Source organism: Candidatus Oleimmundimicrobium sp. (assembly GCF_030651595.1).
In the GTDB taxonomy this organism is placed as follows: domain Bacteria; phylum Actinomycetota; class Aquicultoria; order UBA3085; family Oleimmundimicrobiaceae; genus JAUSCH01.
Window position 1 is genome coordinate 1 of the sequence record NZ_JAUSCH010000129.1, and the last position, 44741, is coordinate 44741.

The window sequence follows — 44741 nt, forward strand, 5'->3', positions numbered from 1 at the left end:
AAAACGAAGCAAAAGAAGGGCGGCCGATCATTTTTTGACGGCTCCGAAATAACGGTTGTTCAGGTGCCTGCTTGCCAGCCTCGCCAGCGGCGGGCACGGCGGTAGGCACGGCAGAACTCGCTCCGATAAATCGGAGCTCAAACAGCTTCGGCTCATTTCCCTCACAATTTATTTCTCCCTGCCTGCCGGTAGGCACGGCGCCTAAAAATGATATGGCGTATAAAAAAGCGTGCTCATATGCTTGCCCGCCTGTGGAGGGCCTGCCCGCCTCTGGAGAGTCGCTATCTACTCGGCCCACGGGGTTTTAAAAACCAAAATATTTAAAAGCTCTTTTGATTTTCCTGGAGACTGGCAACTGATGGCTGTTTTTTGGAATTTGGCTAATTTTAGAAACTTTTGTTAAGATGATTATGGATTCAAAAGAAAGGAGATAGTCGTATGTCAGGACATTCAAAGTGGCATTCAATTAAGCACAAAAAGTCAAAAGAAGATGTAAAGAAAGGTAAAATATTTAGCAAATTATCCAGGTATATAACTGTTGCTGCCCGAGAAGGTGGAGGGGATATTAGTGGCAATTCTTCTCTTGCTTTAGCTCTTCAAAAGGCGAAGGATTACAATATGCCCGCTGCAAATATAGAACGGGCTATTAAAAAAGGAACAGGTGATCTTGGGGGAGCAGAGGCTTTCGAAAAAATTATCTATGAAGGATATGGGCCCGCCGGGGTTGCTGTTATGGTTGAGGCGATGACGGATAATCGGAATAGAACGGCTTCAGATATAAGAAATATTTTTTCGAAACACAACGGAAATCTTGGAACTACAGGCTGTGTGGCATGGATGTTTGATAGAAAGGGCGTAATTTTAGCAGGCAAAGATGAAAATATAGATGAAGACACCTTGCTTTCCATAGCTCTTGAAGCAGGCGCTGAAGATTTAAAAAACGAGGATGATCATTTCGAAATAATCACTGAACCGGTAGATTTAAATTCGGTTTGTGATGTTTTGAAAGATAAAGGTGTTAAATTTTCCTCCGCTACAATTACTATGCTGCCCAAAGATATGGTCAAATTAAACAAAGCGGATGCGAAAAAAGCTTTAAAACTCATGGATGTTCTCGAGGACCATGATGATGTTCAAGAGGTGTATTCAAACTTTGATATTCCCGATGAAGTAATGGATGAAATTGCGGCCGAATCCTAAATTGTTAACCGGAACATTGTTTCTAATAAATCTCGTGTTAAAATTGAATAAAACATATGTTCGAATAAGATATTCAAATTGTACAAAGATGAGGATTGCTTGTGATTATTTTAGGGTTAGATCCGGGGTTGGCTATTACCGGGTTTGGGGTTATTGATTGTAAAGGAAATAGACTAAAACCAATAAGCTATGGATGTATAAGAACCGAAGCTAAACTTTCTCTACCTGTTAGACTTGATAAGGTGTTTAAAGAGATGGAAATTTTAATTAACAAGTATAATCCACAAGAAGTGGCAGTTGAGAGTCTTTTTTTTAATTCTAACGCGAAAACAGTTTTTGCTGTTGGTCAAGCCAGAGGAGTAGCCTTATTGGCAATGGCCAGAGCCGGTTTGCCCGTTTCGGATTATACGCCACTTCAAGTGAAACAAGCCGTTGTGGGATACGGAAGAGCCGATAAATTGCAAGTTCAAAATATGGTAAAAACTCTTTTGTGTTTATCAGAATACCCGAAGCCGGATGACGCAGCCGATGCTTTAGCTATAGCGATATGTCACGCACATTCAAGGAAGATGAACAGAGTGGGTAATGAGGAGTGAGAAGTTGGTAAAAGATGGCAAATAGCTTATAGCTTATAGCAGATAGCAAATAGTGTTTTGTTTTAAACATTTTAAATTTTAAATTTCCGTGCCTACCGGCAGGCAGGCTGACAGGCAGGTAGTTTTACATTTTTCATTTTCATTTTTTCATTTAAAACGAGCTGGGGGCTGGAAGCTGACATGATTGCATATCTTGAAGGGAAAATTAAAGAAAAAGGGACAGATAAAATTGTGGTCGATGTAAATGGAATCGGTTTTGAAGTTTTTGTTTCAAGTAATTCTTTGCGTAATTTGCCTGAAAAAGGTGAGATAGCTGGTGTTCATACATATCTTCATGTGCGTGAAGATATTTTGCAGATTTTTGGTTTTAATTCTTTAGAAGAAAAAGAGATGTTTTTAAATTTACTCTCAGTATCAAAAATTGGTCCAAAAATTGCTTTGTCAATACTTTCTGCTCTTTCTTTGGATTCTTTGAGAAAGGCAATTATTATGGGTGATTTGGAAATGATAACCGCAATACCGGGGATAGGTAAAAAAGGAGCTCAACGGTTGATTCTTGAATTAAAAGAAAAACTTGAACTCCCTGATTTTTTTGAGAATATACCTGAGCAGGTTAATAATTCTGCTTACATTGAAGCAAGAGATGCCTTAGTTAACCTTGGCTATTCAACAATGGAGGCAGCTAAGGCACTAGAAGGGTGCCTTAATAAAAACAATCTTTCCGCTGAAGAAATGATAAAATTTGCCTTAAAGAAACTGGCAAAATGTTAATTGCGCGCTTTATTGGTAAAAAGTTTTTTTGATATAGGAGTTGTGCTTATGGAAGAAAGAATTTTATCTACAAATTTGACACCTGAAGACATTGAATATGATAAAAACTTGCGACCTAAAAGATTGGTTGAGTTTATTGGCCAGGGGAAAATTAAAGAACATCTGGGCGTGTATATTTCAGCAGCTAAAAATCGTAAAGAGACATTAGACCATGTTCTTTTATCCGGTCCTCCCGGTTTAGGGAAGACCACTCTTGCCGGAATTATCGCTAACGAGATGGATGTAAGCATAAAAGTTACTTCCGGGCCGGCTCTTGAACGAGCTGGAGACTTAGCAGCCATTTTAACTAATTTAGAAGTTGGAGATGTCTTATTTATTGATGAAATCCACCGCCTAAATAGAAACGTGGAAGAAGTTCTTTACCCGGCTATGGAGGATTTTGAGCTGGATATAATTATTGGTAAAGGGCCTAGCGCAAGGTCACTTAGGTTAGAAGTGCCTCGCTTTACTTTAGTTGGAGCAACGACACGAACAGGTTTAATCACCTCTCCTTTAAGAGACAGATTTGGGGTTGTTGCCCGGCTTGACTACTATACGGTTGAGGAACTTGAAGAAATTACCAAACGCTCTGGTTCAATCTTGGGAGTTAAGATTGATTCAGAGGGGGCACACGAAATAGCCAGACGCTCAAGAGGAACGCCACGAGTTGTAAATCGCCTGCTTAAAAGGGTTAGGGACTATGCTGAAGTTAAGTGTGATGGTATTATAAACAAAGATGTAGCCATGGAGGCCCTTTCATTTTTTGAGGTTGATAATAAGGGTTTAGATAAACTGGACCAAAGAATTTTAATGACCTTAATTGATAAATTTGATGGTAAGCCGGTTGGGCTTAACACACTTGCTACTGCTATTGGGGAGGAGTCCGATACTGTAGAGGACGTCTATGAACCATATCTCCTCCAACTTGGTTTTTTGATGCGTACCCCAAGAGGACGAATAGCTACCGGGAAAGCGTATGAGCATTTTGGAATTAAACCTAAAGAAGACAACCCCGCGCTATTTTAGAGAGTTAAAATTTACAGGTGCTCCGGGGGTTTAAAAATTGGGAGCTGAAAACTAATCTAAATCTTTGTTCTCCACTTTTTTAGTGTTCAGGCATCGGAGGTTGAAATGCATAGAAAAGAAAATAGAATTTTACTGCCTATGACTAAAAAAACGATAAATAAGAACCTTATCAAAATTATTTCTTCGTTGATTTCAAAAAATCAAGGCAAATTAACCGCCTTAGGAGTTGTCGAAATACCCAAAGATTTATCACTTAGTTATGGGGCTATTCCCGCGCGAAGGTTTAGGAAAATCATAAGTGATTTAGCCCAAACGGGGCAGTTAGAAAGAGTTGAAATGAAGACTTTGGTTGGAGTTTCTCACCAGGGGTGGCAGGAAGTAATTAATTCGGCTCAAAAAGAAAGGTGCAACTTAATCTTTCTGGAGTGGGATGGAAAAGGTGATGGAAAAAGGCGTTTTTACGGAACCACGATGGATGAAATTGCACAGAAAACTTCTAATGATATTGTAATTGTTAAACCCGGCAAGGGTGGGGAATTTAAAAAAGTACTTGTTCTTTTAAGAGGCGGGGTACACGCTAAGCTTGGTTTGAGTCTCGCAACTTCAATTGTCGATAAATTTGGTTCTTCTCTAACGGTTTTGCATATTTCAAGCACCGCTCCCAAGCAATTTCAAAAAGATAAAACTGCTTTAAAGAACTATTTAAAAAAGCAAGCAAGTTTTGCTGATAAAATAAATATCGTTTCTTTACCTTCTCCCGATACTGAAAAGACAATTCTGGATTTTGCCAAAGATTATGACGTTATTATAATGGGTGCTTCCACAAAAGACGGCAAAACAACTCCTTTTGGGCCAATATCTCAAAAGATAGCAAAAAATTTAGACGCGACCACAATTATCGCAATTGCCGGGGTCCCTTCGCAGTTACCAATTTTTGAGTCAGAGAAGAAGAGCGTTAAATTGCATTCGGCCAAAAAAGATATCTCTGAAGTCGTTGATAGATGGTTTGCGGAAAACACTTTTCACGCTGAGGAATTTTCAAATATCGAAGAACTTGTTGAATTAAAAGAAAAACAAGGGCTTACAATAAGTCTGGGCCTGCCAACATTAAACGAGGGTGAGACCGTCGGTAAAATAATACATACTATAAAAAGTGAACTTTACGATAAGCATCATCTTATTGACGAAATTGCCCTAATCGATAGCAATTCAACTGATGGAACGCAAGAAATTGCTCGTAAATTAGGAATACCGGTTCTTGTTGATAGTGAGATATTGCCTTCTCAGGGAGCAAAAAAGGGGAAAGGGGAGGCGCTTTGGAAAAGTCTTTATGCTTTAAATGGCGATATTATTGTTTGGATAGATACAGATATTAAGAACATCACTCCAAGTTTCGTATATGGATTGGTTGGGCCACTTATTAAATATCCAAGGATAAAATATGTAAAAGGGTTTTACCGTCGTCCCATAAAAGTTAGAGACACACTTCGCGAAACAGGCGGAGGAAGAGTTACTGAACTTACCGCGAGACCTCTCATAAACCTTTTCTTCCCGGAGCTATCGGGTCTTGTGCAGCCGCTTTCGGGTGAATATGCCGGAAGGCGAGAGACACTTGAGCAAGTTGGTTTTTACACGGGATACGGCGTTGAAATAGGTTTATTGATAAATATTTTAGAAAAATTTGGCTTATCTGTTTTTGGCCAAGTGGATTTAATTAAGAGGATTCACAGAAATCAAAGTCTTTCAGATTTAAGTAAAATGTCTTTTGCTATTCTTCAAGTGGTTATCGAATGGCTTGAGAAGAAAAATAAAGTGTATTTGCTCCAGGAAATGAATAAGTCAATGAAGCTTATTCATCGCGATCCTAAGAATTTTTATCTTGAAGTTAAAGAAATAGAAGATACTATGAGGCCACCCATGATTGAAATGCCCGAATACGTTGAGAAGTTTAAAAAATTATCGTAGATTAGTTTTTTCATTTTCTTGCTCGTCCTAAGAATTTTATTTTGTGGGCGGGCAACAGCTCTGGATTGCCTACAAATAACCCCCCTGGGTTTTAAAAGATAAAAACTAATGGCTTATAGGTTCGTCATTGCGAGAGACCGAAGGGAACGTGGCAATCTCATAGGTGGCTGATAGCTGGGGGATGTTTCCACTGGGATTTTAGAAGGGTTGTTAATTCCTTTGTTTTTGTGATGTTTTTTCGCTAATTCCACAACCTTAAACAACTGTGATAAACTAAATTAAATCCAGCTTAAGAAGGGAATCTTATGCGCACGGGTATTGCAAATCTACCGCTTCACGGTGGCAAAGCCCCCAGGTGGCTTTTTTCCAGAATGACAAAACTGGCAAGAGAAATAGCCATTGTAATTGTGACTGAGTTTGGGCCCGAGGAAATGCTTAGAAAGCTCTCCGACCCGTTTTGGTTTCAGGCCTTCGGTTGTGTTTTAGGTTTTGACTGGCACAGCTCCGGGGTAACCACTACTACTTGTGGTGCTCTTAAAGAAGGGATAAAAGATATCGGGCCTGATTTAGGATTGTTTGTTGCCGGCGGGAAAGGTGCAACTTCTCGTAAGACCCCAAGTGAAATAGAAAAAACCGAAGGATTTCTTGCGATTGACCCAAAAATCCTTATATCTACAAGCAAGATTACTGCCAAGGTAGATAACAATGCGCTTCAGGATGGGTATCAGCTCTATCATCACTGCTTCATTTTTACCAAGGAAGGTTCATGGGCCGTGGTTCAACAAGGGATGAATGAGGTAAATTTATACGCGAGAAGATACCACTGGCTGGGCGAGAAGGTTAATGATTTTGTAAATGAACCTCATTCCGCAATATGTTGTGATAAGAAAAATCCCTCTTTAAATTTAGTGGCCAAAGAAAGTGAGGAGGCAAGAGAAGTAACGGCCTCGCTTTCCAGGGAAAAGCCAGAAACCCTGGTCAAGGAGCTCAAAAGAATCAAGACACTTGAACTGCCTGCCCGTCATTCAGTAAAGGTTGGCGATATAAATCCTGATAGGATTGAGAAGATCTTTCTTAAGACCTATGAGAGGCAGCCCGAGGATTTTAAGACACTTCTTGCGATGCCGGGAGTTGGTCCCAAGACCATTAGGGCATTAAGTTTAATATCCGAGCTTGTTTACGGGGTTAAGCCGAGCTTTAAAGATCCGGTGCGCTATAGTTTTGCTCACGGGGGAAAAGACGGACATCCTTATCCGGTCGATAGGACTACATATGATAAATCCATAGAGATTTTGAGGACTGCAGTTTCACATGCTAAAGTTGGACGGGAAGAAAAACTGCAGGCTTTTAGAAGGTTAGGAAACTACGGTGGGTAGGAGTTAAAAATGGCAAAAATTCTTTTACATGCGTGTTGTGCTCCTTGTTTAATATATTCTTATGAAAAGTTAGTTAAAGAAGGCTATGAAGTAACCTGTTTTTACTATAATCCCAATACTCATCCCTTCAGAGAATACAAAGAACGGCTAAAGTCTGTTCGGAAATGCTGCGAGGAATTAAATATTCCTTTGATTGTTGGCGAATATGAACTTGAGGAATATTTTCGAAGAGTGGCTTTTCACGAGGACGAAAGATGCTCTATTTGTTATAATTTGCGTTTGAGGAAAACGGCCGAAACAGCTAAAAAGAACGGCTTTGACGCATTTACAACAACATTAACTATAAGTCCGTATCAATCGCTTGAGCTAATAAAAAAAATTGGAGACAAAATAGCTCACGAGGTTGGTGCTGATTTTTTGTTTAAAGATTTTAGGGAAGGTTTTAAGGAGAGTCACGAAAAAGCAAGAGAGATGGACTTATACATGCAAAAATATTGCGGATGCTTGTTTAGTGAATGGGAGCGTTATGGTAAAAAGAAATGAAAAATGGAGAATGAAAAAGTAAAAACTATAATTAAAAGTTAATAAAGTCTTCAGTTTTACATTTTTATTTAAGTCACTGCCGACTCCCGCTTGCCCGCCTCTGGCGGGACTAAGAGACTTCCGACTGATAGGGTATAGGGTAAAGTAGGAATTAGGATTAAGGAGCAATTGTACAGGTTAAGAGCTTAATCCTTATAACTTATTGCTTATAGCTGGTGGCTGGCGTCTGGCAGCTTATAACTGGCAACTTACAGGAGTTGCGCGTGAACTTTGAAACAATAGGAAAAATAATTTTAATATTTGCAATCGTGCTTTTTGTTATAGGCAGTCTTTTTTATCTTGCCGGGAGAGTTGGTTTCAAAGGTCTCCCCGGCGATATATTTTATAAAAAAAATGAGTTTAGTTTTTATTTTCCTATAGTAACTTGCATTGTCATAAGCATCATCTTAACTGTAATTATCAATCTAATCTTTTTTTTCTTAAGACGGTGATTTATGAAAACTTCTGATTTCAATTATTGTTTACCTGCTGAATTAATAGCCCAAAAACCTATTGAGTCCAGGGATAGTTCGCGTCTTATAGTTGTTGACAGAGGCGTAAATAAAATTGAACATAAAACCTTTAGAGATATTGCTGAATTTTTGCAAGCAGGAGATTGCCTTGTCATAAATGATACGCGCGTTCTTCCGGCTCGGCTTAAGGGAGTAAAAGATAAAACCGGGGGCAAGGCGGAAATTTTTCTTCTCACCGAACTTAAAGAGGGTCGTTGGGAGGCGCTTGTTAAACCGGGGCGTCGGCTTCAACCGGGCACGAAAGTTATATTTAAAGATGGAATTTTAATTGGAGAAATTGAGGGCCGTCTTTCTGGTGGTAAACGAATTGTTCGTTTTGAATATGAGGGAAATTTTAAGGAAATTTTAAAAAAAGTTGGCGAAGTTCCTCTTCCGCCTTATGTGCATCGTAGTTTAAAAGAACCGGAGCGTTATCAAACTATTTATTCTAAGGAAGAAAAATCGGTTGCTGCTCCCACTGCCGGTTTGCATTTTACGCCTGTTTTTATGGATGAGCTTAAAGAAAAGGGAGTTCGTTTCGCTACTGTAACATTAGAAGTTGGGTTGGATACATTTCGTCCGGTAAAAACGGAAAATATTGAAGAGCACGAAATTCACAAAGAGCGCTTTAAGTTAACCGAAGAGTCGGCTGATATTATAAATAAGACAATTTTGAAAGGAAAAAGAGTGGTGGCCGTTGGAACTACCTCGGTTAGAGTACTGGAATCATCCGCGATACAGAGTCAAAAGAAAAAATATGTAGTGAAAGCGGGTGGAGGGGTTACGGATTTGTTTATTTATCCGGGATATGAGTTTAAAATAGTGGATGCTTTGATTACAAATTTTCATCTTCCTAAATCAACGTTGTTAATGTTGGTTTCGGCTTTTGCGGGGCATGATTTAATTATGAGGGCTTACAAAGAAGCAATCGATAAAAAATACCGGTTTTTTAGTTTTGGCGACGCGATGCTCATTATTTAGTTGATAGTGGGTAGTCGGTAGTGGTTAGTTGTTGGCAGAGAAGAAAGAAGAGAATTTAAAAAATTACTCCCGACTCCTTACTAACGACTCACGACTTAGTGGAGGTTCTATGGCTTTTGATTTTAAACTAAAACATACAGATAAAAATTGTGGCGCGAGAGCCGGTAAGATGATTACCACGCATGGTATAATTAACACTCCTGTTTTTATGCCGGTTGGAACCAGGGCGGCGGTAAAAACAATGTCACCCGATGAGCTAAAGAAAATCGGCGCTCAAATAATTTTATCCAATACTTACCACCTGTATCTTCGACCGGGACACAAACTCATAAAAGAGGCGGGCGGCTTGCATAATTTTATGAGTTGGAATAAACCGATTCTTACTGATAGCGGAGGGTTTCAGGTTTTTAGTCTCGGAAAAACACTCAAGGTTACTGATGAAGGTGTAAATTTTAAATCGATAATTGATGGCTCTTCTCATTTTTTAACTCCGGAGATGGCAATTGAAATTCAAAATGATTTGGGGGCGGATATTATCATGGCCCTGGATGAGTGTCCTCCTTATCCCTCAGAAAAAAAACATGTTAAAGAAGCAGTCGAACGGAGTTTGCAATGGGCAAAGCGTTGTAAAAAAAGTCATCACTCTGAGGAGCAAGCACTTTTTGGAATAGTTCAGGGTGGAGTTCATCGAGATTTAAGGGAATATAGTGCTCAAAATACTGTCGAAATAGATTTTCGCGGATATGGAATCGGTGGTTTCAGCGTAGGAGAACCCCATGACTTGATGCTCGAGGTACTTAACGAGACCGTTTCTTTTTTACCTAATAATAAACTGCGTTATCTTATGGGAGTCGGTAATCCCACGAGTATTTTAGAAGCGATAGGTTTAGGTATAGATATGTTTGATTGTGTGCTACCCACCCGGATTGCTCGCAACGGAACTGTATTTATTTCAACCGGCAGGCTTAATATTAAAAACGCGCTTTACGAAAAAGATTTCGGGCCATTGGACTCCAATTGCGATTGTTATGTTTGCCGGAATTTTTCAAGGGCTTACCTTAGGCACCTCTTTAAAATTGGTGAAATCTTGGCTTTAAGGCTTCTAACGTGGCATAATCTTAGTTTTATCTTTAATTTAATGGACCATGCTAGAATTGCGATACAGGAAGATTCATTTTTGGATTTCAAAGCATTGTTCAACGAGCAATATCAGAGATAAATTAAAGAATAAAGGAATTTACTTAAAATTGTTGAAGAAAAAAACTTAATATCTTTAATTTAAAGGAGTGGTTAGTTTGTCACAGTCTACAATGTCTTTTGCCTACATCATTTTTCTTATTGCGATTTTCTATTTTTTGTTAATTCGTCCCCAGCAACTAAAAGCGAAACAGCACAGGCAACTTATTTCCGCGTTAAAGGTGGGAGATAAGGTTGTTTCAACTGGTGGTGTCTACGGAGTTATAAAATCCATTACGGACGATACCGTCTCTTTGGAAGTTGCCGACAAAATTGTAGTTAAGTTTGCCAGGAATTCAATTGCTCAAAAAAAATAATTTTCTTGCTGAATTCTCTAATTTTTGTTACTTTTTAACTCATGTTATTAAAAGATAAACTTATGGAAAATAGAATAACTTTAGATGATTTGAAGAAAAATGAGTCTGTTGCTATATATTTAGAAATGGCTGATAAGTTTACGGGTTATATGGGCTATACCGAACATGGGCCCAGGCATGCAAATTTAGTTGGCCATATAGTCCACAATATTCTTAAGCGGTTAGGCTATCCGGAAAGAGATGCTGAGCTTGGAGCTATGGCCGGATATCTTCATGATATAGGGAATGCTATTAGCCGTCAGAACCATGGTGTATCTTCGGCTATTTTGGCAAAAGATATTCTTGAAAAGATGGATATGCCCAAAGAAGAAATTGGGTTAATTATGAACTCGGTAGGCAATCACGAAGAAGAATACGGGTGGGCAACTCATCCTTTAGCTGCTGCCTTGGTTATAGGAGATAAAGCTGATGTTCATCGTAGCCGAGTGCGGGAGAAGGATAAGAATAAGGTAGACAGAATTGGTGATATCCATGACAGAGTAAATTATGCTGCCGAAAAATCCTTTTTAAAAGTAGATTCTGAAAAAAAGACAATTACTCTTGAAATTAAAATTGATACGAAAATTAGCAAAGTGATGGAGTATTTTGAAATATTTTTATCTCGTATGATCATGTGTAGAAAAGCGGCCGAGATTTTAAATTGTCAATTTTGTTTAGTAATAAATAATGTGCAACTTTTATAGCTGAGGGGGATAAATTTGCGTTCCAGAACCAAAAATATACTTTCATTGTCATTTGTTTTTATATTAATTTGTATAGCAATTTATTCTATAGTTCCGCCTGCTGAATCTACTAAGTTGGGATTGGATTTAAAAGGCGGCTTAAGCGTTTTGTTAACCGCGAAAGGAACTAAAGAAGCTCCAATTACCGAGGACTCTATGGAGCAAGCTATGCTTATCATTCGGGAGAGGGTTGACAAGCTTGGAGTGTCTGAGCCACAGATTCAAAGACAAGGGTCAAACAATATTTTAGTTCAGCTTCCGGGGATAGAAGATCCGCAAAAAGCTTTAGACATTATTGGAAAAACCGCTCTCTTGGAATTTAAACCTGTTGTTTCCCAAGAAGAAGATAAGATAATGCTTGGCTCGACGCTAATGACCGGAAAGGCACTTTCTGATGCTTCCGTTGGATTTGACGAGTTTAATAACGCAAAGGTTGAAATGAAGTTTACGGCTGAAGGGGCAAAGAAGTTTGAGGAGGTAACAGGAGAAATAATTGGCCAACAACTGGCCATTGTGTTGGATGGTGCCATAATGTCAGCCCCAACAGTTCAAGCAAAAATATCCGGGGGAAGCGCGGAAATAACCGGAAATTTCACAGTTGATGAAGCCAAAAGTCTCGCGCTCGTTCTCCAAACAGGGGCGCTTCCTGTAAATCTTGAAATCTCTGAGAATAGGGTTGTTGGGCCCACACTTGGAAGAGACTCCTTAAGAGCTGGATTGATTGCTGGAATTATTGGTTTAATGTTAGTCGTGTTATATATGATTATTTATTACAGAGGGTTAGGGCTTATTACAACGTTTGCTCTTATTGTATTCGGTACATTGTTCTGGGGTTTAATTGCCATTATCGGGAAAGCATTCATGTGGACTTTAACTCTTCCCGGAATTGCCGGAATGATTTTAAGCATAGGTTTAGCGGCAGACTCCAGTATTGTTATTTTTGAGAGGTTTAAAGAAGAAGTAAAGGGCGGCAGAACAGTGCGTATGGCTGCCGAAACCGGTTTTAGTCATGCAATTAAGACTATGCTTGACGCGGACCTCGTGACGCTGGTAGCGGTAATTTTTCTCTATCTTTTGGCGATTGGTCCTGTTCGAGGGTTTGCTTTTACTCTAATTATAGGAGTTTTAATTGATCTCTTTACCGCGTTTTTCTTTACTCGCCCCATGCTTATTTTGATGGCACAGTTTAAGTTTTTTAGTAATCCTCTGCTTATTGGGGCAAAAAGGGAGACGAAATGATGAAGCTAAATTTGATGGGACGAAAAAAGGTTTGGTTTACTCTGTCCGGCATTGTGATATCGATAAGCGTTATTGCTGTTTTAATTCTTGGAATTAAGCCGGGGATAGACTTTAAAGGCGGAACATTTCTTGATATTAAATTTGAAAAAACGACCACAGTTTCTAATGTTCGCGATGTTCTTCGAAAATATGATTTAGCTGACAGTGTTATTCAGCATTCGGAAGAAAATGAATTTCTTATCCGTTCTAAAAGAATTGAGCAAAAAACACAGGGGGAAATTCTTAAAGACTTTGAGAAAAATTTTGGAATAAAGGAAGTTCGCGATATTCAAAATGTTGGCCCGGGGTGGGGAGCACAAGTTACTAAAGGGGCGTTTCTTGCTCTTGTGGCATCACTTATAACAATTTTAATATATATAAGTTTGCGTTTTGAATATAAAATGGCATTTTCGGCGGTTGCCGCTCTTTTTCACGATGTTATAATTGCCGTTGGATTATATGCTTTATTTGGCAGAGAAGTAACGCCAAACACAATTGCGGGTCTTCTTACAATTCTGGGATATTCGCTCTACGATACTATTGTTGTTTTTCACCGGATTCGTGAGAATACTAAATATTTAGGCAGGAAAAGATATTCGGATATGGTCAACGATTCTGTAAATCAAGTTTTTATGAGATCCATAAATACATCTTTAACTTCGTTGTTGCCTGTAATTTGTTTGTTGATGTTTGGCGGCGAGACATTAAAGGATTTTGCTCTGATTCTTGCCATCGGCTTAATTGCGGGAACTTATTCTTCAATTTTTATTGCCAGTCCTATTCTTGCTATTTGGAAAGAACGTGAACCTAAGTATCGTCCCTCAAAAGCTTAATTGAATAAGTTGGGATATATGCTCGACATCAATAAATTGATGTAAGATATTTATTAGTGCCACAAACCAATGGTTTATCCGGACTGCATGTAAGCCGCGTCTACTTGTTCACTCTCATAGTGCGACCCGCAGATGTTCGAATCTCCTTCGCTTAACGGAGTGTTCGTACTGGATGAAATCTATGAAGAAATTAGGAAATATGCTTTTTACGCACTCGATTATCCAAAGCAACTGCACGAAATATTAAATCAAGCAAAGGATGGAGAATTTCAAATAAGGTATAGGCATATTGGTTTGGAAAAGCTATACTCTAAATTAGATATTTTGGCCGCGAGTTTAGTGATTTCTGCCATTATTATTGGTTCGGCTCTATTTGCGATACGTTTGGATAATAGCGCTTTTAATATTGCTTGGTTTGTCGTTGTGGTGTTTTTGGGGGTTTGGGTTATATCAGTGATTCTTAAATCCGGAAAGTCTTAAAGGAGAAATAAAAATGCAGTGGATTTTAATTCTTATTCTAATCTTAATCCTTGGAGTTACGTTGTTTGCTATTGAAAACGTGGCTATTATTAGCATTTCTTATTTGTTTGGGCAAGCCAATGTGTCTTTAGCTCTTGTTATCGTCGTATCTGTCATAGTGGGTGCTGTTTTAGGGATACTTGCTAGTTTGCAAAGTATATGGAAAGTCAAGGCTCAGCTCAGGGGACAGAAGAAAGAACTGAACGACCTCAAGAAAGAAATTCAGGAATCCAAAGAAACGGAACCTGAAGTTACAGACTAATCTTGCTTTACGTGGGAGGAGCGGGTGCCACCGAGCAAATACTCATTTTCTGGTAGAAAAATATGGAAAACCTCAATACCTCATTCTGAGGTATGTAATTTACTCTCTAAAGAACTCGGTATCTCCAAGATTGTTGCCGGCCTTCTCGTAAATCGAAATATTACTTCATCTGAAGAAGCGAAACTATTTTTATATCCTTCTTTATCTCATCTCAACAATCCCTTTTTAATGTCAGGAATGTCGCTTGCGGTAAATCGAATAAAAACAGCCATCTCAAAAAATGAAAAAATAACTGTTTACGGTGATTTTGATGTTGACGGGATTACCAGCACGGCTCTCGTGGTTTCGGTGCTGAAAAAACTTGAGGCAGATGTTAACTTTTATATTCCAAGTCGCTTTGAAGAGGGTTACGGCTTAAATAAATCGGCTTTAAAAAAATTGGAAGAGGCCGGCTCCTCTTTAGTCATAACCGTAGACTGCGGCATTACGGCTATAGAGGAAGTTGATTACGCCTCAAAGATTGGCTTAGATATTATCATAACCGACCACCACTTGCCCGGAGAGAACATTCCTAAAGCATTGTCGGTGATAGACCCCAAGCAAGATGTCCGCGTGCCGGATACCGGTCTGCCAGCCTGCCGGCAAGCACGGCGATATCCTTATTCGGAACTTGCGGGCGTGGGAGTTGCTTTTAAACTTGTTCAAGCGTTGTGTGAAGACTTGAATGCTGACATAAAGTTTGATGATAATCCAGAGGATTATCAGCTTTTGACTGATAATCTGGATTTAGTTGCTCTTGGAACCGTTGCCGATATGGTCCCTTTGTCGGGAGAAAACAGAGTAATTGTAAAAAATGGTTTAAAAATTTTAAACGCGACAAAAAAGCCGGGCTTAATTGCCCTTAAAGAAGTTTCGGGTCTAAATGATAAGGAAATTACAGCCGGACAGGTTGGGTATTGGCTGGCTCCTCGCCTGAATGCCGGAGGCCGTATGACGAATGCCGGCAAGTGTGTTGAATTGTTATTAACCGAGGATATTGAGTTTGCGAAAAAAACTGCTAAGTATTTAGATGAAAAAAACAAAGAAAGACAGTCGATAGAAGAAAAAATATTAAATCAAGCCCTTGAAATGGTTGAAAAAGAAGTAGATTTGGATAAAGAAAAGGTTATAGTCTTGGCGTCTGAGAATTGGCACGAAGGGGTTAAGGGAATTGTTGCGTCGAGACTGGTTAATAAGTATTTTCGTCCAACAATCCTTTTTAGCATTAAAGGCGATAAAGCTAACGGCTCAGGAAGAAGTATTTCAGGGTTTCACCTTTTTGATGCTTTAACTAAGTGTGATGAGTTTTTGGAGCGCTATGGTGGCCACGCTTGCGCTGCCGGCCTTTCGCTTTCGGCGAAACATCTCGGTTCCTTCAGAGAAAAAATAAATCAAATAGCAAGTGAAACGCTCGATGAATCTGACTTGATTCCTAAATTATCCATAGACTTGGATTTACACATCTCTCAAGTTGATAAAACCTTATTAAAAGAGATTGAGTTGCTCTCACCTTTTGGCATCGGAAACCCAACTCCGGTTTTATCTTTAAAAAATACCTTATTAAGCAATTTGAATTATGTTGGGGATGGAAAGCATTTAAAATTTTCAGTTATCGGAAATGGAACAAGCATCTCAGGTATCGGTTTTAATTATTTAAAGGATTATCCAAAGGATAGTTTTGAAAAAGATTATCAGCCGGTAAATGTCGACTTGGCGTTTACACTCGATAAAAATAAGTGGAACGGCCGGGAAGAATTGCAGTTGAAGCTGGTGGATTTAAAGATTCTTAAAGAAGCAACGAAACTGCCTGCCATCGGAGGCAGGGATGATTTTGTTGAGAAGCTGTTTGCCGATGCGTCTGAAATAATCAAGGATGAGGATTATAAAAATATAGGTGACGCGGATTCTTTCTACTCCAAAGTTGCCGGAGTTACATTTGAGGGGCGCCAGGCTATTTTAGCAAACCTTGAAGCGGGAACTCGTTTAGATTTAATACGTGAACCGGATAATCCGCATGACGAAAACGCAATTCGCGTAGATGATGAGAATGGAAATAATTTGGGCTACATAAAATCGGCAATGGCTAAACATCTTGCTCTTGTTATGGATTCGGGCTGCGAATACGAGGGAAAAGTTACTGAAGTTACCGGAAAAGAGGCGGATAAACATCTTGGCGTAAATATTTTGGTCAGAAAGAAGAAGATTGATGGGGCTATCGAGCAGGGAGCTGTATCATTGGTGCCCGAAGAACTCAAAAATCTCGATAAACCAAAGCTTGTAAACGAACTTGCCAAAAGATTTTTAAATGGAAATAAATTGCGCGAGAAGCAGAAAGAAGCGCTTGGAAATTTGTTACAAGGAAAAAATTGCTTGGCGATTATGGGCACGGGCAGGGGAAAGTCGGCAATATTTCATATTTTTTCTGCCATTGAAGCCATCAAGGATAACAAAATTTCAGTTATTTTATATCCTTTAAGATCTCTCATAAATGACCAGCACTGTTATTTAAAGCAGGTTTTTAGTGAAATTGGTTTAAACGTTGTTTTCCTTTCCGGTGATGTGGATTTTGATGAAAGAGAAAGTATTTTTGCCGCGCTTGCTTTGGGAGAAGCTCACGTTGTTTTAACTACGCCGGAGTTTATCTATCATAACAAGTTTGAGTTCGATAAATTAAAGAAGAGGATAGGTTTTTTGGTGGTTGATGAGAGTCATCATGTAAGTACGTCTTCTCAGCTTCACAGGCCGCTCTATGGCCGGTTAAATGAAGTTATAACCTCGATGGGAAATCCTTTAGTTCTTGCTATAACAGCTACGGCCGGAGAGACGGTTGCTCCAACTATATATAAAACATTGGGGATAGAAAAGGTTGTTATCGACCCGAACGTGAGGAAAAATTTAAGATTAATTGATAAGAGAGGGATAAGGAAAAAAGACTTTTATATAAAAGATGTCATAGCTCAACAAGAGAAGTCAATTATCTATGTGAACAGCAGGGAACAGAGCGTTAAAATTGCCTCTGCGCTTAGAGAATCCGTGCCTCATCTGAGAAATAAAATCGTCTATTATAACGCGGGTATGGATTCAAGCTTGAGGTGTGAAGTTGAAGAAGGGTTTAGGAACGGTGATTTCTTAACGGTGGTATCCACGAGCGCTTTTGGCGAGGGGGTAAATATCCCGGATATCCGCAACATCTTTCTTTATCACATGCCCTTTAGTTTTATAACTTACAATCAACAGAGTGGCCGAGCAGGCAGAGACGATGAAGAGTCAAATATCCACGTTTTGTTTGGTGAGAAGGATGCCAAAATAAACAGGTTAATTCTTGAATCTATGGCTCCCTCCAGAAAAGAGCTGGTTAACCTTTACAGGGCTTTGAAGAATATTTCAAAGGGGTCGCCCGAAGGGTTTGAGCTTACTAATAAGGATATTTTAAGCGAGGTTGAGATTTTCGGCAGAACTTTTTTAAATGAAAAAGGTGTGTCCGCCGGTCTCAAAATATTTAGAGAATTGGGTTTAGTTGAGGTTTCCGGAAATGGCCTTTCGAGACGAATTAAGCTTTGTGGTTCAAAGGAAAAGCTGTCACTCTCCGATTCAATCAGACATGAAGAAGGGCAAGACGAAAAAGCGCTGTTTAGTGAGTTTAAAAAGTGGGTTTTAGAAAGTTCGGAAGAAGATTTGCTCTCCATGATAAACCAGCCAATTTACCCTAAGGACTGGTTGGAAGGTTAGTATTATAAACCACCGGTTTAATCGGCCTGCCTGCTGCAGGAAGGTTGCCCATAAATAACTCACCGGGTTCTAAAAAGCAAAAAATAATGACTTTTGGCATAGCTGGTCATTGCGAGTGACCGAAGGGAGCGCGGCAATCTCGTAAATAACTGGTCACCATTAGCTTTTGGTTGGCAGTTGATAGTATGATTGTTAATTGTGTTTTGTTTTAAACATTTTTAATTTTAAAATATCGTTTTTCATTCTTATTTTTTCATTTAAAAAAGGTATCGGGCATGGAACGTTGTATATTACGAAATAATGCGTATTTTATGGAATTATCCAAAGGATAATCGTCCTCTGGACGACATTTATGGATTTTAAAGCATTTTATCTACAATTTTCGGGAATTTTTAGAGGGAAACTCTATTCTGACTTGAATTTTAACTGTAGATTGTGGAATTCGGTATATTAATAAGTTATGCCACCTCAAGCAACAAATCCAATACTTTCTCATCTATCGGATTTTTGGTAATATACTCTCGGATGGGTTCGAAGATAGTCCTACTGGCCCCACCATCATATTTTGACATAAAATGCCTGCTAGTTAGGCATTTTTTTATTTAACCCACATAGGACTCGAACTTTTTAATTTCACAATATATCTTTGCTCTAAAATTTTTTTAAATTCAATACCAATGGGTAGGTTACAGTTGTGAAAGAATGTGGTATTTTAGATATGTATAATTGTTGCTCAAATGTTCCACTTGGAGGTACATTCAATGAACAGAAATACAATAAGTGCTTTAAGTCAGAAAGAGGCTGAAATAGTTGCGCGTTTGTCATACGAAGAAAAAGATATTGTAACAGCCAAAGAGCTTGATTCTTATTTACCGGCTGATTTTCAATATCGACGTAAATTAGTCTATAGTCTCAAGAGAAAACGAATATTAATTCCGATAAAAGGAGGAATTTATATATTTGTGCCCTTGGATGCTGTACCAACCGGACGTCGCGTTAGTGAATTTCTTATTCCACCGGTTTTCTTTCCTCAAAATGACTACTATATAGGCTATTCAACGATGTTTAATTACTATAACTTTACCGATCAGCAATTTCAGACAGTGTATGTGCTCAATACAAGAATTTCCAGGGAAAGGACAATAGCCGGGTTATCTTTTAAATTTACGAAAATTCCTTCTAAGAGGATGTATGGATTAGAAAAGATAGACATAAAGGGGAGAAAAGTTATTGTCAGCTCAAAGGAGAGAACTCTGGTTGACCTCATCTATTTTAATAAACCAGTAGGTGGTATTGAGGCTGCCTCGGAAATACTTGAGCGTTTTGTAAAAGAAAAAAAATGTGATATTAAAAAGCTGGTTGAGTATACCGTGCAATTCTCTAACATCAAAACAAGAAAGCGAATAGGCCTTATTCTTGAGAAAGCGCAGGTTTCCGATTCAGTATTAAAGCCTCTTGAAAAAAGCGTAAAGGATACATCGCTGATTTCGTTTTCAAATTCTCGCAAAGGAACAAAAAATGAAAAATGGAGAGTCATTATCAATGATCCACAATGATAAAGACAAATTTTTTAAATTAATAGACCAGATTGCTTCACTGACGGGTTTTTATGCGCCTCTTATGGAGAAGGATTATTATCTTACGCTTATTCTTTCACGAATAAATGAGCTCTCAGAAAATCTTATTTTTAAAGGCGGAACATGCCTTAATAAAATTTACTATTCTTATTATCGTTTAAGCGAGGATTTGGATTTTAGTATGCGTTTGCCTGAACATACAACTACACGTAGCAATAGACGCAAATGTATACAGCCGGTAAAAGATAACATTAAAAGATTCGCAAAGCAGTTTGGCATGCGCGTGGATGGAGCAGAAAAAGCGGGACGTAATGAGTCCAAACAGTATATTTATTATTTTGTCTATGATCCGGTAACAACGCCATCAGAGCAAACAATAAAATTTGAGATCGGACTTCGTTTTAATCCAATTATTAGAACAGAAATGCATCCTGTTCAGCATAAATTCTCACACTCATTTACTAGGGAGCCGCTATTTGATGGCGGAAAGGTGAATTGTTTATCACTTAATGAAATTGTTAGCGAGAAACTGCGCGCCGCAGCCCTTAGATTAAGAATCGCACCTCGTGACTTCTATGATCTCGATTTCATTCTGCGCAATGGATTTAATTTGGCAAGCAAAGAGGTAATGGAACTTTTTAAAAAGAAGATTGAGGAAGGCGGTGGAGATACGGATTTATCAAAATACAGGGTTAATCTTGGGCGATCGGATGAGGAAATTAAAGATATGCGCTCGCGAATTAAACAAGAGCTGTTTGAGGTCTTAACAGAAAGCGAACGCCAGAATTTTGATCTTGATAAAGCTTTAAAGCGAACTAACAAGGCAATGGAAAGCGTAAAATAATGGTTAGCAGTAAATCGGCCGGCATTAAAAACTAGCCAAAAGATGATAGGTCGAGAGAGAAGTTGTTACAAGCAACTGTGCATTGCGGTAGATTCAAGTAAGAGACTGTGATAATAGACGATAAGTTAATAGGAAGCACTGCAACCGAACAGATTGAAGAGGTTTCGATAAATCTTTCAATTAACATTCTTTTGAAATCACACAATTTTGGGGAATTGTTGAAGGGGAAACTTGCTTTGTCTCGAAATTTAATTGTTATTATGGAACTCGGTATATTAATAAGTTAGCGTGAAAATCATATTTAAGAAGGAGGGAATATTATGATTCCTTTCCCCAATGTAATAGCGGGCATATTGATTGGTGTTGCAAATGACACATGGCTTGCGCGGTTAATTGTTCCATTTGCGTGGGGCATTGTTTTTTGCATTTACACTTCAATTGCTCGACGAGATACACGAGATGCATTCATAAAACAAGGAGAAATGATTGATAGAAAAGCCAAATGGGGAATGTCTCATGTGCAAGCATTTTATTTTGTTGAATTTATGACAGCAAGCTTTACATCCCTGCTTTTCTCAATTATTTCAGGACTTATTAAAGGATTATTTTGAAGGCTAACCAATCAATCCAGCGGACGGCAGAAACGCCGCCGCTGATTTCTACGTTAGAGGAGATTCAATTAACGGGAACATGGTAGGCAAAGAACCAAAGAACGAACAGATTCTCTGCGAAGCTGTGGTCGGCCTCATAGGTGGGTGGCGCGGTGAATCGATAAAGAAGGTCAAGTTGGTTGATACCGTCGTTCGCATGCGCCCAGCCGTCGAATTGCATTTCGAGACGCCGACAGCACGGTTCGCGCTTGAGCACACTCGAATCGAGAGTTTCGCGAACCAAATCTTCCACGGCAAGCAGTTCGCCTGGCTCCTGGAACCTCTTGAAACTGATCTTGCGGGACGCTTGCCCGGAGTTTTCTTCCTCATTGTGGATGTTGGAGCGGCGACAGCACCGGTCGCTCGGCACGTAGAAATCCGCAACGCCTTGTCCACATGGATCGTAGCATACGGCGATACACTGGACGCTAGGAGGACACGGGACTTGATGGCAACTGTGACCTTACCGCTAGGCCGCCTAGTGTGCCGTTCGACGTTACGCTGCATCGGGACGCTAGTGACGGTAGTGAGCTAATCATCTTTCAGTGTACTCCCGGCGACCTTTATGCTTTGAGGCGCGATCGCATCCGCGAAGCTCTCGATCGGAAGTGTCCGAAGCTCTGGCAAGAAAAGGCGAGTGGTCGAATCTCGGTCCTCATTCTTGAATCGGACGACATAGCTCTCGCTAATCGAATGGCTGTCACCGACGCAGTTGTTGCCGAACTGTGCGCGAGAAACGATGCGCCAGATATTATCATTTGGGCGAGAACCAGTACTCATCCGTGGAAGGCTTGGTTGATCAAGGACGGCTCGCGTGTGTCTCAACAGGTCCCTGATACTGGGCCATTCATTTTGGCTTCAAAAGGCGTGACCGCCTAAAACCGGCTTACAGATGGTGCGCCCACCGTTCACAAAAAAGGGGACAGATTTATTTATTACTGGCAATTATCAGGGGCTTTTATTTTCAGGTAGCTTTTTACTATATATCATTTGAAAAACATAGTTCTTCTCCATTTTTAGTAGGCATCAATTGCAATTTGCAAAAATATTTTAGTTTCTGCTCTTCACAAACTTGCTCGGTGTCAGACACCGAACTGACACCGAGCTGACACAGAACTAAGGTCACTATAATCCACTAAAGCTCCAAAGCTGACCCCAAAGCGTGTCTGACACCGAGCTAAAGCTGCGCAAAGCTTGCGCTCTAAAATTTAATTGGATATTATAGAATTCAGTATATTAACAAGTTATACGTTTGTGAATGAATAGAAACACACGTATGAGGACAAAACAAATGATTAGAGCATTAATTCATAATGCAATTGGAATCCTTGCGACTTTCATTGGAAGACCATTTTTACTCCTATTGGCTTGGTTTAGATGGCCTTTCTTGATCTTTGGTTTTTTCTTTAATACTTTGTCAACATACAATCCAACGACAGGAGCAGAAACTCACAAGTTTACCGTTATCCCATTAATATTTGGGCTTGTATTATTCAGTGCTGGTTCTGCGGTGAAACGGTATGAAGAAATTGCAAACATATACCGTAGGGGAGTCAAAGAAGTGGATACAGAAAAAAATGATAAAAACGAATCCGTATAACCAATCAATTAAGTGGACTGCTTACCACGGTGTTTAATAGCCGGTTAAAGGCTTCGTTAAAGTTTTTAGATTCTCCAAATTCTGTGGCTTCGAGTCGCAGCCACTTATTTCTATCGTTATATTATAAGGAAATAAAATGAATGAAAATAAAAAATCCATAGAACAACCTTTGGAAGAAAATATACAAATGTTGCAAATAAACGCTTATGAGGATTTCCTTTTTGAAAAAGATAATAAACTATCAAGTACAAAAGCAATCGTTGCTCAAATTTACATTAACCTTGAAAAAATATTGCAAATTGGCATTCTTATATTATTTCTAAAGCAACGCTACAACCAAGAATTATGGGATCTATTTGAAGATGAAATCCTCATACCATTAAATATAACTAAAAAAATTAGCATAATTGAGAAAAGTAATAAATTCGATAATAAAATAATTAAAAAGGCTTACAAAATTAACAATATAAGAAATGACCTATTGCATTTCAAAAAAACTGAACCAAAATATAACGGCAAAAATATAGAGAATAATCCAGAAATAATAAAATCTATTTTTGATGATTTCGTGGAAGTTAATAATCACATGGTGTCTGTATGTCAAAATTTATAAATAAACATATAACAATTCGCTTCAGCCGACGCTGAGTACGGCGCGGCTGAGCTTGTAGCGTTTGTGCGTCCGAATAACGTGGCTGCAAGCTGGAAACCGCTCACTGTTCCCCGGACGCGCTGATGCGCGCCGAATAACAGCGAGCTTAAGCATTAGTTTCATCAAAACCCATCAATCAATGCTTCATCGGTGGGACGAAGCATTGATTGATCCCTTTAAACTTCTGCCACTTTAATTTTCCCGAATTTTTGTTCGTATTCTCTCACGTTATCCTGCAGAGCCGAGATTGCCACGGCTTCGCCTCGCAATGACTTTGACGGATTGCCACGTCCTTCGGGCTCGCCGCCCGCATCGGGGGCAGGTAGTGACGGTAAAGATGCCATTGCAAGGAATACCTGGTTTGTTCTGTCGTTGCCAATGAAGTGACGAAGTAATCCCTTGAGATTGCCGCGCTTCTTCCAGTCGTTCGCAATGACTTTGACAGATTGCTATGCTCCGCAAAATTGCTACGGGATTTGCATGTACCATAATGTGTGCGATATAATGTACAAAATACATACTCAATGAGGTGCAATATGCAAAAACTAAAAATTGATCAAGATATCAGGTCCCTGTCAGAAGTCAGGAATGGCATGGCAAACTTCATAAAGCAAGTTCACGATACTAAAAGACCGGTGATAATTACACAGCACGGGAAAGGCGTCGCGGTCCTTTTAGGCGCAAATGAATTTGAAGCCATGCAAGAGAAAATCGAGCTTCTATCAGATATTCAAACCTCTCTCAATCAACTGGAAAAAGGAGCGGGAATTAGCCATAAAGATGCAAAAGAGAAACTATTAAAGCGAATCACAAAATGAGAATAATCTGGGCTCCTCTTGCTGTCGATAGAGCGTCGGAAATAGTCGATTATATTGCCCAAGACAAACCATCAGCGGCAGAAAAATGGATTGATATAGTATTTTCTAAAGTTGAGCAGTTAAAATCGTCTCCTGAAATCGGCCGGATTGTCCCTGAAATTAATGATAGTCAATTTAGAGAACTAATTTACGGCAATTACCGCATCATTTATCGTATCGAAACCAAACAAATATCCATTATCACGATTCGACATGGTAGACAAATATTGCCAATAAATGAAATTAAGGCATAACAAGCGCATGGACAACCGATGGGAAAAGCCTGCTGGCGGGCAAGAAAGCCACTCGTCCTGTGGTCGGCGGCGGTTTACTTTTTTAGTATACAAGTTTATGTTTATATAGAATGCTGTATATTACGAAGTAACGCGTATTTTATGGAATTATCCAAAGGATAATCGTCCTCCGGACGACATTTGTAGATTTTAAAGCATTTTATCTATAATTTTAGAGAATTTTTAGAGGGAAACTCTATTTTGGCTTGAATTTTAACTGTAGATTGTGGAATTCTGTATATTAATAAGTTATGTAATCCTTACAACTCTGTCTAATTATTACTTGCAGTCCAAGTATGATGGAAGTACAATCAACAAGTATATTTAACTAACCAAATTAACTAACCGAAACAAAGTGAGAATCCATGGCTAAAGGAAAAAGTACTCAAAAATCAGTTAAGAAAAAAACAGAAAAAACGTTGAAAGAAAAGCGCAAGGAGAAAAAAGCCAAAAAGGGTAAGGCTTAACACTTTAATCAAATGAGTTTTGAGACAGATGAGACTGTCAGGGCTTGATGTCCTAATGTGTTCAATGAAGAAAAACAACTACGAATAAACGTCAAAAACATAACAATCGCTTCCACAGCCGACCGGGCTAAGTCGGTGCTTTTTTAAACATTTTCGTTTATCAAAGTATATCATTTTCTTAAAGGGTTTCGTTATGCCCGCCCGGCGGGTGAAGCGAAGCGTTAGTTTTATCAAAACCCATCCATCAATACTTCATCGGTGGAACGAAGCCGATTGTCCCCTTTAAACTTCCGTTGACTTAATCTCTTAAAATTTTTGTTCATATTTTCTCACGTTGTCCTGTAGAGCCGAGATTGCCACTGCTTCGCCTCGCAATGACCACATAAGATTGCCACATTTCTTCAGTTGTTTCCTCAAAGGGCTTATTCTTTTCTATTCTAACCAGCGAAAATTTGTTAAAATTAAAAAACGATGGAAAAAAGGATAAAAGCATTAATCGAAAAAATCAGAATATATGAACCGGAAGCCGATTTAATTTTAGTTAAACGGGCCTATACGGTTGCCAAAAAAGCCCACCTTGATCAGTATCGTAAATCGGGTGAGCACTATATCTTTCATCCCCTGGGAGTGGCCAATATTTTGGCTAAACTTGAATTGGATTCGACAAGCATCGCGGTCGCTCTTCTTCATGATGTCGTTGAAGATACAGCCATTTCTTTAGATGATATTCAAAAGGATTTTGGCAAAGAGGCAACCGAACTAATCGATGGCCTTACGAAACTTAGCCAAATTGAGTTTAAAAGTGAAGAAGAGAAACAAGCCGAGAATTTGCGTAAAATGATGCTCGCGATGTCCAAAGATATCCGTGTTATCTTCATTAAACTTGCGGATAGATTAGATAATATGAGAACAATTCAGCATTTGAACCCGGAAAAACAGAAGCAGAAAGCAAGAGAAACACTTGATATTTATGCTCCCCTTGCTCATCGTCTGGGAATTTTCAAAATTAAATGGGAGCTGGAAGATCTCTCTTTTAAAACGTTGGAACCCAAAAAGTATGCCGAGATTGCAAAAATGGTGTCTGAAACGAGAAGAAAGAGGGAGGTCTATCTTAAAAAGGCATCGGAAATTCTCTCTGTCGAGTTAAAAAAAGTAAAAATCAAAAACGAGATACTCGGAAGAATTAAACACTATTACAGCATCTATGAAAAGATGATTCGCCGGGGCAAAGAGTTCAATGAAATTTATGATTTGTCCGGGCTTCGAATATTGGTTGATTCAATTAAAGATTGCTACGCAGTTTTGGGAGTTATCCACTCACTCTGGAAACCTATTCCGGGAGCATTTAAGGATTATATTGCGATGCCTAAATTTAATATGTACCGTTCCCTGCACACCACTGTTATTGGTCCAATGGGTCGTCCTTTAGAGTTACAGATAAGGACGCATGATATGCACAGCACCGCTGAATATGGGGTTGCCGCCCATTGGCATTACAAAGAAGGAACCATTATGGATAAGGGAGAGGAAAGGCTTTCATGGCTTCGTCAAATGTTGGAGTGGGAGAGTGAGACCAAAGATTCCAAGGATTTTTTAGAGACACTAAAAATTGATTTGTTCGAAACGGAAGTTTTTGTTTTTACCCCGAAAGGCGATGTTATAAGTCTTCCCAAGGGTTCTACCCCATTGGATTTTGCCTATAACATTCATACGGATGTCGGTCATTCATGTGTTGGAGCAAAAGCCGGCGGTAAGATTGTTCCACTTGAATATGAGCTCCAAAACGGGGATATAGTTGAAATTTTAACTTCAAAAACTTCTTCTGGCCCAAGCAGGGATTGGTTAAGTGTTGTAAAAACTTCTAGCGCGAGAACAAAGATAAGACAATGGTTTAGCAAAGAGAGCCGTGAAGGAACGGAACACGTTGGCCGTGAAATTTTACAGAAAGAGCTTCGCCGGAAGGGCTATAGTTTAAGCGACATCTCAGTCGATGTAATTAAGTCGGTTCTTAAAGATTTAAAAATTTCCGATACTGAATCTCTTTACACCAATATAGGAACGGGAAATATTTCTCCGAAACAAGTGGTTACTAAAATAATTCATGCTGTGAAGGCAGGGGAAGAAGAGGGAAAAGAGCTTGAACTGCCTCTATCTTATCCCAAGAAGCAAACAAGGCCAACGGCTGTTGGAGTAAGGATCGAAGGGGTTGAGGATGCTTTAATCCGTTTAGCGAGGTGTTGCGACCCTGTTCCAATGGACGATATAATTGGTTTTATTACAATAGGAAGAGGTATTACAGTTCACCGCAAAGACTGTTCAAATGTTAAAAACCTAAAGAAAAAATATCCTGATAGGTTAATTAAAGTTGAGTGGAATTTAGGTGGCAAGGAAACATTTCAAGCTGAAATTCAAGTTGAGGCAATAGATAGAACCAAGTTGTTAAGGGATGTAAGTTCAACTATAAGCGATATGGGAGTAAATATTCGCTCTGCTACTGTTTTAATGGGTAAAGATAATACGGCAATCTTTCGATTTATTTTTGACATAAGCAGCGTGGCTCATCTTGAAAATATATTGGCAAATGTTAAAAAGATTGATAGTGTTTTTGACGCGTATCGAGTTTAAGTTGCTAAGGGGGAAAGTTAGTAAAGTATGGAGTATAGTAAAACTAGCAATCTGGCCAACAAACTCCCCACTATCGACTAACAAACCACCGACTAACAGAGGGGGAGCAGTTGATTTTACATAAACTAATAGTTGGGCCGCTTGGGGTAAATTGTTATATACTTGCTTCTGATAACAAGGAAGCCGTGGTCATTGACCCCGGTGGAGACGCAGAAGATATTTTAAATCTTATAAACGAAAACAAACTTGTTATTAAAAAAATAATTCTTACTCACGGGCATTGTGATCACATTGGTGCCTGCAAAGAAGTTGCAGAGGCAACTAAAGCGCCAATTTGTATTCACAAAGAAGATGAAATATTATTAAAGCAGCCGTCAAAAAATCTATCATTTCTTATGGGAATAAACTTCTCACTTGATTTAAAGACGGAAGAGCTATTTGATGGACAAACAATCTTGATAGATAATTTAAGTTTAACTATTTTGAATACGCCGGGCCATACTCCAGGAAGTATTTCAATATGGGTTTCGGGCCTTCTTTTTACGGGGGATTTGCTTTTTGCGGGTTCTGTCGGGAGAACGGATTTGTCCGGCGGGTCTTTTAAAGTTTTAACTAATTCATTGAAACGTGTTTTAAATTTCCCCGACGAAACGAGGGTTTTACCGGGGCATGGTGAAGAAACTACATTGGGGCAAGAGAAGGCAGTTAACCCCTTTTTAAAAGATTTACGATAATAAAGATTGGAGGATAGTTTTTGAAATTTAAGATACCTCGCGGTACTTCGGATGTTATTTTCGAAAAAGCTGCTAAAAAACAATATATTGAAAAAATGGCGATACAGTTATTTAAACAATTTGGTTATTATCCAATAGTTACTCCTACTTTTGAACACACTGAACTTTTTCAGCGGGGGATAGGCGAAGGCACCGATATAGTTCAAAAAGAGATGTATACCTTCAAAGATAAAGGTGGGCGTAGTTTAACGCTTCGTCCTGAAGGAACAGCCCCTGTTGTCAGGGCTTATCTTGAAAACGGGCTTGCCTCCAAACCTCTTCCCGTAAAACTTTATTATTGCGGCCAGATGTTTAGATATGAGCGTCCGCAGGCGGGCAGATATCGTGAATTTTGGCAATTGGGGGTCGAGGTGCTTGGCTCTAAAGATGCTTTTGTCGATGCGGAAGTCATCTTGCTTTTGGTTCGCTTTCTAGAAAAATTGGGTTTAAAAGAGTTGGAATTAAATTTAAATAGTATGGGTTGTTCCGAGTGCGGAAAATCTTTCAGTAAAGCTTTAAAAAAGTATCTTGCCGATAAAATTGAACACTTGTGTGAAGATTGTAAAAGAAGAGCTGAACTAAATCCTTTACGGGTTTTTGATTGCAAAGTTAAGGGATGCCAGGCGGCCTTAAAGGGTGCTCCTTTAATATCCGGTTTTTGGTGTGAAGATTGCGGAAATCACTTTGAATCGGTCAAATCTATCTTAGATAATGTCGGTATTTCTTATATCTTAAATCCTGCTTTGGTGCGAGGATTTGATTATTACACCAAAACTACTTTTGAGATTCGAACCCCGTATTTGGGGGCTCAAAATGCTTTGGGAGGCGGCGGAAGATACGACAGTTTAGTGGAGGAATTTGGAGGGCCGTCAACACCCGCAATAGGTTGGGCGATTGGAACCGAGCGGGTTATTATGGCAATTGAAGAATTAAATATAAACCTTCCCATAAAATCTAATATTGATGTTTTTATCGCGGCCATTGATGGCGCAAGAGATGAAGGTTTTAAAATCCTTAACGCTATTCGGGAAATGGGCATCTCGGCTGATATGGATTATGGCGAGAGGAGTTTGAAAGGGCAAATGAAGTTGGCCAATAAATTAAAGGCATCTAATGTAATAATTTTAGGGCCCGACGAACTCAACAAAGGCCTGTGTTTAATTCGAGACATGAATCTGGGCGAGCAGTCGGAATTGAAAATTTCCGAAATAACCCGGTGGGCAAAGGATAAATTTAAGTTAAGAAAGGTAGATTTTGATGGATAAATCAATAAAATACTCGCAACGTTCTCATGGTTGCGGGCTGCTTGCTGTTGATGATGTTGGCAGCAAAGTGAAACTATCCGGTTGGGTAAATCGGCGGAGAGATCACGGTGGATTAATATTTATTGATCTCAGGGATAGAAGCGGAGTCGTTCAAGCCGTAATTAATCCGGAACGTGGTGAAGCATTTAAAATTGCCGAGCAGGTTAGAGATGAGTTTGTATTGGAAATAGAGGGAGAGGTTTCTCTGCGGCCGGAAGGGACGATAAATCCTAATCTTCCAACCGGAAAAATTGAAGTTATCGTCAGCAGTATATCGGTTCTTAACCCGGCTAAAACGCCTCCTTTTGAAATTGTTGACGACTTAAATGTGGATGAAAATATCAAACTTAAATATCGGTATCTTGATATTAGGCGAAGACCGATGTTGGAGAATTTAAAATTAAGGCACAAAGTTGTAAGCACGGTTAGAAACTTTCTTAATGATTACAACTTTATTGAAGTTGAAACGCCTTATTTAACCAAAAGTACTCCTGAAGGGGCAAGGGATTATTTGGTCCCCAGTAGGGTTCAACCCGGACATTTTTACGCTCTTCCGCAGTCGCCTCAGTTGTTTAAGCAGATACTTATGGTGGCCGGAATTGAGCGGTATTACCAGATTGCCCGATGTTTTAGAGACGAGGATTTAAGGGCAGATCGGCAACCTGAGCATACTCAAATAGACATGGAAATGTCTTTTGTGGAGGAGAACGATATCATTTCGCTTGTAGAAGAAATGATGAAGTCGATTTTTAATTCGCTTGGCTTGAATTTAAAGATTCCTTTTCAGAGGATAACATATGACGAAGCAATGGAGCATTACGGAAGCGATAAGCCGGACATTCGATTTAATATTGAATTAGTTGATATATCTAACCTTGCGTCAGAATGTGGATTTAAAGTTTTTGAGAACATAATAAATGCCGGTGGGGTTGTGAAAGGGATTAACGCAAGTGATTGCGGTCATTTCTCTCGAGGCAAACTTGACGAATTGACAAAATTTGTCTCCATTTACGGCGCGAAAGGTTTAGCTTGGATGCAGGTAATTGAGGGGAAGAAGGTTAAATCACCGATTGCGAAGTTCTTGAGCAACGAGAAAATTGAATCCATAATTGATGTTTTTAATGCGAAGCCCGGAGATTTGCTTCTTTTTGTGGCTGACAAAAAAGAGGTTGCGCGTGAGGCGCTTGGCCAGTTGAGGTTACATCTTGCTAAAGAGCTTGGCCTTATAGACAAGACCGTGCATAAATTTTTATGGGTATTAGATTTTCCTATGTTTGAATATGACGAAGAAGAAAAGAGGTATAAAGCCCAACATCATCCATTTACCTCTCCGAAAAAAGAATCTCTTTCTCTTTTAGACAAGGACCCTTTGGCGGTTAAGACCAATGCTTATGATTTGGTCTTAAACGGGGTTGAGATTGGCGGGGGGAGCATAAGAATACATGACCAAGATTTACAAAATAAGATATTCCGTTTATTGGGATTATCTGATGAAGAAATAAATAGCAAGTTTGGATTTCTTGTTGAAGCACTTCAGTACGGCGCGCCTCCCCATGGAGGAATTGCTTTTGGGCTCGATAGATTGGTTATGATTTTAGCGGGAAGGGATACTATTCGTGATGTTATTGCTTTTCCGAAAACACAGACGGCAACTTGTCCTTTGACAGGGGCCCCTGATAAGGTTTCAAGCAAACAGTTGAAAGAATTAGGCATTAAACTAAAATAAGAAGTGTCTTTAAGCTCTGTTTTACTGATACTTATATTTTGTTATTTATGCTATATTATTAGATAAAGGTTCTGCAATGTTTGTGGTTTGACAATTAGTTGTTCCAACACTTTAACATTGGGAGTCCGGGTCTAAAAGTGGAGCAAATGCCTTAATTTTAAGGACTTGCGAATCTGATAGCAGGGCACCCACCTATTTGAGCGTCCGGGTTCAAATAGTAGTCATATCACGGCAAAGCGGAACCTTTGTTATTAAGAGATTTTATCAAAGGACTATCTACATTTTTAAAGCAAAGTTTAAAAATATGAATCTGTTTGAACATGAAATCCAGTCTAAATTATCTGATTTAGCCCCTTTGGCTAGCCGTGTCAGGCCACGAACTCTTAAAGAGTTTGTTGGCCAAGATAAGATTATAGGAGAGGGCAAAGCTTTAAGGAGAGCTATTTCTGAAGATAAACTTTATTCACTTATCCTATGGGGGCCTCCCGGGACAGGTAAGACCACCTTAGCCCAGATAGTTGCCAGTATAACTAAGTCTTTCTTTGTTCAAATCAGCGCTGTGACATCTAATGTCGCGGAGATAAGAAAAGTTTTAGCACAAGCCGAAGACAGACTTGCAATGGAAAATAAAAAGACAATTCTTTTTATAGACGAAATTCACAGGTTCAACAAATCTCAACAAGACGCGTTGCTGCATGCTGTTGAAGATGGGCTAATTATCTTGGTGGGGGCTACAACCGAGAATCCTTATTTTGAAGTAAACCCGCCGCTTGTTTCTCGCTCCTGGTTGTTTCAGTTTGAATCTTTATCTGAAGATAATTTGGTCGAAATTCTTACCAAAGCTTTGAGAGATAAAAGAGGTTTAGGGGATATAAAGGTTGAGATTTCTAAGAAAGAGTTAAGACAGATAGCAAATATTGCCAATGGAGACGCGCGCACAGCTCTTAATATATTAGAAGCAGCTGTAATGACAACTTCACCTAATGAAACAAAAACAAGGAAAATTACCAAAGATGTTATTGAAGATGTTTCTCAAAGACGAAAGATAGTTTACGGAAAAAAAGGCGATGCTCATTATGATACGATTTCTGCATTTATAAAGAGCATAAGGGGCTCTGATCCCGACGCGGCACTTTATTGGTTGGCAAAAATGATATATGCGGGGGAGGACCCTAAGTTTATTGCGAGAAGGATGATTATTGCTGCCTCAGAAGATATAGGGCTAGCTAACTCAAGAGCGCTTGAAATAGCGGTTGCGGCTTCCAGGGCGGTTGAGTTTGTTGGATTACCGGAGGCACGTTTAAATTTAGCTCATGCTGCTCTTTATCTCTCGCTGTCCCCCAAAAGCAATTCTGTTATAACCGGAATAGATAATGCGCTTGGCGATGTGAAAGATAAAATGACTTACTTGGTTCCAAAGCATTTAAGAGATAGTCACTATCCGGGAGCCAAAAAACTGGGTCATGGAGATGGTTACAAATATCCTCATAATTTTTCCGGAAATTATGTAGAGCAGGATTATTTACCAAAAGAGTTGAAGAATGAGAAGTACTATCAACCATCTAATTCGGGGCAGGAAAAAAAGATACGCGAGGCATTGGAAAAAAGAAAGAAGGAGTAAGGCCAGTCCCCAGCTGTCAGCTTTCAGCCTTCAGGAAAGCTTTAGAGCTTAGAGTATGGTAAAACCAGCAATCTGGCTAAGAAACTCCCGACTCCCCACTAAGAGACTACCGACTGATAGAGCAGAGAGCGTAACGACTTCGTCAAATTGAAAATTGGAAAGTTGAAAAAGCAGAAAACAAGAATAGAGAGCGGAAAACAAACTAGCAATTTGGCCAACAAACTACCAACTCCTAACTAATAGACTCCCGACTCAAAAGGGGTGATTTTTTGAAGAAAGAGAGAGTAGCTGTTGCCATGAGCGGTGGTAAAGATAGCGCGGTCGCGGCTTCACTATTGATTGACGAAGGATATGATGTTTTTGGCGTTACTATGATATTATCCTCAGAGTCAAAACATCTTAAAAAAACTCAAAACACCTGTGATTATTTAAACATACCTCTTTATGTGGTTGATTATACATCGGTTTTTAAAGATAAAGTAATTACTCCGTTTTGTAATGAGTATCTGAACGGGGTAACTCCTAATCCCTGTATTGTTTGTAACAAACAGATAAAAATGGGCATTTTGCTCAATTGGGCAATTTCAGAAGGAGCAGCTTATCTTGCTACGGGGCACTACGCGAAAGTTTCATATGATTCAAAAACCGGACGCTTTTTACTTTACAAAGGGAAAGATAAGAAAAAGGATCAATCTTATTTGCTCTGGTCTCTTGACCAAACTCAGTTAAGTCATTTAAAAACGCCCTTAGGTGGTTTACTTAAAAGCGAGGTTTCCAAGATTGCTGAAGAACGAGGACTTTTTGAACTTGAAGCTGAAAGCCAGGAAATTTGCTTTATTCCCAATGATGATTATAGAAGTTTTTTACAAGGAAGACTTAAAGATTTTATTTCTCCCGGTGATATTGTTGACAAAACCGGCAAGGTTTTAGGAAGGCACCAGGGGTTGCCCTTCTACACAATTGGTCAAAGAAAAGGGCTGGGTATATCCCATAAAGAGCCCTTATATGTTTTAAATTTAAATAAAGAAAAAAATATTGTAATTGTTGGTGAAGAAAAAGACTTGTATAAATCAAGCTTAGTTGCTTCGAATTTAAACTTTATTCCCTTTAATGTTTTAGATAAAGAAATGGCTGTTGAAGCTCAGATTAGATATAATATGATGCCTTCATCAGCTACAATTTTACCTTTAAGTGAAGACAAAGTTATTGTTAAGTTTGCTCAAAAACAGAGAGCAATTACTCCCGGCCAATCTGTTGTTTTTTATCAGAGAGACAAGGTTTTGGGTGGCGCAATAATTGATTTTGTAAGGTAGAATTTGATTTTGCTATATGATAAACTTTTCTTAAATTATATTGGAGGCAAAATGAACTGGTTAAATTTTTTATATTTAGTTTTATCGATAGCGATTATCGGGATTTCTATCGGGCTGGTTATACTTCTCGCTCGTTTTTCAAAAACGTTAAATAATATAAATAAATTAGTTGAAGACGTACAACGAGAGGTTATGCCAATTGTGTCTGATTTACAAGTTACGGTTAATAAAGTAAATGATGGTTTATCGAGGATTGATGAGATAACCGGGTCTGTTAAGGATATTAGTGGTAGATTTAACTTAGTTGTTAAGATATTACAAGAAGCCGTTTCTTCACCGTTGATAAAATTAGCCGGTGTATCCGCGGGAGCAAAAAAAGTCATTAACACCTTAATTAAGAGAGAAGATGTATAGCTTATGGGAAGAAATAGAGGTTCAATTTTAAAATTTAGTTTAGGGATATTTACGGGGCTTAGTTTTGTTTTATTTCTTAGTCCTACAACAAGAGAAATTTGCAAGGAAAAAATATCTGAAGCGGTTGAGGTCGCGGAGCCGTACGCGCAAAAATGTTGGGCGCGGTTGCTGGATGCTATAAAAGAAGGGAAAGAAGCCGCGCTAAAAAAAGAAGAAGAGCTGGGAAAAAAACTTCAATCCATGGAAGAACAAGAATCTTTTGCGGAAGAAGAACCCCCTGATTATATAGTATAATGTTTTTATCCCATAAATTTATTTTCTATATTATTTTTAAGGAGAACAATTGAGCAAAGAAAATAAAGGCGTTATTGATAAGTGGAAAAAATTGGGCATTGTTACCTGGTCGATTATCGGATTAATTTTACTTATTTTGGGCTTCTTTTTTTTATTGTTTAAAATTAAAACAGTTTTATTCCTTTTTTTAGGTATTTTTGCGATTGTCTATATTCTTGCTCCGGTTGTTGAGTATCTTGAGAAAAAAGGAATTTCAAGAATTTTTTCAGTTGTTTTAACATATCTCATTTTATTGGTTTTAATTTCGCTGGCTTTAACTTTTTTCATTCCTTTAATTATTGCTCAAATTAAAAGTTTGGTTGACCACCTGCCCCTTTATTTTATAAGTATTCAAAATATTATTAAAAATTACCAAAGCCAACTTAAGACCTTGCCTCTATCCTCTCCGGCAATTGATTTTATTGAAAATTCAATAACACAGTTTACAGATGTGGCAATTAAAATGGCTTCTCGCTTGCCAACTTACACATTCAATGTTTTTTCGGTTGCGATATACGCTATTATTGCCCCACTTTTTGCGCTTGTTTTTTCATTTCATACGTTAAAAGATTTAAAACAGATAAAGGAAACATTTAATAACTTAGTACCTGCAAATTATAGAAATGAAGCAAAATTAATTATTCGGAAGATAGATGTTATTTTAAGAGGGTTTTTAAAAGGGCAGCTTTTAGTAATGTTAGCTACCGGAACATTAAGTTGGCTTATTCTGCTTTTGTTAGGGGTAGATTATGCTTTTGCGCTGGGAGTCGCAATTGGGGTATTTGATATTTTTCCCTATCTTGGTCCAATTTTGGCGGGAGCGCTTGCGGTCATCGTGGCTTTATTTGAATCACCAACTTTGGCTTTGTGGGTGGCGATTGCAATGGTGGCGGTCCAACAAATAGAGTCCTTGTTTATAGCTCCCAATCTTATGAGAAAACAAGTAAATTTACATCCTTTGGTTATAGTATTTGCAATGCTTGTTGGTGGAACCCTTTTTGGTATACCCGGTGTGCTTTTAGCAATACCGGTTGCTGCTGTCGGAAAAGGGATATTCTATTACTATTTTGAGAAATATGAATCTAAAGACGCGGAATTGTAAAAGTAACGCAATAAATTATTTTGGAGTAATTAACGTAGATGAAAAGTTCTGAAATTAGAAATAAATTTCTTACTTTTTTTAAAAAAAAAGGGCATGTTGTTTTGCCGAGTTCTTCACTAGTCCCTGATGATCCTACCCTTTTATTGACGACGGCCGGAATGGTTCAGTTTAAATCAATTTTTCAAGGGGACATTAAACCAACATATCCTCGTGCTATTACTGTTCAGAAATGTGCTCGAACAACTGATATTGAAAAAGTTGGGCATACTGCAAGACATTTAACCTTCTTTGAAATGCTGGGCAATTTTTCTTTTGGAGATTATTACAAAAAAGAAATAATTCCTTGGGCTTGGGAGTTTTTAACGAAAGAGTTAGGTTTTGATAGCTCAAAACTTTGGATAACTATTTTTAAAGATGACGATGAGTCCTTTGATATTTGGCACAAGGATGTTGGGATTCCCAAAGAGCGGATTGTCAGAATGGGTGAGGAAGATAACTTTTGGTCGGCTGGGGCTACGGGTCCATGTGGACCGTGCTCGGAAATATTGTATGACCTCGGTAAAGAAAGAAGTTGTGGGAAACCAGATTGTTTTATTGGATGTGATTGCGATAGATTTCTTGAAGTTTGGAATTTGGTTTTTATGCAATACCACAGAGATGAAAAAGGTGTTCTTAACCCTTTGCCCAAGAAAAATGTTGATACCGGTCTTGGGTTAGAGAGAGCTGCGTCAATTCTTCAAAAAGTGCCGAATAATTTTGAAACCGATCTTATAAAACCAATTATTGATAAAGTTGCTGAAATTGCCGGAGTTGCTTACGGGAAAGATGACAAAATCGATATTTCCCTTAAAGTAATTGCTGATCACGCGCGGGCGATGGTTTTTCTTGTAAGTGATGGAGTTTTGCCTTCAAATGAGGGCAGGGGGTATGTTCTCCGTCGTCTTATTAGAAGAGCTGTTCGTCATGGACGATTAATTGGAATTGAGAGAGGGTTTTTAAAAGATATTGCTGCCATTGTGGTGGATGTAATGAAAGATACATATAGAGAACTTGAAGAAAATAGTGATTATACATACCATATTTTGGCCAGCGAGGAAGAAAATTTTTCAACCACTTTAAAACAAGGTTTAAACATTTTAGATTCAATTATTGAAAAGGAAAAGAAAAAAGGAAGTTTATCTCTTAAAGGGGATTTAGTCTTTCAACTTTACGATACCTATGGTTTTCCGCTTGAATTAACCCGCGAAATTGCAGAGGAAAATGGTTTTAAAATAGACGATAAAGGTTTTGAAAAACTAATGGAAGAACAGAAAAAGAAAGCAAGGTCTGCGCGCGGGCAAGCATCATTTGAAACTGCGAAAGAAATTTATACCGAAATTTTTGATAAATTTGGTGAAAATAAGTTTGTTGGCTATCAAAAAGATTCTGCCGAGGCAGTGGTGCAATCCGTTATTAAAGGAAATGTATTTGCGCCTCGTGCCCAAAAAGGCGATAAAATTGAGATGACCCTTGACCAAACACCTTTTTATGCTGAAAGAGGTGGTCAAATTGGAGATACCGGTTTAATTGAAACACCAACCGGCAAAGTTAAAATTGTGGATGTCTTTATGCCAATTCCCAACATGTATGTTCACAGAGGGGCGGTTGAGGAGGGATTTATAGAGGTTTCGCAAAAAGCTAAGGCAAATATTGATACTGAAAGGCGAGCAGCTATATCTAAAAATCATACTGCTACGCATATTCTTCAACGGTCTCTTAAAAAAGTTTTAGGAAATCACATAAAACAAGCCGGTTCTTTTGTTAGTGGTGACAGACTGAGATTTGATTTTGCACATTTTGAGTCCATTAATCCCGGTGTTCTTAAAAAAATTGAAAAATTAGTAAACGAAAAAATCTTAGAAAACCAACCGGTAAGAGTTTATATAACTTCACTTGAATTTGCCCGTGAACAGGGAGCCGTTGCTTTGTTTGGAGAAAAATACGGCAAATTTGTTCGCGTTATAGAGGTGGGTGATTTTAGTAAGGAGCTATGTGGGGGGACCCATGTTGATAGAACCGGCGATATAGGGCTTTTTAAAATTATTAGCGAGGGAAGCATTGCGGCCAATACACGCCGGATTGAAGCATTGACTTCTTACAATGCATTAAACTATGTGAATAAAGAAGAAGAACAATTGAAAGAAGTTTCTAATTTGCTTAAAGTCGGAAGTTTTGATATTGCTAAAAAATTGAAAAGTCTATTGGATTTGGTTAAAAACAACGAAAAAAAGATTAAAGATTTGCAAATTAAAATAGCTAAATATGAAACTAATGATTTAATTTCATCGGCTCACCAAATTGGTGATTTCAAGGCTATCGTTGAAGAAGTAAGCCTAAATGATATGGATGACTTAAGGTCTTTTGTTGACATATTAAAGAATAAGCTTGGAGAAGGGGTTATTGTATTGGGCGTATCTTCAGAAGGTAAGGCAGTGCTAATTTCTGCTGTTTCTCCCAAGCTGGTTAAACTTGGATTTAATGCCGGGAATATTCTTAAGGAAGTTGCGCCTATAATCGGCGGAGGCGGCGGTGGCCGACCCGAAATGGCACAAGCCGGAGGAAAGAATCCTGAAAAAATGGAACTCGCTCTTAAAAAAGCTTTAGAATACATACGAGAGAAAAGTGACGCAAACATTTCTGATAAATAAACTTTGAGATGAGGGTTTTTGATTTATGAGAATAATTGGTTTAGATATTGGTTCAAAGCGCATTGGAGTTGCTGTTTCAGATGCCCTTTGTGTGATAGCCCAGCCCTTAACTACAGTTTTGCGAAGTACTTTTGAAGATGAGATTAAAATTATAAAAAAATATATTGAAGATTATGATGTTGATAAAGTGGTTGTTGGTGTTCCGTATAGTTTAAGTGGCGAAATTGGCCCTCAAGGAAAATTAACGCTGGATTATATCGAAAAACTTCAAAGTGAATTACAGATTCCGGTTATAGAATGTGACGAGAGATTTACAACTTATATTGCGAAAAAAACCCTTATATTAGCCAACATGCGGCGTGCTGAAAGAAAAAAAGTTATTGACAAAGTTTCGGCGGTTCTTATTTTACAAAGTTATTTGGATAGTTCGCGGGAGAATAGGTGAAGTAATTTGATAAGCCGAATAGATGAAAGGTATCTTAAGAGAAAAAATAAAGGGAGAAAGAGATTTTTCCTGATTGTAATTTTATTAGCCGCGTTGCTAGTTGGGTTCGGGGGATATGTTAGTTTAAAGAATTTTCACCCGTTCTTATCCAGCAGCGCGTCTTTATCGGAACAGCCCGTTTTGGTTGAAATTCCCGCTGGCTCCGGAATTAATGAGATTGGCAAAATCTTGGTTCAAAAAAAGGTTGTTTCAAGTGCTTTTTACTTTGATTTATATGCTAAATTTAGCGGGCTGGGTAGTCGATTTAAATCCGGAAAATATAATTTAAGAGAGGGTATGTCATATTCAGAAGTTATTGGAATTCTTAATAAAGGTCCAAACACGCCTAAAAAATTTTATAAAGTGAGTATTCCTGAAGGGTTTACCTTAGAACAAATTGCTGAAAGACTGGGCAAAAACACGACAATTGATTCTGAAGAGTTTAAAGAGTTAGCTTTAAATGGTGAGGGGCTTGAAGTGGCAAATTATGATTTTCTTAAAGAAGTTCCGGTAAAGTCTTTAGAGGGTTATTTGTTTCCTAAAACATACAGTTTTTCAGAGGATGCAACCGCCAAAGATGTTCTTAAAATTATGCTTTCTCAGTTTAATCAAGAGATAAGCAAATTTGACTTTAGTCCAGCTGATGAAAAAGGATTATCTACACACGAAATTATAACAATAGCTTCTTTAATTGAAAAAGAGGTAAAAATTCCGGAGGAAAGGGAGTTAGTGTCGGCGGTAATATATAATCGTCTTGAAAAAAATATAGCTTTACAAATTTGCGCTACTGTTCAGTATATATTGCCACAACGGAAGACAAGTCTTTTTGAAGAAGACTTAAAGATTGATTCTCCTTACAATACGTATCTTCACACAGGCCTTCCTCCCGGGCCTATTTGTAGTCCGGGCTCTACTTCGATTGAGGCCGCTCTTAATCCTGCTTTGGTGGACTATTTGTACTATGTATTGACTGGTTCTGATGGGCATCATACTTTTACAAGTTCATATGATGAGTTTTTAAAAGCAAAAAAAGAAGCCAAAAATGGCAGTGAATAAATTGACGGACAATAAGAATATTAAGCGCCCCGAACTCCTTGCTCCGGCGGGGAACCTTGAAAAACTTCGATTTGCAATTACCTATGGAGCCGATGCTGTTTACATTGGGGGTAAAAAGTATAGTCTGCGCATGGGAGCGGAGAATTTTGATATCTCAGAAATAAAAGAGGGAGTCGATTTTGCTCATAATAACAGGGCTAAAGTTTATGTAACCGTTAATATTTTTGCTCATGATGAGGACTTATGTGGATTAGAAGACTATCTATTAAACTTAGCTAATGTTGGTGTAGACGCGATTATTGTGGCCGATAACGGTATATTCTCAATAGCTAAAAAAGTAATTCCTGATATCCCAATTCATATAAGCACTCAGGCAAACGTATTAAATGTTGCCAGCGCGGAATTTTGGAAGAAGATGGGAGCCGGAAGAATTACTTTGGCTAGGGAGCTTTCGTTTTTTGATATTAAAGAGATTACCAAAAGTGTCGATATAGGAATAGAAGTGTTTGCGCACGGCGCTATGTGTATTTCTTATTCCGGGCGTTGTCTTATGAGTAAATATTTAGCGGATAGAGATGCTAACAAGGGGGATTGCGCGCACAGTTGCCGGTGGAAATATTTTTTAATGGAAGAGAAAAGACCGGGAGAATATCATCCTGTTTATGAAGATGAACGGGGAACATATTTTTTTAACTCAAAGGATTTATGCCTGGCAAAGCATGTTCCCAAATTAATTTCGGCGGGGGTAGATAGTTTTAAGATAGAGGGCAGAATGAAAAGTATTCATTACATAGCCACTGTTACAAATGTTTACAAGGAAATAATAGATGAATATTTTAGGTGCCCGGAGGAGTTCACCTTTCGGGAAGAGTGGATTGATGAACTTGAAAAAGTAAGCCATCGACATTATACGACGGGATTTTTTGACAATTCAGCTAAAAAGGAAAAAACCGAAGTGATTGATTCGGCAAGTTATAAGCGGACTCATGATTTTGTAGGGGTTGTAAAGAAGAATGAAAGCAAAGATGGGATTATTAAGGTAGCTGTTAAGAATCGTATTTCGGTTGGAGATGAGATTGAGGTTCTTAGTCCGGGAAAAGTTTTTAGTTTTAGACTTTCCTCAATGTTTAATTCCAAAAATGGAGAGAAAATAGACGAAGCGCATGCTAATTATGTTGTTGATATTCCTGTTAAAATAGAGATAGTGAAGGATTCAATTTTGAGAAAACAATTGACGGGATAATAAAAATAAAAGATCAGCTACCAGTCGCCAGCCTCCAGCAAAACAAAATATGAGTAGAGAAAAAGTGAGGAGAAAAGCAAAAAGAAATTTTTCTTTGTCATTGCGAGTCCTGGTGTTTTATTGGGGCGAAGCAATCTCAAGATAAAGACATAGTGACATAGAAACCAAGTAGCCAAGAAGCAGGGTTTTAGAGGGGCGTTTAATTTGTCAAAAAAAAGTTTTTTGAAAAAATTTTATCCGGATGAGTATTATGAGTCAATTTTTAATATAGACTTTAAATGGCTTCAAAAGAGGAACATTAAAGGTTTATTAATTGATCTCGATAATACAATAGTACCGAGAAAAGAGAGAGAAGTTTCGAAAAATTTAATAGAATGGTTTTCAGAATTATCGAAAAAGGGCTTTAAGGTTTGTATTATTTCAAATAATTGGAAGGCGAGAACCGGTAAAATTGGAAAAAGCTTAGGAGTGCCTGTTGTGGCAAGGGCTGTTAAGCCCAGACGCAAAGCTTTTGAGCGGGGAATGAAGATTTTAAAAACAAACAGGGAGCAAACAGCTGTTATTGGGGACCAAATATTTACAGACGTGTTTGGAGGAAATCGAATGAATCTCCTGACAATACTTGTTGTTCCTTTAAGTAAAAGCGATTTATTTTATACGAAGATTTTAAGGAAATTGGAGCGTTTAATTTTAAAGGGATATAAAGGGAGCCGGGAATGCTAAAGATTAACGGAAAAACAAAACTTGTTGGCATTATGGGTTATCCTTTGGAGCATACCCTTTCACCTATTTTTCATAATGCTGCTTTTAATTATTTGGATTTAAATTGGTGCTACATTCCCATACCGGTGGAGGAAAAGTTTTTTGATAAGGCAAAAGAAGGCATTCGTGTTATCAAAAATTTCGTCGGGGTTAATATAACGATGCCGTATAAAGAGAAGGTTCTACCTTGTTTGGATGAAATTTCATCTTATGCTCAAGTTATTGGTGCTGTTAATACCATTCACATAGTGGATAATGGCAGGTTGGTCGGATATAATACGGATGGGCGCGGTTTTTTAACTGCGTTGAGTCAAGATGGTGGTTTTAACCCAAAAAATAAAAACGTTTTGATTATTGGAGCGGGTGGGGCCTCACGTGCTGTTGCGGTAAGTTTGGCTTTGTCGGGAATCAAAAAATTGAAAATATTAAATCGCACCTTAGATAAAGCCGAAGCAATTCGTTCTAAAATCATAAGTAATTTTGCTTGCGAAGTTGAAATTTTTAATTTTCAATCTAATTTAGAGAATTGTTTTTCATCAATAGATCTTATTGTTAACGCTACTCCTGTGGGCATGGTTAAAGAAGAATATCCTTTTCCCGTTGAGTTAATATCCCGCGAACATTTTGTGTGCGACTTAATTTATGAACCATTAGAAACTCCACTTATTCGTGCTGCAAAAGAGAAGGGTGCTAAGACACTGAATGGTTTAAATATGCTTTTATATCAAGGGGCGGCTGCTTTTAAGATATGGACACATATAGATCCTCCAATTGAAGTGATGCGCAAAGCTTTGGAGGATGCTTTGGAGTTAAAGAAAAATTAAAGGTGAAAATTTATGCATAAAAACACAGCCAGGGGTTTAGGGAAAATATTAATAGAAGCGGGTTTAATTACTGAAGGGCAGCTTAAAGAAGCGATAAAATCTTGCCATGAAGGTAAATCATTAAATGCTGCCTTAGTAGATTGTGGTTTTGTCTCTGAGATTGATATTGCTCATGCCCTTGCTAAACAAATGCAGCTTTCATCCCTCGATATAACAAATTTTCAAATTGACCAAAACGCTTGCTCAACGACATCCGAAGAGATGGCTCGCCGCTATATGGTGTTGCCGATTGGATTTGAAGACGATAAGTTAATTGTCGCCATGTCTGATCCTACTAATGTATTTGCCATAGATGATCTTAGAATTGTAACAGGTCGTGAAATAAAACCGGTAGTAGTTGCTGAATCAGATCTTCTATCTGCTATAAAGCGATATTGCAAGATAGATAAGGTTGTGGAGGAGTATGTTGAGAGTGTTGTCGTCGAAGAAGAGGTGGGCATCAAAGAAGGCGATGTCCAAGATGCTCCAATTATTAAGCTTGTTCAATCAGTTATTATTCAGTCTGTTAATGAACGAGCAAGCGATATTCATATTGAGCCCGAAGAAGATGATTTTAGAATAAGGTTTAGAATCGACGGGGTTCTTCATGAAATCATGCGGTTTCCTAAGCGATTTCAGGGCGCTGTGCTTTCAAGATTAAAAATTATGGCAAACATGGATATTGCTGAGCATAGAAAGCCTCAGGATGGTAGATTTAGTTTATCTGTGCAACAAAATCCTGTTGATTTTAGAGTTGCGTGTTTGCCAACAGTCTACGGTGAAAAAATTGTTTTGCGTTTGCTGAGAAGGGAAAGTACTGTATTGGAACTCAGCGACCTTGGGTTTTCACCTGAAATTCTTAAACGGTTCAGCTCCTCATTTACGAAGCCGTATGGCGCGATTTTAGTAACAGGCCCAACCGGAAGCGGTAAATCTACAACCCTTTACGCAACGCTAAATATTTTAAACTCTGTTGAAAAGAACATAATTACCGTTGAGGATCCGGTTGAGTATAGATTGGAAGGTCTTAGCCAAATACAGATAAACCCAAAAGCGGGGCTTACTTTTGCTAGCGGCCTAAGGTCTATTTTACGAAATGACCCTGACATCATCATGGTCGGCGAGATAAGAGATAAAGAAACGGCTCTAATTGCGGTTGAATCTGCTTTAACCGGTCATCTTGTGCTTTCCACACTTCACACAAACGATGCTCCCTCCGCGATTACAAGACTTACGGAAATGGGAATAGAGCCTTTTTTAACTGCTTCTGCTGTTGATTGTGTTTTAGCTCAAAGACTTGTAAGAAAGCTCTGTCCTAAATGCAAAGAAGCGTATAAACCGTCTCCGGAAATAAGAAAAGAATTTGGGATTTCGCTCGAGGAAGATATAACCTTTTATCGAGCAAAAGGTTGTAATAAATGTAATAATACCGGTTACAAAGGAAGAATTGGC

The 44741-nt window shown here is 38.6% G+C and carries 43 protein-coding genes and 1 other RNA gene; 43 read left to right on the top strand and 1 reads right to left on the bottom strand.

Annotation, left to right across the window (positions count from 1 at the left end; genetic code table 11):
- Nucleotides 1–438: 438 nt before the first annotated feature.
- The 24 genes from Q7U95_RS07395 to Q7U95_RS07510 all read left to right on the top strand — a co-directional run bounded on the left by Q7U95_RS07395 (nucleotide 439) and on the right by Q7U95_RS07510 (nucleotide 23327).
- Nucleotides 439–1200, top strand: coding sequence for a YebC/PmpR family DNA-binding transcriptional regulator (locus tag Q7U95_RS07395; RefSeq protein WP_308753255.1), 762 nt, complete (start codon nucleotides 439–441; stop codon nucleotides 1198–1200).
- 101 nt (nucleotides 1201–1301) lie between these two features.
- Nucleotides 1302–1796, top strand: a complete 495-nt coding sequence (gene ruvC / locus Q7U95_RS07400) for a crossover junction endodeoxyribonuclease RuvC (protein ID WP_308753257.1) — start codon at nucleotides 1302–1304, stop codon at nucleotides 1794–1796.
- 180 nt (nucleotides 1797–1976) lie between these two features.
- Nucleotides 1977–2567 carry a Holliday junction branch migration protein RuvA gene (ruvA, locus tag Q7U95_RS07405; protein ID WP_308753259.1) on the top strand — a complete coding sequence of 197 codons (591 nt, stop codon included), beginning with the start codon at nucleotides 1977–1979 and terminating at the stop codon, nucleotides 2565–2567.
- Between the two features lie 48 nt (nucleotides 2568–2615).
- The gene (ruvB, locus tag Q7U95_RS07410; protein WP_308753261.1) at nucleotides 2616–3632 is read left to right on the top strand and encodes a Holliday junction branch migration DNA helicase RuvB; all 1017 of its coding nucleotides are present in this window, start codon (nucleotides 2616–2618) and stop codon (nucleotides 3630–3632) included.
- Nucleotides 3633–3737: 105 nt separating this feature from the next.
- Nucleotides 3738–5597, top strand: coding sequence for a glucosyl-3-phosphoglycerate synthase (locus Q7U95_RS07415; protein ID WP_308753263.1), 1860 nt, complete (start codon nucleotides 3738–3740; stop codon nucleotides 5595–5597).
- A gap of 305 nt (nucleotides 5598–5902) precedes the next feature.
- Nucleotides 5903–6973 (top strand): DUF763 domain-containing protein, encoded by a 1071-nt coding sequence (locus Q7U95_RS07420; RefSeq protein ID WP_308753265.1) that lies wholly within the window; start codon nucleotides 5903–5905, stop codon nucleotides 6971–6973.
- A gap of 9 nt (nucleotides 6974–6982) precedes the next feature.
- Nucleotides 6983–7516 (top strand): epoxyqueuosine reductase QueH, encoded by a 534-nt coding sequence (locus Q7U95_RS07425; RefSeq protein ID WP_308753267.1) that lies wholly within the window; start codon nucleotides 6983–6985, stop codon nucleotides 7514–7516.
- 263 nt (nucleotides 7517–7779) lie between these two features.
- Nucleotides 7780–8007 (top strand): DUF2905 domain-containing protein, encoded by a 228-nt coding sequence (locus tag Q7U95_RS07430; RefSeq protein ID WP_308753269.1) that lies wholly within the window; start codon nucleotides 7780–7782, stop codon nucleotides 8005–8007.
- Between the two features lie 3 nt (nucleotides 8008–8010).
- Nucleotides 8011–9048, top strand: coding sequence for a tRNA preQ1(34) S-adenosylmethionine ribosyltransferase-isomerase QueA (gene queA, locus Q7U95_RS07435; protein ID WP_308753271.1), 1038 nt, complete (start codon nucleotides 8011–8013; stop codon nucleotides 9046–9048).
- Nucleotides 9049–9157: 109 nt separating this feature from the next.
- On the top strand, nucleotides 9158–10267 hold the full coding sequence (gene tgt, locus Q7U95_RS07440; RefSeq protein ID WP_308753273.1) for a tRNA guanosine(34) transglycosylase Tgt: 1110 nt from the start codon (nucleotides 9158–9160) through the stop codon (nucleotides 10265–10267).
- Nucleotides 10268–10343: 76 nt separating this feature from the next.
- Nucleotides 10344–10601 carry a preprotein translocase subunit YajC gene (gene yajC / locus Q7U95_RS07445; protein WP_308753275.1) on the top strand — a complete coding sequence of 86 codons (258 nt, stop codon included), beginning with the start codon at nucleotides 10344–10346 and terminating at the stop codon, nucleotides 10599–10601.
- Nucleotides 10602–10663: 62 nt separating this feature from the next.
- A complete protein-coding gene (locus tag Q7U95_RS07450) occupies nucleotides 10664–11344 on the top strand; it encodes an HD domain-containing protein (protein ID WP_308753278.1) in 681 nt (226 codons plus the stop codon).
- A 15-nt stretch (nucleotides 11345–11359) separates the two neighbouring features.
- A complete protein-coding gene (gene secD / locus Q7U95_RS07455) occupies nucleotides 11360–12622 on the top strand; it encodes a protein translocase subunit SecD (protein WP_308753280.1) in 1263 nt (420 codons plus the stop codon).
- Nucleotides 12619–13494: a protein translocase subunit SecF gene (gene secF / locus Q7U95_RS07460; protein WP_308753282.1), complete on the top strand. Its 876-nt coding sequence runs from the start codon at nucleotides 12619–12621 to the stop codon at nucleotides 13492–13494. The genes secD and secF overlap by 4 nt, the downstream gene beginning before the upstream one ends.
- Nucleotides 13495–13626: 132 nt before the next feature.
- The gene (locus Q7U95_RS07465; protein WP_308753284.1) at nucleotides 13627–13974 is read left to right on the top strand and encodes a hypothetical protein; all 348 of its coding nucleotides are present in this window, start codon (nucleotides 13627–13629) and stop codon (nucleotides 13972–13974) included.
- A 13-nt stretch (nucleotides 13975–13987) separates the two neighbouring features.
- Nucleotides 13988–14275 carry a LapA family protein gene (locus Q7U95_RS07470; RefSeq protein ID WP_308753286.1) on the top strand — a complete coding sequence of 96 codons (288 nt, stop codon included), beginning with the start codon at nucleotides 13988–13990 and terminating at the stop codon, nucleotides 14273–14275.
- A 24-nt stretch (nucleotides 14276–14299) separates the two neighbouring features.
- Nucleotides 14300–18043 carry a single-stranded-DNA-specific exonuclease RecJ gene (gene recJ / locus Q7U95_RS07475; protein WP_308753288.1) on the top strand — a complete coding sequence of 1248 codons (3744 nt, stop codon included), beginning with the start codon at nucleotides 14300–14302 and terminating at the stop codon, nucleotides 18041–18043.
- A gap of 761 nt (nucleotides 18044–18804) precedes the next feature.
- Complete coding sequence (locus Q7U95_RS07480; RefSeq protein ID WP_308753290.1) at nucleotides 18805–19599, top strand: type IV toxin-antitoxin system AbiEi family antitoxin; 795 nt, start codon at nucleotides 18805–18807, stop codon at nucleotides 19597–19599.
- A complete protein-coding gene (locus Q7U95_RS07485) occupies nucleotides 19586–20464 on the top strand; it encodes a nucleotidyl transferase AbiEii/AbiGii toxin family protein (RefSeq protein WP_308753293.1) in 879 nt (292 codons plus the stop codon). Before Q7U95_RS07480 ends, Q7U95_RS07485 begins: the two co-directional genes overlap by 14 nt.
- Before the next feature lie 107 nt (nucleotides 20465–20571).
- Nucleotides 20572–20751 carry a hypothetical protein gene (locus Q7U95_RS07490; protein WP_308753296.1) on the top strand — a complete coding sequence of 60 codons (180 nt, stop codon included), beginning with the start codon at nucleotides 20572–20574 and terminating at the stop codon, nucleotides 20749–20751.
- A 33-nt stretch (nucleotides 20752–20784) separates the two neighbouring features.
- A complete protein-coding gene (locus tag Q7U95_RS07495; RefSeq protein ID WP_308753298.1) occupies nucleotides 20785–21075 on the top strand; it encodes a hypothetical protein in 291 nt (96 codons plus the stop codon).
- Nucleotides 21076–21154: 79 nt separating this feature from the next.
- Nucleotides 21155–21649 carry a hypothetical protein gene (locus Q7U95_RS07500; RefSeq protein ID WP_308753300.1) on the top strand — a complete coding sequence of 165 codons (495 nt, stop codon included), beginning with the start codon at nucleotides 21155–21157 and terminating at the stop codon, nucleotides 21647–21649.
- A gap of 756 nt (nucleotides 21650–22405) precedes the next feature.
- Nucleotides 22406–22714: a hypothetical protein gene (locus tag Q7U95_RS07505; protein ID WP_308753302.1), complete on the top strand. Its 309-nt coding sequence runs from the start codon at nucleotides 22406–22408 to the stop codon at nucleotides 22712–22714.
- Nucleotides 22715–22850: 136 nt separating this feature from the next.
- Nucleotides 22851–23327: a hypothetical protein gene (locus tag Q7U95_RS07510; RefSeq protein ID WP_308753304.1), complete on the top strand. Its 477-nt coding sequence runs from the start codon at nucleotides 22851–22853 to the stop codon at nucleotides 23325–23327.
- A 215-nt stretch (nucleotides 23328–23542) separates the two neighbouring features.
- On the opposite strand, the gene Q7U95_RS07515 is transcribed toward Q7U95_RS07510, so the two are convergent.
- A complete protein-coding gene (locus Q7U95_RS07515; RefSeq protein ID WP_308753305.1) occupies nucleotides 23543–23710 on the bottom strand; it encodes a hypothetical protein in 168 nt (55 codons plus the stop codon).
- A gap of 192 nt (nucleotides 23711–23902) precedes the next feature.
- Here Q7U95_RS07515 and Q7U95_RS07520 point away from each other — a divergent pair, with 192 nt between their 5' ends.
- From Q7U95_RS07520 to Q7U95_RS07610, 19 genes are all read left to right on the top strand, one after another.
- On the top strand, nucleotides 23903–24184 hold the full coding sequence (locus tag Q7U95_RS07520) for a type II toxin-antitoxin system Phd/YefM family antitoxin (protein ID WP_308753306.1): 282 nt from the start codon (nucleotides 23903–23905) through the stop codon (nucleotides 24182–24184).
- Complete coding sequence (locus tag Q7U95_RS07525) at nucleotides 24181–24477, top strand: type II toxin-antitoxin system RelE/ParE family toxin (protein ID WP_308753307.1); 297 nt, start codon at nucleotides 24181–24183, stop codon at nucleotides 24475–24477. The genes Q7U95_RS07520 and Q7U95_RS07525 overlap by 4 nt, the downstream gene beginning before the upstream one ends.
- Before the next feature lie 977 nt (nucleotides 24478–25454).
- Nucleotides 25455–27608 (top strand): bifunctional (p)ppGpp synthetase/guanosine-3',5'-bis(diphosphate) 3'-pyrophosphohydrolase, encoded by a 2154-nt coding sequence (locus Q7U95_RS07530; RefSeq protein WP_308753308.1) that lies wholly within the window; start codon nucleotides 25455–25457, stop codon nucleotides 27606–27608.
- A gap of 110 nt (nucleotides 27609–27718) precedes the next feature.
- Nucleotides 27719–28342 carry an MBL fold metallo-hydrolase gene (locus Q7U95_RS07535; RefSeq protein WP_308753310.1) on the top strand — a complete coding sequence of 208 codons (624 nt, stop codon included), beginning with the start codon at nucleotides 27719–27721 and terminating at the stop codon, nucleotides 28340–28342.
- Between the two features lie 20 nt (nucleotides 28343–28362).
- Nucleotides 28363–29646, top strand: a complete 1284-nt coding sequence (gene hisS / locus Q7U95_RS07540) for a histidine--tRNA ligase (protein ID WP_308753311.1) — start codon at nucleotides 28363–28365, stop codon at nucleotides 29644–29646.
- The gene (gene aspS / locus Q7U95_RS07545) at nucleotides 29639–31411 is read left to right on the top strand and encodes an aspartate--tRNA ligase (protein ID WP_308753312.1); all 1773 of its coding nucleotides are present in this window, start codon (nucleotides 29639–29641) and stop codon (nucleotides 31409–31411) included. Before hisS ends, aspS begins: the two co-directional genes overlap by 8 nt.
- A 65-nt stretch (nucleotides 31412–31476) precedes the next feature.
- Nucleotides 31477–31658: non-coding RNA, 6S RNA (ssrS, locus tag Q7U95_RS07550), on the top strand.
- A 57-nt stretch (nucleotides 31659–31715) separates the two neighbouring features.
- Nucleotides 31716–33032, top strand: a complete 1317-nt coding sequence (locus Q7U95_RS07555; protein WP_308753313.1) for a replication-associated recombination protein A — start codon at nucleotides 31716–31718, stop codon at nucleotides 33030–33032.
- A 269-nt stretch (nucleotides 33033–33301) separates the two neighbouring features.
- On the top strand, nucleotides 33302–34345 hold the full coding sequence (gene mnmA, locus Q7U95_RS07560) for a tRNA 2-thiouridine(34) synthase MnmA (RefSeq protein WP_308753315.1): 1044 nt from the start codon (nucleotides 33302–33304) through the stop codon (nucleotides 34343–34345).
- Between the two features lie 51 nt (nucleotides 34346–34396).
- The gene (locus Q7U95_RS07565; protein WP_308753317.1) at nucleotides 34397–34759 is read left to right on the top strand and encodes a DUF948 domain-containing protein; all 363 of its coding nucleotides are present in this window, start codon (nucleotides 34397–34399) and stop codon (nucleotides 34757–34759) included.
- A gap of 3 nt (nucleotides 34760–34762) precedes the next feature.
- Nucleotides 34763–35053 (top strand): hypothetical protein, encoded by a 291-nt coding sequence (locus tag Q7U95_RS07570; RefSeq protein ID WP_308753319.1) that lies wholly within the window; start codon nucleotides 34763–34765, stop codon nucleotides 35051–35053.
- A 49-nt stretch (nucleotides 35054–35102) separates the two neighbouring features.
- On the top strand, nucleotides 35103–36194 hold the full coding sequence (locus Q7U95_RS07575) for an AI-2E family transporter (RefSeq protein ID WP_308753321.1): 1092 nt from the start codon (nucleotides 35103–35105) through the stop codon (nucleotides 36192–36194).
- 38 nt (nucleotides 36195–36232) lie between these two features.
- Nucleotides 36233–38881: an alanine--tRNA ligase gene (gene alaS, locus Q7U95_RS07580; RefSeq protein WP_308753323.1), complete on the top strand. Its 2649-nt coding sequence runs from the start codon at nucleotides 36233–36235 to the stop codon at nucleotides 38879–38881.
- A gap of 25 nt (nucleotides 38882–38906) precedes the next feature.
- A complete protein-coding gene (ruvX, locus tag Q7U95_RS07585; RefSeq protein WP_308753325.1) occupies nucleotides 38907–39326 on the top strand; it encodes a Holliday junction resolvase RuvX in 420 nt (139 codons plus the stop codon).
- Between the two features lie 6 nt (nucleotides 39327–39332).
- Entirely contained in the window at nucleotides 39333–40421 is a 1089-nt protein-coding gene (gene mltG / locus Q7U95_RS07590) for an endolytic transglycosylase MltG (RefSeq protein WP_308753327.1), read from the top strand.
- The gene (locus tag Q7U95_RS07595) at nucleotides 40408–41664 is read left to right on the top strand and encodes a U32 family peptidase (RefSeq protein WP_308753329.1); all 1257 of its coding nucleotides are present in this window, start codon (nucleotides 40408–40410) and stop codon (nucleotides 41662–41664) included. Before mltG ends, Q7U95_RS07595 begins: the two co-directional genes overlap by 14 nt.
- Nucleotides 41665–41868: 204 nt before the next feature.
- Nucleotides 41869–42387, top strand: coding sequence for a YqeG family HAD IIIA-type phosphatase (locus Q7U95_RS07600; protein ID WP_308753331.1), 519 nt, complete (start codon nucleotides 41869–41871; stop codon nucleotides 42385–42387).
- Entirely contained in the window at nucleotides 42381–43250 is an 870-nt protein-coding gene (locus Q7U95_RS07605) for a shikimate dehydrogenase (protein ID WP_308753332.1), read from the top strand. The genes Q7U95_RS07600 and Q7U95_RS07605 overlap by 7 nt, the downstream gene beginning before the upstream one ends.
- 12 nt (nucleotides 43251–43262) lie before the next feature.
- The coding region (locus tag Q7U95_RS07610) for an ATPase, T2SS/T4P/T4SS family (protein WP_308753334.1) at nucleotides 43263–44741 on the top strand (1479 nt) is incomplete at its 3' end.

What these genes read in the sequence shown, in the direction of transcription:
- Q7U95_RS07395 (WP_308753255.1), top strand. Translation starts at nt 439, where the DNA reads ATGTCAGGACATTCAAAGTGGCATTCAATTAAGCACAAAAAGTCAAAA.
- ruvA (WP_308753259.1), top strand. Translation starts at nt 1,977, where the DNA reads ATGATTGCATATCTTGAAGGGAAAATTAAAGAAAAAGGGACAGATAAA.
- ruvB (WP_308753261.1), top strand. Translation starts at nt 2,616, where the DNA reads ATGGAAGAAAGAATTTTATCTACAAATTTGACACCTGAAGACATTGAA.
- Q7U95_RS07415 (WP_308753263.1), top strand. Translation starts at nt 3,738, where the DNA reads ATGCATAGAAAAGAAAATAGAATTTTACTGCCTATGACTAAAAAAACG.
- Q7U95_RS07420 (WP_308753265.1), top strand. Translation starts at nt 5,903, where the DNA reads ATGCGCACGGGTATTGCAAATCTACCGCTTCACGGTGGCAAAGCCCCC.
- Q7U95_RS07425 (WP_308753267.1), top strand. Translation starts at nt 6,983, where the DNA reads ATGGCAAAAATTCTTTTACATGCGTGTTGTGCTCCTTGTTTAATATAT.
- queA (WP_308753271.1), top strand. Translation starts at nt 8,011, where the DNA reads ATGAAAACTTCTGATTTCAATTATTGTTTACCTGCTGAATTAATAGCC.
- tgt (WP_308753273.1), top strand. Translation starts at nt 9,158, where the DNA reads ATGGCTTTTGATTTTAAACTAAAACATACAGATAAAAATTGTGGCGCG.
- Q7U95_RS07450 (WP_308753278.1), top strand. Translation starts at nt 10,664, where the DNA reads ATGGAAAATAGAATAACTTTAGATGATTTGAAGAAAAATGAGTCTGTT.
- secF (WP_308753282.1), top strand. Translation starts at nt 12,619, where the DNA reads ATGATGAAGCTAAATTTGATGGGACGAAAAAAGGTTTGGTTTACTCTG.
- Q7U95_RS07465 (WP_308753284.1), top strand. Translation starts at nt 13,627, where the DNA reads ATGTTCGAATCTCCTTCGCTTAACGGAGTGTTCGTACTGGATGAAATC.
- Q7U95_RS07470 (WP_308753286.1), top strand. Translation starts at nt 13,988, where the DNA reads ATGCAGTGGATTTTAATTCTTATTCTAATCTTAATCCTTGGAGTTACG.
- Q7U95_RS07480 (WP_308753290.1), top strand. Translation starts at nt 18,805, where the DNA reads ATGAACAGAAATACAATAAGTGCTTTAAGTCAGAAAGAGGCTGAAATA.
- Q7U95_RS07485 (WP_308753293.1), top strand. Translation starts at nt 19,586, where the DNA reads ATGATCCACAATGATAAAGACAAATTTTTTAAATTAATAGACCAGATT.
- Q7U95_RS07495 (WP_308753298.1), top strand. Translation starts at nt 20,785, where the DNA reads ATGATTCCTTTCCCCAATGTAATAGCGGGCATATTGATTGGTGTTGCA.
- Q7U95_RS07500 (WP_308753300.1), top strand. Translation starts at nt 21,155, where the DNA reads ATGGTAGGCAAAGAACCAAAGAACGAACAGATTCTCTGCGAAGCTGTG.
- Q7U95_RS07505 (WP_308753302.1), top strand. Translation starts at nt 22,406, where the DNA reads ATGATTAGAGCATTAATTCATAATGCAATTGGAATCCTTGCGACTTTC.
- Q7U95_RS07510 (WP_308753304.1), top strand. Translation starts at nt 22,851, where the DNA reads ATGAATGAAAATAAAAAATCCATAGAACAACCTTTGGAAGAAAATATA.
- Q7U95_RS07515 (WP_308753305.1), bottom strand. Translation starts at nt 23,710, where the DNA reads ATGGCATCTTTACCGTCACTACCTGCCCCCGATGCGGGCGGCGAGCCC.
- Q7U95_RS07520 (WP_308753306.1), top strand. Translation starts at nt 23,903, where the DNA reads ATGCAAAAACTAAAAATTGATCAAGATATCAGGTCCCTGTCAGAAGTC.
- Q7U95_RS07525 (WP_308753307.1), top strand. Translation starts at nt 24,181, where the DNA reads ATGAGAATAATCTGGGCTCCTCTTGCTGTCGATAGAGCGTCGGAAATA.
- Q7U95_RS07530 (WP_308753308.1), top strand. Translation starts at nt 25,455, where the DNA reads ATGGAAAAAAGGATAAAAGCATTAATCGAAAAAATCAGAATATATGAA.
- aspS (WP_308753312.1), top strand. Translation starts at nt 29,639, where the DNA reads ATGGATAAATCAATAAAATACTCGCAACGTTCTCATGGTTGCGGGCTG.
- Q7U95_RS07555 (WP_308753313.1), top strand. Translation starts at nt 31,716, where the DNA reads ATGAATCTGTTTGAACATGAAATCCAGTCTAAATTATCTGATTTAGCC.
- Q7U95_RS07565 (WP_308753317.1), top strand. Translation starts at nt 34,397, where the DNA reads ATGAACTGGTTAAATTTTTTATATTTAGTTTTATCGATAGCGATTATC.
- Q7U95_RS07570 (WP_308753319.1), top strand. Translation starts at nt 34,763, where the DNA reads ATGGGAAGAAATAGAGGTTCAATTTTAAAATTTAGTTTAGGGATATTT.
- alaS (WP_308753323.1), top strand. Translation starts at nt 36,233, where the DNA reads ATGAAAAGTTCTGAAATTAGAAATAAATTTCTTACTTTTTTTAAAAAA.
- ruvX (WP_308753325.1), top strand. Translation starts at nt 38,907, where the DNA reads ATGAGAATAATTGGTTTAGATATTGGTTCAAAGCGCATTGGAGTTGCT.
- Q7U95_RS07595 (WP_308753329.1), top strand. Translation starts at nt 40,408, where the DNA reads ATGGCAGTGAATAAATTGACGGACAATAAGAATATTAAGCGCCCCGAA.
- Q7U95_RS07605 (WP_308753332.1), top strand. Translation starts at nt 42,381, where the DNA reads ATGCTAAAGATTAACGGAAAAACAAAACTTGTTGGCATTATGGGTTAT.